Source organism: bacterium (assembly GCA_021108215.1).
In the GTDB taxonomy this organism is placed as follows: domain Bacteria; phylum Oederibacteriota; class JAAXVQ01; order JAAXVQ01; family JAUVAV01; genus JAIORK01.
On the sequence record JAIORK010000008.1, the window covers coordinates 1 to 57,671 of the forward strand.

Genomic DNA, 57,671 nt, shown 5'->3' on the forward strand with positions numbered 1-57,671 from the left:
CAGCAGATCAGCAAAGGCGAGGAAGCGGTCTATTGCTCTAATGTTCAGCTGCTCACGAATTTGAAACAGCACCGAAGGTGCGGGACAGAGCAGCCGAGCAACAGATCAGCAGATCAGCAAAGGCGAGGAAGCGGTCTATTGCTCTAATGTTCAGCTGCTCACGAATTTGAAACAGCACCGAAGGTGCGGGACAGAGCAGCCGAGCAACAGATCAGCAGATCAGCAAAGGCGAGGAAGCGGTCTATTGCTCTAATGTTCAGCTGCTCACGAATTTGAAACAGCACCGAAGGTGCGGGACAGAGCAGCCGAGCAATGGATCAGCAGATCAGCAAAGGCGAGGAAGCGGTCTATTGCTCTAATGTTCAGCTGCTCATGAATTTGAAGCAGCACCAAGAAGGTGCATGGCAGAGCAGCCGAGCAATGGATCAGCAGATCAGCAAAGGCGAGGAAGCGGTCTGTTGCTCTAATGTTCAGCTGTTCATGAATTTGAAACAGCACCGAAGGTGCGGGACTGAGCAGCCGAGCAATGGATCAGCAGATCAGCAAAGGCGAGGAAGCGGTCTGTTGCTCTAATGTTCAGCTGTTCATGAATTTGAAACAGCACCGAAGGTGCGGGACTGAGCAGCCGAGCAATGGATCAGCAGATCAGCAAAGGCGAGGAAGCGGTCTGTTGCTCTAATGTTCAGCTGTTCATGAATTTGAAACAGCACCAAGAAGGTGCGGGACAGGGCAATTGCGTATCAGGTTATTTGGAGGCGATTCATACCCGGAAATGGGCACAAGTGAATCGCCTCTACTATGTGAAAATCATGACTTTTTTAAAAAAACATGCTATCTTTTTTTGGTACACATGCAATTTTTTTGAAGCGAGGGTTTTATGATAGATCTGCATATGCATACATTTCATTCGGATGGTGTTTTACTGCCGGCAGAGTTGGTCCGAAGGGCCAAGGTTGCCGGTTACCAAGCTATGGCGATAACAGACCACGTTGATCAGTCCAATATTGAAGAGTTGGTACCTCAGATGGCAGCGGCGGCCAAGGCACTTACGATGGGGTACAATATGTTAGTGCTTGCCGGGGTGGAACTGACGCATGTACCGCCAAAGCAAATTTCCGGACTCATTAAGGCGGCTCGGAGTCTGGGTGCGGAGATTATTGTGGTGCATGGCGAGACACCGGTTGAACCGGTGGCGGCGGGGACCAATCGGGCGGCCATTATGGCAGGCGCTGATATTGTGGCCCATCCAGGATTAATTACATTGGCTGAGGCGCGATTGGCGAAGCAAAAAGGTGTGGCATTGGAATTAACCTCGCGGGGAGGTCACTCGCTTGCCAATGGGCATGTGGCCAAGATTGCTTTGCAGGCAAAGTGTGATCTGGTAATCAATAGCGATACACATGCACCGCAGGATTTACACAGTAAGGCATTGCTGGGGAAAGTTGTTGCCGGTGCCGGCTTGCCGGTTTCCGCAGTAAAAGTTTTACAGGCCAACGCACTTAAAATTTGTAAACGCGCGCGTCAATGACGCTGCGGAAATAAAGAAGGGGAACTGGAAAAATGGCCAAAAAACGTTATTCGCACAAACAGATACGCAAGAGCATCAAAAAAGATGAACTGCGGGACTTGATTGATAAAAGCGCGGTGTATGTTCGCAGTCATACGGAAAATATTTTAATTGCGGCAATTCTTTTAATTGTAGTGATTGTTCTGGTTCCGCTTTATTTTAATAATCGCCAGGAGAATGAACGCCGTGCCGGCAGTTTGTTGAATCGGGCGGTGGGTTACACTCTACAGCCGATTGCTGACGGGATGGGTGATCCCAACCGCGAAGTTTTTCGCACACTTGAGGAGAAGTACACAAAAGTCCGGCAAACCTTCACGGAAATATCAGCGACCTATAAAAATACCCGTGCCGCCCGCGTGGCCATGCTGGGTGAAGCGGATGCGACCTATTATTTAAAGGACTATGAAAAGGCGCGGGATATTTATCAGGCGGTCTTGCTGCAAACCAAGGATTTTGCAACGCAAGGGACGCTGAAAGAAAAAATCGCGGCCTGTTATGAAAATCTTGGCAAGTGGGAAGATGCTCTGGGGATTTATCAGGAGCTGGTTGACGGTGAACCTGTCTATTTTAATCAACGGTCGGTGAAAATGGGTATGGCTCGCTGTTACAGCGGCCTGGGCCGGAAAGCCAAGGCCCAAGAAATATATTTTTCTGAAAAAGAAAATGATCCGGGCAGCTATTGGTCGGAGGTTGCCAGGCAGAAATTGAGCATGGAGGCCGCAGCAGGGAAATAACTTGACATCGTGAGGAAGGTAGGCTATTTTTTTCTTCTGTTTTTATAAATGCTGGAATTATTTGTTATCAACGTAATGGGGCTGTGGCGCAGCTGGGAGCGCGTCTGCATGGCATGCAGAAGGTCAGGGGTTCGAGCCCCCTCAGCTCCACCAGAAAATTTTGCCAGCAAAATTTTCAGAGCAATGGAACAATAGACAACAAACAATAGAAATTCATTGCGGTCTATTGTCTGTTGTTTATTCTCAGAAGTTTGTTTTTTTATTTCTCTATCCCTCGGTTGTTTATATACTGTCGAGTTTTCTTTAAGAAAGTATGCAATTATTTTTTGCCACCTTTGTCTAATCGGATAAGATCATCAAATCAGCCGAGGTGTCAGGTATGCCCTTTCTCTTTGAAAATCTCGTCGTCTATCAAAAAGCCATCGCTTTTTCCATTGCTGTTTCCAAACTCACGGACACTTTCCCGCGCGGTAATTATTACCTTACTGACCAGTTGGATCGTGCCGCACTTTCTATTCCGACGAATCTTGCAGAAGGCAACGGACGTTGGCATCCGAACGACCGGCGCCAGTTTTTTTGGATCGCCCGCAGCTCAGCGCTGGAATGTGTTCCGATTATTGAAGTGGGTTTTCAGAAAGGATTGATAACAGAAGAAATGTATAAACGGTTCCGAAATGATTTGGATGAAATAGGAAAGATGATAACCGGACTTGTAAAAGGAATTGAAAATAAAAAAGGTTAAGTAGTAAAGACTATATAACTATGTCTAGATAGTTAGGAAACGAAAGAGTAGTTGCGAAAGGTCTTTGGCGAGATTAGAATGAGTATTTGAATATATGGGGGAATTAAAGCGGAAACATTGTAATTATCCCGATTTTTAGAGAACGCTTCACTCCCGGGTGGTCGCCTGCAATGACACTATTAATTTGATTTTTTGAGGTAACGAGCATGTCCCCAGTCATAGATTTTCATGTACATGTTTATCCCGATAACTTGGCTGCGCAGGTGATTTCAGAACTGACACAGTCGTGCGGTTTTCAGGCATGTTTTGACGGGACCGTGTCCGGGCTTAAAGCAATGATGCGAGGGTGTGGTGTCACGCAGTCTGTTATCCAACCGGTTGCCACCAAAGTGTCGCAGGTGCGCCCGATCAATCAATGGAGTTCCCACTTAAACCGGGAATCAGGTATCCGGGCGTTTGGTTCGCTGCACCCGGAGATGGACACGCAGGCAGTGAAAACGGAAGTTGCATTTATAAAAGAAAACCATCTGCCGGGCGTCAAGATGCATCCGGAATATCAGAATTTTCATCCGGATGAGGATCGGATGGAAAAAATATACTGTGCTTTGGAGCAGGCGAAATGCATGCTGCTTTTGCATGCCGGCATGGATTTGGGATTTCATCCGCCGGTCAAGGCGACACCGGAAAGGATTTTTCAGGTACTTAAAAGTTTCCCGGGATTAACCGTTATTGCTGCGCATTTGGGCGGCTATGGTTTGTGGGATCAGGTTATGAAATATTTAGTGAACCAAAACGTTTGGCTTGATACGGCCTATTGTTTTGGGAAAACACCCTTGCCGGAAGCCTATGAGATCATCCAGGCGCATGGGTGTGATAAAATTTTGTTTGGCTCTGATGCACCTTGGGGTGATCAAGGCCAACATGTTCAGCACCTGGAGTCTTTGCCATTATCAGAGATGGAAAAACAGCGGATTTTTTTCGGCAATGCAGCCGTATTGCTGGAAAAAATTAAATAAACCATGGACGATTTTGAAAAAAACGGTAAAATTGACCATCCCGTGAACGAAACTGTTTTAGTCGTTGGGCGGGAACCACGATACTTGGTAAGGAGGGTGATTTCAATATGCGTAATTTAGATACTATTAGAAATATCGAGATTTTTAGTGAACTATCTGACACCGAGTTGGCCAGTGTGGTGAGACGGGCGCAACAAAAAGAATATAAAGCAGAAGGTGTGATTGTTCGGGAGAATGCATCCGGCGGGATGATGCATGTCATTTTAGAAGGACGCGTTGAAGTTCGAAAAAAAATGCCCAATGGCCCGGACAAGCCATTGGCAGTGCTCAATGAAGGCGCCGTTTTTGGGGAGATGTCTCTATTTGACGGCCATCCGTATTCCGCCAGTGTGGTGGCCACTGAAAACACATCAACATTAACCATTTTTAAAAATGAATTTATGGCGCTCGCAGAGGAACAACCGGCCTTAGGACTCAAAGTGACCATTAATTTGATCAATACGCTTTCTACGCGATTGAGAAAAACCAATGACAATCTGGTAACTTTTGCGACCTTGCGTTCCAGCGGCAGCTGAGCTGGTTTTTTCTTCCAGTTTAAGCTGAAAGATGCATTTCAGCATATTTTTTAGAAGACGATTTTATTGAAATAATAGAAAAAGTGTTGTTTCAAAAGTGTTTTTATGAATAACATCTTTTTAGCGTGGTTTGTTAGGTTGAATTTGGTGTTTTTTCGTGTCACTGAATTACAGAAACAAGTAAATAATTAGTTGACATTCATAAAAATACGCTTATTATATCATGTTAATTTCCTGAAAAAAATATCCGTCAATCAGCATGTTTATCAGGGTTTTTAGGAGAGGAAATAACAGGAAAATTGCCTTGGAAAAAAGCTTTTTCGGGTAATTGCTCTTTGTTAGGTCAGGCGTGATTTAATAGAAAAAGGAGTGGTGGACAGATGCGAAGTGATGTTATGAAAAAGGGTGTAGCTAAATCGCCGCACCGGTCCTTGTTTAAAGCCATTGGTTATACAGATGAAGAGTTGCAAAAACCGATTATCGGGATTGCAAATTCTTTTAATGAAATTATTCCGGGCCACATCCATTTGAAGACATTGGTTGAAGCGGTTAAAACCGGGATTCGTATGGCCGGCGGAACGCCCATGGAATTTAATACCATCGGCATTTGTGACGGCATTGCCATGAACCATGAGGGCATGAAGTACTCCTTGGTTTCTCGTGAAATCATTGCCGATTCGGTAGAAGCTACAGCGATGGGAACGCCATTTGATGGACTGGTGCTCATGCCCAATTGTGATAAAATTATTCCGGGGATGATGATGGCGGCGGCGCGTTTGGATATTCCTGCAGTTTTGGTCTCCGGGGGACCTATGTTGCCCGGAGAATACAAGGGTAAAAGAATTGATTTGATTAAAGGACCGTTTGAAGGCATGGCCCAGGCCCATGCCGGTAAGATTTCGGAAAAAGAATTTTTAGCCATGGAGGATGCTGCGTGTCCGACCTGCGGTTCCTGCGCAGGATTGTTTACCGCCAATACGATGAATTGCATGGCGGAAGCACTCGGGATTGCACTGCCCGGCAATGGTTCAACACCGGCGATTTCTTCGGAAAGAATACGCCTGGCAAAGCTGGCTGGGAAAAAAATAATGGATGTTGTACGAAAAAAAATGATACCCAGTAAGTTATTGACGATGAATGCGTTTCGCAATGCGATTGCCGTGGATGTGGCGATGGGCGGTTCCACCAATACTGTCCTGCATTTGCCGGCGATTGCGCATGAAGTCGGCATTGAGCTTGATCTGGAAATATTTAATGAAATTTCGAAAAAAACACCGCATCTATGTAATGTCAGCCCCGGCGGGGACCATTTTATGGTGGATATTCACCGCGCCGGTGGTGTTCCGGCAGTGATGAAAGTACTGGCCGGCAAGGGTTTGATTCATACCAAACTACCCACTGTTTCCGGCCGGACCGTGGCGGAGAATTTAAAGGATGTGTTTGTTTTGGATACGGACGTGATCCGGCCGTTCACCAAGCCGTATCACAAAACTGGCGGCTTGGCGATTCTTCGCGGCAATATTGCACCGGAAGGCGGTGTGGTCAAACAATCAGCCGTGGCGCCTGAAATGCTTCATTCCATTAGCCGGGCGCGGGTATTTGAAAGTGAAGAAACCGCCTTCAAAGCGATTATGAATGGGGAAATCCGTAAACGCGATGTCGTGGTGATCCGCTATGAAGGTCCTAAGGGCGGCCCGGGGATGCGCGAAATGCTTTCGCCCACCAGTTCGATTGCAGGGATGGGATTGGATAAACATGTTGCGCTGATTACGGATGGTCGTTTTTCCGGTGGGACACGCGGGGCTGCGATTGGTCATATTTCGCCGGAAGCGGCTTCCGGTGGACCGATTGGTATTATTCGGGAAAATGATAAACTTGAGATTGATATTCCGAAAAAGAAAATTCATCTTATGATTTCGGATACGGAATTTGAAAAAAGAATGGCGGCGTTTCGACCTCGGCCGTCGAAAAAACACAAGGGGGTGTTGGGGCGTTACGCCCGGCTTGTAACCTCCGGGAGCACCGGCGCAGTATTGAAATAATTATATCGTAGGGAACGGTCGCCCGGCATTCGCCAGGCAAGCTGACCGTTCCCTACAGGAAAATATTTTGCGGAGCCCATACGAGTTAAATAAAAACATTGTTGGGCGACGTCCTGGCAACCGGCGAGTAATTATTAATGATGGAAGCCAGGGGAGGGAGACTTATGAGTAAGGAAATGACAGGAGCGGAAATATTTGTTGAGAGTTTGCGCCGCCACAAGGTGGGCGCACTTTTTGGATATCCGGGAGGTGTGCTGCTTCCGATTTTTGATGCGCTGTATAGTTCGGATTTGCGGGTGATCCTGCCGCGGCATGAACAAGGTGCGGCGCATATGGCGGACGGATACGCCCGCGCGACAGGTGAGGTGGGTGTATGTCTGGCAACATCAGGTCCAGGGGCGACTAATTTAGTGACCGGGATTGCAACCGCACATATGGATTCCATCCCGATGGTGGTTTTCACCGGACAGGTGGCATCTCCGCTGATCGGCAATGATGCTTTTCAGGAAGTGGATATCACAGGAATTACCCGTCCGATCACCAAGCACAATTTTTTAATCAAGGATGTAAAAGATATTGCCCGAACCATTGCCGAGGCATTTTATATTGCAGCGACAGGCCGTCCGGGTCCGGTGTTGGTTGATATACCCAAGGACATTACCACGGCAAGTTGTATTCCTGACTTTGAAGCCAAAGTGGATATTCGGAGCTACCGGCCTAATTTGACCCCGCATGCCAATCAGATTAAAAAGGCGGCGGTGCTCATTGAGGAAGCCAAGCGGCCGATGATTTATGCCGGCGGCGGTGTGCTGTTGGCCAATGCTGCGGAAGAACTGAAAATTTTGGCTGAAAAAACAGATACACCAGTGACATTGACCTTGATGGGTTTGGGCGCTTTCCCCGGAACTCATGATCAATTTATCGGCATGCTGGGGATGCACGGTACGCGGACGGCAAACTACGCCATTCAGCAAAGTGACTTGATTATCGCTGTGGGTGCGCGTTTCGATGACCGGGTGACCGGCCGGGTTGATCATTTTGCACCCAACGCCCGGATTATTCATGTGGATGTGGATCCGGCAAGTATTTCCAAAGTGATTAGCGTGGATGTTCCCATTGTGGGTGATGCCAAGGTGTCGTTGCAGGCATTAATCAAGGAAGTTAAATCCCGCAAAAATGATGATTGGTGGAAGCAAGTGAATGAATGGATGGAAAAATATCCGCTGACATATGATAAAAAAACCACTGAGTTAAAACCGCAGCAGGTCATAGAGACCCTCTATCAGCTCAAGGGGACTGATTTGTTTGTAGCCACGGATGTGGGGCAGCATCAGATGTGGGCGGCGCAATTTTATAAATTTGACCGTCCCCGGCAATGGGCGTCATCCGGTGGGTTGGGAACGATGGGATACGGTTTCCCGGCAGCCATCGGCGCTCAAATGGGACTGCCGGGTAAACCAGTGGCAGTTATCACGGGTGACGGCAGTTTTCAGATGAATCTTCAGGAATTGGCCACTGCGGTGATTAATAAATTACCGGTCAAAATTATTTTGTTGAACAACGGTTTTTTAGGAATGGTGCGGCAGTGGCAGGAGCTTTTTCATGGCAAGCGCTATTCATCGACGCCAATTCAGAATTCGGTTGATTTCGTTAAATTGGCAGAGGCCTTTGGCGCAGTTGGATTACGTGTAACTGAAACCGCCAAGATAGAGGAAACCCTCAAACAGGCGTTTGCAACCGAAGGACCGGTTTTGGTTGATTTTCATGTGTCGCCGGAAGAAAATGTTTGGCCGATGGTCCCGGCTGGAGCTCCTATACATGAGATGATAGGCGAACTGGCATGAAATTTTTGTAGGGAACGGTCGCGACCGTTCCCTACAAAAGAATATATTCAGGAGATTTTATTATGAGACATACATTATCTGTTTTAGTAGAGAATAAACCCGGTGTGCTGGCACGCGTGGCTGGATTGTTTTCCGGGCGTGGCTTTAACATTACCAGTCTGACGGTAGGAGAAACCGAGGATGACACAATCTCGCGTATGACTATTGTGGTGACGGGTGATGATGCTATTTTGGAACAGATCACCAAACAGTTGAATAAGTTGGTGGATGTGATCAAGGTATATGATTATACTGCTGAGGCCCACTTGGAGCGGGAACTGGCATTGATCAAAGTACAGGCCGAAGTTCAGCAGCGCTCGGAAGTGACACAATTGACCGAGATTTTTCGTGCGAAAATTGTGGATGTTTCGGATCGTGCCTATATTTTGGAAATTACCGGAACAGCCGATAAAGTAAATGCGTTTATTGAGTTGCTCCAGCCTTTTGGTATTCGGGAAATTATTCGGACCGGAACCGTGGCGACTGCCCGGGGAAACAAGAAAAGGAAATAAGCCAATGCCAAAAAAAAAGATTAAGAAAAAAGTAGTGGAAAAGAAAGTCAGTCAATCCAAAAGCAGCAAAAAAACGGTTGTAAAAAAGGTTGTCAAAAAAGCGGCTTCAAAACCGGCAGTACAACGCGTTGTAAAAAATACCAGGGTAGCGATGCCTGAAATTGTGGTGAAAAAACAAGGAGGAGTGAATAAGATGGCGAAGATGTATTTTGAGAAGGATGCTGATTTGAAAGCATTGAAGGGCAAGACGGTTGCAATTCTCGGCTACGGCAGTCAGGGTCATGCCCATGCTTTGAATTTGAAAGATTCAAAGGTGAATGTTGTGGTCGGTGAGTTGAAAGATTCCAATGCCTGGAAAGTTGCGGAAAAAAGCGGTTTGAAAGTGATGAGCGCTGATCAGGCTTGTAAGGCCGCCGATATCATGATGATTTTAGTACCGGATCCATTGCAAGCCATGGTCTATGAGACTGCGGTGGCACCCAATTTGAAAAAAGGCAACGCCATTGCGTTTGCACATGGTTTTAATATTCATTACAGTCAAATCGTGCCGCCGACCAATGTTGACGTTTTTATGGTGGCGCCCAAAGGTCCGGGTCATATGGTGCGTCGCGTGTTTACTGAAGGCGGGGGTGTCCCCGGTTTGGTTGCGGTTGAGCAGAACGCCAGCGGGAATGCCATGCAGATTGCTTTGGCCTATGCCAAAGGCGTGGGGTGTACCCGCGGCGGTGTCATGGAAACCACCTTCCGGGATGAGACTGAGACCGATCTTTTTGGTGAACAGGTTGTGCTTTGCGGTGGATTGACTGAATTGGTCAAGGCCGGTTATGAGACCTTGGTGGATGCCGGTTATCAGCCGGAAAATGCTTATTATGAATGTTTGCATGAACTCAAGTTGATCATCGATCTGATGTATGAAGGTGGTATTGCCGGGATGCGTTATAGTATTTCTGAAACTGCGAAATACGGCGACATTACCCGGGGCAAGCGAATTATCACAGACGATACCCGCCTGGAGATGAAAAAAATCCTGAAAGAGATCCAGAGCGGAGAATTTGCCCGTGAGTGGATTTTGGAAAATAAGGCCGGATGCCCGGTTTACAATGCGGTTTTGAAGCAAGAAGCCGAACACCCCATTGAAGTGGTCGGTAAAAAATTGCGGAGCATGATGGGGTGGATGTCAAAGAAGTAAAACGCAGACGCGTTTTTAAAAATAAAACCACGGTTGCGAAGAAAGAAATTGCCCGGCCGTGGCGCCAGTGGGTCCCGTATTTTTTTATGGGTACTGTGTTTGTTCTTGGGTTTTTGGCTTTGATTTTGGTCATTCACAGTAAACTGGCGCTGGCCGGGCGTATTATTCTGGCGGCGATGGTGTTTGCCGGCGCAGAATATTATTTTCGGAAAATTTCCAACGGCCCCAGCAGCATGGAAGATGAATTTTCAACGCTCAGTGATATTTTTTGTTTTGCCATTGTGCCTAGTTTGATGATTTATCAACTGGCATTTCGGGGTTGGGGCGTCTTGGGATTGCTCGGGCTTTTTCTGGTGATTTTTACCGCCCTGATTAGGCTGTCGCTGTATAAATTGTATAACCCTATTCATGTGAAGCATGGGTTTATCGGCATTCCGGTGACGATTACGGCGGCATTCATTGCGTTGGTGGCACAGATTTTTGTTCCGGTGGATATGACGGCATTGAACCGTGTGGCGCTGTTGAGCGCTTTGATTGTACTGAATTTTTTGACCGTGAGCACCATCCCCTATCCCAACCCGACGGATCGGCCGGCCATTGTTATTGTGGCAACGATTCTGGTAATGGCGGTATTTTTGCAACCGCCGGTTTCGGTCTGGGCGGTCTGGGCATTGCTTTGCGGTGGGACAATTTATATTATACTCGCGCCAATACGGTCGCGGAAAGGAGGTAGGAACCATGCCTGATGTTGTTAAAATTTTTGATACGACATTACGCGACGGTGAGCAATCGCCGGGAGCCAGTTTGGACGTGAAGCAAAAAGTTGAGGTGGCCAAGGCGCTGGAAGCCTTGAATGTTGATGTTATTGAGGCAGGGTTTCCCATCTCTTCACCCGGTGATTTCGAGGCGGTGCAGACGATTGCCAAAATAATGAAACAACCGGTGGTTGCCGGTCTGGCCCGCTGCAACAAAGCGGATATTGATGCGGCCTGGAAAGCGCTGAAGGGCGCGAAGCATCCGCGTATCCATGTATTTATTTCTACGTCGGCGCTGCACATGAAATATAAACTGAAAAAAACGCCGCAAGAGGTTTTGAAGATTGCCGTGGAGATGACCCACTATGCACGTTCCTTGTGTAAAGATGTGGAGTTTTCACCGGAGGATGCCTCCCGAACCGAGATGCCGTTTTTGATCGAGGTTGTCGAGGCGGTGATTCGGGCCGGTGCGACCACGGTTAATATTCCGGATACGGTGGGATATACCACACCGGGTGAGTTTGCGCATATTATTGAAGAACTGTATGCCAAGGTTTCCAATATTAATAAGGCAACCATCTCGGTGCACTGCCATGATGACCTGGGAATGGGAACTGCCAATTCACTGGCCGCGATCCGGGCCGGTGCCCGTCAGGTGGAATGTACCATCAATGGTCTGGGTGAACGTGCCGGGAATGCTGCGTTGGAAGAAGTTGCGATGGCCATCAAAACCCGCTCTAAGTATTATGGTGTGAAGACCAACATCCGCACCCGGGAAATTTCCCGGGCATCTCGCTTGGTGGCATCGGCCACCGGAATTTCCGTGCAGCGGAATAAAGCCATCGTCGGTGCCAATGCGTTTGCCCATGAAGCCGGCATTCATCAGGACGGCATTATCAAACAGCGCCTGACGTACGAGATCATGGATGCCAAGGATATCGGGTTGAAAGAAAATCAGCTTGTCTTGGGAAAACATTCAGGACGTCATGCGCTGAGTAAACGGATGAAGGAATTGGGTTTTCCTGCGGAAGGTGCTGAATTGGGTAAAATGTTCGAGAAATTCAAGGAATTGGCGGACAAGAAAAAAGAAGTTTTTGACGAGGATCTGCTTTCCTTGGTGGATGATAAAACCGGAGCCGCCAAACAGGTGTATGTATTGGAGCATGTACAGGCGACTTCGGGCAGCAATATGATTCCCACAGCGGCGGTACGCATGACACGGGAGGGTGTACCTCTTTTTGGATCGGCGACCGGTGACGGCCCGGTGGATGCAGTCTATCAAACGATTGATGCATTGGTTGGGAAAAAACACAAACTGGTAAGCTATGCGATTCAATCCATTACCGGGGGGACCGATGCACAAGGCGAGGTGACGGTGCAGATGAGCTCGCAGGGCAGGACGGTTTCCGGCCGCGGTGCGCATACGGATATTATTATTGCTTCCGCCAAAGCCTACATCAATGCAATGAACCGGCTGGCCGGTTTGGCGCGAACTCAGACAATGAGTCAGACCAAGGGCCGGAAAAAGGTTGTTAAAGCACGTTTGTGATTACCTGTTTTCGGTGTTTTATTCGGTAGGGGCACGGCGCGCCGTGCCCCTACGATATACGAGAGGGGTTGTTCTTTATGTCAAGACCAATGACAATTGGTGAAAAAATTCTGGCCCGGGCAGCCGGGTTGAAAACAGTAGCGTCGGGGGATATTATTCTGGCCAAGCTGGATTTGTGTATGGGCAATGATATTACCGCGCCGTTGGCCATTCAGGCTTTTTATAAAAACGGTGGAAAAAAGGTTTTTGACCGGAAAAAAGTTGCGCTGGTCCCGGATCATTTTACCCCGAACAAGGATATCAAATCAGCTGAGCAGGCCAAGATTTTAAGGGAATTTGCCCGCGAACAAAAATTACTGTATTACTGGGATCAGGGTACATGCGGGGTTGAACATGCCTTGCTGCCGGAACAAGGTGTGGTGGTTTCCGGCGATTTGATGATCGGCGCGGATTCGCATACCTGTACCTATGGCGCTTTGGGTTCATTTTCAACCGGTGTTGGATCAACCGATCTGGCAGCCGCCATGTTGATCGGCAAAGCCTGGTTCAAAGTGCCGCCAACCATCAAGCTGGTTTTTTCCGGTAAGTTGCTCAAGGATGTTACGGCCAAGGATATGATTTTGACGGCCATTGGGCGTCTGGGTGTGGATGGTGCCACTTACCGGGTTTTGGAAATGAGCGGCTCGGCAATTGAAGCATTGTCAATGGAAGGGCGTTTGACCATGAGCAATATGGCGATTGAGGCCGGTGCGGTGACCGGACTGATTGTTCCGGATAAAATTACCCGGGACTATGTAAATAAACGGGCGCAGCGTAAACCGCGTTATTATACGTCTGATCCCAATGCCGAGTATGAACAGATTGAGGTTTTTGATGTTTCTCAAATGACACCGGTGGTTGCCAAACCGTCCCTGCCGTCCAATGTGGTGCCGGTTTCCAAAGTACGTTCGGTTGTGCTGGACCAGGCGGTCATCGGATCTTGTACCAATGGCCGGATTGAGGATATGCGGGAAGCGGCCAAACTGCTCAAAGGCAGAAAAGTCAGCCCGCGGGTGCGAACCTTGATTATTCCGGCGACACCTGGAATTTGGCAACAGGCCAATGATGAGGGGTTGTTTGATATTTTTATCAAGGCCGGATGTATTGTTTCACCGCCGACCTGTGGTCCGTGTCTGGGCGGTCATATGGGGATTCTGGCAAAAGGGGAACGAGCCGTGGCCACGACCAACCGTAATTTTGTCGGGCGGATGGGACATCCCAAGAGTGAAGTCTATTTGGCCTCTGCCGGTGTGGCGGCAGCATCCGCCATCAAAGGCCGTCTGGCTGCACCTTGGGAAGTACGCGGCAAGGATTGGCAAAAGGGACAAAAAAAATAATTGTTTTCACCGCAGAGACGCAGAGTACGCGGAGAAAAGATAGGATAAAAGTAAAAATCATATTTTTTTGTTTTTAAGCCTTTAACCCCGGTTTGATTTATGTTTTACTCTGCGTTCTCAGCGCCTCTGCGGTGAGGATTTTAATTCGAGAGGATAATTGACATGAAGTTTCGAGGCAAAGCATATAAATTCGGAAAAAATATTAATACCGATGAGATTATTCCGGCCCGCTATTTGAATACCAGTGATGCCAAAGAATTGGCGGCGCACGTGATGGAAGACGCAGACGCAGACTTTCCTATCAAGGTGAAGCCCGGGGATATCATTGTGGCGGGAAAAAATTTTGGTTGCGGGTCATCACGCGAGCATGCGCCTTTGGCAATCAAGACCGCCGGTGTTGCTTGTGTGATGGCTGACAGTTTTGCGCGTATTTTTTACCGCAATGCGTTTAATATCGGGTTACCGATTTTGGAATGCCCGGCGGCAGCAGCGGCCATTCGTGGCGGCGAAACCCTTTCGATTGATGCCGGGACCGGCCGGATTTCCAATTTGAAAAACAAAAAAGTTTATCAAGCGAAGCCGATACCCAAATTTATGCAGGAGCTGGTTTCGGCCGGCGGGCTTATGCCCTGGGTTAAACGCCAAATGAAGAAAAAAAATGAATTGTAGGGGCACGGCCCCGACCGGATCAGGGGATCGTATGGGACTCCCGTTGGTCGCGCGCCGTGCCCCTACAGGATTGATGATAAATATTTTAGGAGGATAATTATGGCAAAGACATATAAAATTGCATTGTTGCCCGGAGATGGTACCGGGCCGGAAGTTTTGGTGGAAGGGAAAAAAGTTTTAGAAGCGGTTGGAAAAAAATTCGACCTTAAATTTGATTACACTGAATATGATCTGGGCGGCGACCGCTATCTGAAAACCGGAGAGTTGGTTCCGGATTCAGTCCTGGAAGAACTGGGTAAGGTCGATAGCATTTATCTGGGCGCCATCGGGCATCCGGATGTCAAACCCGGCCCGCTGGAAGTGGGTATATTGCTCAAAATTCGTTTTCACTTTGACCAATATGTTAACCTGCGGCCGGTCAAACTTTATCCCAATGTTGAGACGCCATTGAAGGACAAGGGACCCCAAGACATCAATTTTGATATTATCCGTGAAAATTGCGGGGGTATTTATACCGGCACCGGCGGTGCGGCGCACAAAGGGTCACCGCTGGAATACGCCACTCAGGTTATGACCTACTCACGTGCTGAAGTAGATCGTTGTTTGCGGTATGCTTTTAAGCGTGCACTGTTGCGTGAAAAAAAGCAGTTGACCCTGGTGCATAAAATGAATGTGTTGACTCATGTAGGGGATCTCTGGTTTCGGGCGTTTCATGAAATGGGTGAGAAAGAATTCCCTGAAGTGGCGCGTGATTACAACCATGTGGATGCCTGCACCATGTGGATGGTTAAAAATCCGGAATGGTATGAAACCATTGTGACCGCCAATCTGTTTGGCGATATCATCACCGATCTCGGTGCGATGATCCAGGGCGGCATGGGGATTGCCGCCGGCGGCAATGTCAATCCGGAGGGTATTTCCATGTTTGAACCCATTGGCGGTTCTGCACCCAAATATACCGGTCAGAAGAAAATCAATCCCATGGCCGCCATTGCATCCGGTGCTTTGATGCTGGAGCATCTGGGTGAGGCGGAGGCGGCTCAGGCGATGGAAGGCGCGATTGTCAAGGCCTTGGAATCCGGAAAACTTAAAAGTATGGCCGCCGGGCGCATGGGCATGAATACTCAGGAAGTCGGGGATTTCATCGCCGGGTTGGTATAAAAGAGTATTCACCGTATACCCAAAAGACGGGCACCGCAGAGACGCAGAGTACGCAGAGAAAAGATAGGATAAAAGCTATAGTTTGTTTTTATCTTTGCTTTTACGTCTTTAATCCTGATTTGACTTGTGTTTTACTCTGCGCTTTCAGCGTCTCTGCGGTGAAAGAATGATATTGAAGGGGTGGGAAATGAGTAAGGAATATCGTGTAGGTGTGATGGGTGCCACCGGTGCGGTCGGGGCAGTCATGCTGGATATTTTGGCCAAGCGCAATTTTCCGATTAGCGAGCTCCGGCCTTTGGCATCGCACCGTTCGGCAGGTAAGAAAATCAACTTTCAGGGCGACGATGTCACTGTGGTGGAGATGAAGGAAGATTCTTTCGCAGGGTTGGATTTTGTGTTGGCCTCGGCCGGTGGATTGGTTTCAAAGCAATTTGCGCCGCATGTCAAAGCCGCCGGTGCGGTTATGGTGGACAACACCAGTGCTTTTCGGATGGATCCCGATGTTCCTCTGGTGATTCCAGAGGTCAATCCGGAAGATGCTTTTTTGCATCAGGGCTTGATCGCCAATCCCAATTGCACGACCATCATCATGTTGGTGGCGCTAAAACCGCTGCACGATGCCGCCCGGATTAAGCGTATTGTGTGCAGCTCCTATCAGGCGGTTTCCGGCAGCGGAGTCGCGGCGATGCGGGAACTTGAACAACAGACCAAACAGTATGCGGCAGGTGAAGCGATCACGCATGAGGCTTATCCGCATCAGATTGCCTTCAATGTGCTGCCGCATGTAGATACATTTCAGGATAACGGCTATACGCGTGAGGAAATGAAAATGCTCAACGAGACCCGTAAAATGCTGCATGATGACAGCATTCAAATTTCCACGACCTGCGTACGTGTTCCGGTATTCACCTCGCATTCCGAAAGCCTTCAGATTGAAACGGAGAAGAAACTGACCGCAGCGCAAGCCAGGGAATTGTTGGCCAAAGCGCCGGGTGTACAGGTCAAGGATGATCCCGCCAGTTTGATTTATCCCATGCCTTTGGATACCTCGGGACAGGATGATGTTTTTGTGGGGAGGATTCGCGAAGACATTTCCCACCCCAATGGTTTGGCACTATGGGTGGCCGGTGATCAATTGCGCAAAGGTGCAGCGACCAACACAGTCCAGATAGCGGAATTGCTGATTAAGGGAAAGGCAAAAGTCAAAGCGTAAACAAAAAATGTAGTCACGGGGGCAGGTGATTAGTCACCTGCCCCCTTTTTTATTGTTAATAAATATTAAGTATGGGAGATTGATTTGAATTCATTTGTGTTAAGAATGATGCTTGGTGGAGTGCATAAGAGGAGGTAACTTAATGGGAAATTCTGAAGATGAAAAACAAGCTAGGGACGAAGAAGTGCGTAGGCGAATAAAAATATTTATGAAAAATTTTGAAGAAGGAAATATTCAAATTGATGCGAGTATTTTTCCGAAAATTGAAGAGAGTCTGCTGAAGATTAGAGTTGATACTAATGGGGAAATCGATCTCGCAACTGTTGACGGTAGAGTTAGAGTTATGGCGTTAGCAATAACTGCAATGCAGGATAGACAGGATATGAAAAAATCAATGTCTTTAGCAGAGATACAAAATTTATACTTTGAAATTATCGAGAAAAATTTCTGTCATTTTTATGAGGTGATGATAAAAAAAGGGTTGAATCCACACAGTGTTGGAATGTCGTTGATACAACAGCAAGATAGTGTTGAGGAGATCATGCGTGGTATGGATGGGTTCCTTGAAATGATAAATGAGTTTTGGGATCAGACTGGAGAAATAGCTCAGGCGCATGTTGAGGATATGAGCAATAGTAAACTTAAAGGTATATTTGGGGGCGATTTATTTCCAGATCAAAGTAGTAATATTGCATCCAAGTGTGGGATATATATTGATACGATTGTACTACCTGATCCGTTTTTAAGATCTCACCTGATTTTTAGTACTTCATCTAGAGAAGACAAAGTATATTATCTTGTGAAACATGCGATGAATATACTGCAATATAAGAAAATGGCTTGTTTGGAGATTGAACAGCCCATTGTTGTAGTTTTGCCTGATTTTACTGTTTTGCGTGAAGATGAAATGAAATTTGTGCAAAAAATAAGTGAAGCAGATTCTTTAAATCATGCAAATAAAGTGTTTGGTAGAAAATTCAACTCGTCTGCTGAGTTGATGGAATATGCAAAAAAGTTGGGAACTATAGATGCAGTAATTGGCGCTATAAAAGATGAAACTCGGGTTTTATTTGATGCGGAATGGGATGTTGACATTAGAGGTCAAATTGAAGGGGCTATGGATGGTCGTGAAGCGAAACTTTTGGGAACTAGACATCCCGGAATATTAGTTGCTGCGCAATCGATTGGTAGGATGACAGTGAGTAATGAATTGATGATTAAAGCTAGTCAACTGAAGGGGACTCCTATAATAGATGCTCCAACATCATGGAAATATTTTGTGTGGAAAATGGAATATGATTCAAATGGAGTTGAGCAAAAAACGGGACTGAAAGATCTTCATGTCGTCCGTGGGCTGCAAGGATTGGGAGATAACCAAATGGAATGGTTGGGGAATGTTCCGCCTGATGCTTTAATCGAAATGAGAAAACAAGGGGCGATAGATGAAATAAGAAATACATTGACTGAAGGTATTGGTGAAATCGTTAGGATCAATCCAGCTAGTTTTAATAAGAGCCGCGATAAAATACTTGAAAATATAATAGTTGCATTTGCAGATCACAAGCAAAAGATCAGAGAATTGCGCGAAAAAAAGTGGAAGTTTGCAGGGAAAGATATAGGGTCCTGGTTTGTTACCGGATCGATGGCGGTTACAGCGGCATGCACTGGAATGCCGGTGTGGGGAATTGCTGCGTTTATTGCTAATCAGGTTATGGATGCGCCGAAGTTGAAAGATATTCCAAAATCGTTTAAAAAACTTGTTGAAGAAGATGAGAAAAATAAACGATCACCAGTAGGTATGTTGTTTGATGTAAGCAAACAAGAAAAGAAGTAGTTTTTTAATAAAAATATATAATACTATTCTAAACAAGTGTATGTTGATCTTCAAGTGAGGAAACCATGTATCAGAAAAAAACAGGTTTGCAGCGCTATGCCATCTGGTTGGAATATGACGGCGCGGCTTTTGCGGGATTTCAGTTCCAGAAAAAAAAAGTAACCGTCCAATCCACCTTGGAGCGGGCGATTACCTTTCGCTTTCATGAAACTTGCCGTGTGGCTGTGGCCAGCCGGACCGATGCCGGTGTGCATGCCAAAGCCCAAGTGGCGATTTTTGATATGGCCTATGCCATTGCAGCAGAAAAACTGGGTCCGGCGCTTAACAGCGCGCTGCCGGTGAGCGTGAAAGTATTAAGTGCAAAGAAGGTTGCGCCTGACTGGGAACCGCGCAAGCAATCCATTCAAAAAATTTATGCCTACCTTATTTATGAGCGTCCCATCGTATCTCCTTTGCAGCACCAGCGGATGTGGCAGGTCATGCAAAGGCTTGATTTGGCAGCCATGCGAAGTGCGGTACGTCATTTGATTGGGAAGCATGATTTTTCATCTTTTCGCGCTTCCGGTTGTGCTTCCAAGCATGCGACGCGCGACCTCGAAAAAATCAGTATCACGCGTAAAGGCTATGTCCTGACCCTGCGTTTTTTTGGTAATGCTTTTTTATATCACATGGTGCGTAATCTGGTGGGCACACTGGTCGAAGTGGGCAAAGGGCGGCTTAAGCCAGGAGAGGTAAAAATAATTTTGCAGACACGCAACCGGAAAAAAGCCGGCCCCACCGCGCCCGCCTGCGGACTGTACCTCGAAAAAATTAAATTTAAAAACTAAAGAAACCTCACGCCAAGCCGCTAAGCTGCAAAGAAAATATTTTTAGAATAAATGTAAATTCATTTTTCAATATTAATTAGTCATCAGGATTTTATAATTGTTTCTAATTGGTTTTTATGTTTTATTTTTGTATTACTTGGCATCTTTGCGTCTTGGCGTGAGGTTCTTTTGAGATTTTATTTTTTTTTAAAATATCCATTTATTTTTATGGTTTTTTTACCGATAATGATTCCATGATTATTCAAACCCTCGCCGAATATGCAGGCCGTCATTCATATCATAAATATCAGGACACAGAGCTGGCAATTGCGCTGGATTTAATCCGCGCGCACCGTGCCCTGATACTTAATCTTAAAGCCATTTCCGAGGCCAAGCTTTCTTTGGAGACCATGCTGCATGCATTGTTGATTTTTTCTGAGGAGAACCATTTTATTAAATATGATCCTTGGGATGCGACCATTCGGATCAAGCAGTTTCCGGAAGCACCCCAGCTGGTTTTTCAATACAATCCCTTCCGTGATCCAGCCAACCGGCATGCGGATGGGCAAAAGGCCAAAACCACAACCGGCCAAAAAACTGATTTTTTAGATTGGGAAACTTTTCCCGCCAGTGAGCACTATTTAATCTGGGCGGCGCCCTCGGGACGGCAGTACGGACTTTTAGTGCAACCCGCACCGATTGTTCCCAGCCATTTGATCATTGCATCTTTGGATGAAAATCCTGCAACCGGCACCCACTTTGATCAGACGTTGTGCTCTTTTCAAATGGAGGACATGCATGCATTGCAGGCAGTGCTTTATTCACTGGGTTATGCCATGGGATACAATGATAAAGGCGCCGGTGCCTCGGTGAATCATTTTCATACGCAGGCGATTCCCAGAAATTATCTTCCGATCATTCGGCAGTACCAAGCGGGGAAGCTGAGTATATCCGAGACCAGGATGGATAAAAACGGTGTTGCTTTGAAGCTTATTCGGGCGAACGACAGCTATCCGGTCAATGTGGTTTTGCTTGAGTCTGATCAGATTCAACCGTTGGTGGATAAAAAAATCGAAGTGTTGGCGCAGTTCCAATCAGAAAAAATTGTTTTGAATACTATTGGCTGGGAACACGCTGGGCGCTGGGTCGAGGCTTTTTTTCCTCGCGGCCAGGAGGCCTTGATGGGTAATGCGTTTAAAGCCGGTTATGTTGAGATGGGCGGGATGTTGGTTATTCCCAATAAAGCGCTTTTTGAGAGTATCAAAGAACCTGCGACAGGGAAGAATGCTTTATCTGAAGCGGGCTTTTCTTTGGAACGTTTTGAGCAATTATTACCCAAACTTATATCTATTTTTGATTGATTTTCTTTTTTTCCCTACTTCAAGCATGATAGTGCCAGCCACTCTTCTCTACTTTTCTCTAAGATTATAAAAGTTTTTAAACTTTGCATCTTTGCGTGAGGCCAAAGATGGATTTTTGTTTAAATCTTCATTTGTTTTTCAATGATTTTCGGCGTTGCAGGGTAAAATTTTCCGAAAGTAAATTAAAGGTTTGTTTTATGGGTGTATTATAATTATTTTGTAATGTATAATCAAGAAGCTCGTGTTTCAAAATAGGACGTCTGTTAGTTTAAGCTTATTTTATAATGAAAAAAATAGTCAGGTGGTATAGGAATTGAACGTTTCCTGTGATATATTTAGAATACTTCATTATTTATGATAAAGGAATGCTTTAAAAGGAGTTCGTGCATGTATCGAATGGATGAGAAGCCATTCCAATCAAAAGTAAGAATATTTTCGTTTTGGCAGTCATCTGCGGCTCGAAAAGGTATCCGGGCGCTGGCATTGCTGATTACGTTGACATTTGTTTTTCCTTATCTTACCTGGGCATTTGAGAATCAGACCTTTTTAACCGGATTGTCCACGGTTTTTTATCGCAACCAACCGATTGAAATTCCTAAAAAACTCGGGACCATTTCCCGGGTGATTCAGGGCCAAAATCAGGTTGTGATTCATATCGAGGATTTACATTGCAATTATGAAGTGCAAATGAATATTGCCAAGATGATCCGGCTATTTTCAAAAAAACTAAATTTGCATCTGGTGGCGGTGGAGGGAGCGGCCCGGGAAGTGAATGTGCGCAAGCTTGCGTCATTCCCGGAAAAGCTGGTACGCAAACAGGTTGGCAATTACTTTATGCAGCAGGGCAAAGTAACCGGCGCGGAATATTATGCCGCCCTGGCGCCTGAAACAGTGACCCTGGTCGGGATTGAAACACCGGCCCATTATCAGACCAGCCGGGAAAAAGTCGCTGAATTTCTAAATGATGAAAGTCAGGGGTATGTATTTGATTTAAAAGATGCATTCCAGGAATTGAAACCATCGGTCTATTCCCCAACGCTGGCCAAACATGATCACTATCGCAGCGGGTTTATTGCCGGGCGTAAATCCCTTTTAGCCTACGCGGTCTATCTTTACAAATCCGGATTGAAAATCGGTTTGAGTATGCAGGCGTATCCCAATGTGAAGGTCTTTGTTTCCAAACGACTTAATATTTTCCCGCTGGAGGCGGACGCCGACCAGCTTTATTTTGAGATTGAAAAACTGGAAAAACAAGTTCGCGCACCTTTGTATAGCAATGACCAAGAGCAGGAACTGGATCATCTCATGTCCCGGTTGGACGTAATCGAAAAATTACTTAGCATTTCCGCCGCACCTGAGGATTTGAAACTTTTTAGAAAGCAGCGGACATTTTTCCGCGTAGATCGTTTTGTGGAGTACATCGCAAAAAATGATCCTACCGGGAATTTGGAAACGGGTTTTGAGATTTATCGTTTGGATGGTTATTTACGTGAGGTGGAAGCGTTTTATAGTCTGGCGGATACCCGCAGCCATGCATTTGTGGAAAACACCCTGCAACAGATGAAAAAGCACAAAACCGGTATTGCGGTGATGATTACCGGTGGATTTCATAGTCCGGTCATGCAGGCGGCATTTCAACAACAGGGAATTTCTTATGTAAATGTGAAACCGCGCTTAAGCCGGCCTGACCTGGTCAATCCCTATTTTGCTTTGCTGCGTAACCGGAGCACGGCGATTGAAAAACTGTTGGCGCAAAACCAGGATATTCTGGCGTTGCCGACCATTTTCCCGCAAGGTGAGGGCCGGGGCGTTGCGTTTGAAAACAGTCAACCCAAACGGGTCAAGACGTTTTTGAAATTATTGGATGTGACCCTCAAGCAGGGATTGATTGCATCATTGATGCGCCGGGGTGTGGAAGGTTTGGGCGCGGTTGAGAGTGAATACCTTCAGGAGTTACGTGCCTATACGGAAAACAATGAAAAAATTAGTATTGACTGGGAGCGGGCTGCCGCCAGTCCGTCTTCACAGACGTTTTTCCTGCCGATGCATAATACCGGTTTTACCGTCGTGATTCGCAGACAAGGCCGGAAAATTCAGGGTGAATCCCTGGCTACCTGGGATTTGGGCAATGCGTATGAGATTGCGATGTTTGATCAGACAGTTGCCGAGCAAATGCAGGTTCAATTGCTGCGTGAAGAAAGTGATTCTCTGCGCGGGACCCTGGTGCGGCTGGCATTGCTCAACAGTCCGGTGGCGGCCTTGATTACCGGCAGCAGTGCCGCGATGGTTCGGGACAGGCGTTCGCTGTTCGCGATGTGGCAAACAATCCGGAGCAGTACGGCAATGCGCGGACTGGCAACGGTTTTAGTTCGGGCGGCGTCCGGTCTGGAGCAAGTTAGCACCCGGCTTTTGGTATTACGCAATCAGCCCCGCGTTATTCTGGGCACGGCTGCGGTTGCGGCATGGCTTGGCAGTCTGGCAATAGGAAATCCGGTGTTGGGCAGTATGATATTTTTATCCATGTTGGCGCTGGACTGGCAGTTCAATCAGACCGGTTGGCCGCAGTTGGCAGCTGTCGCGCCCGGCATTCAGGGGATGACAGTTGCAATGCAGACGATACTGCAGCCCTCGGCAGATACAGGAATTATCCGGATGCAGGGAGACCTAAGTAGTTCCGGAAAATCGGGTGCGGTTGCTTCCGGTCCTGAAACCGCCTTCGTTGCCAAACGCACCATTTTGCTGCGAAACAAAAAAAATACTTTGGCGGAAATAACGGACGCGACCCGGAGTTTGCTGGAGCTCATCCAGGAGCAGTATTTACCGCAAACGGAAATCAGAGGGACCGCAAACCTTCAGCCGATTAATTTACATTTATTGAAAATACTGGTTACGCAAATAAATACTGATTTGCAGAATCCGGAAAAATTTTCTGTAGAACAATTTCAGGACAAATATTTTGAATACGTGGAAATGCTTGCCAATTTGCTGCATAGTCAGGCTTGGTTGTCGCCGACCTATGCAGGCTCGGCGGTCATGGAGAGAGGGTTGCTGCAAGGGGACCGATATCCGGTCCGGTATGAGCGTGAAGAATTGAGCCCGTTCCAATTGGAAAGCTCTTTTTTGGCAGGAATTTTTCCAGGTGATTCCCGCCTGCTGTTCAGAAACGGAAAAATACTGATATACGATCTGGCAACCGCCCTGATGGCTAATATGCCAAAAAGCGCGGCTGCTTATCGGCGTGCTTTTTACATCTCTCCTAAGCTTCCATCGGAGTTTAAGATCAGTTTGAAAAGAATGTTGGGTGTTTCCAAAAAAGCCGGAGATCAACTGCTGACGCCGGAGACTTTTGGGAAATATAAAAGTATTGTTATCAGTGCAGACGATCTGGCAGATGGTGAATTACTGGATCAGATGACCGCGTATAACCGGGAGCATTCGGCGTTTGCGGATAGAATAGTAAGTGTTGTTGTTTATTCCAAAACCCGGATAGAGCTTTTGCCTGAGCAAAAGGCTGCTTTGCAGGCGGCGGATATCGATTTTTTTGAGGTTTATAATTTAAATAAACTATTGCATATACCGGCGCGCCGGGCATCGGGGACAGCTGTTTTGGTCAGTCATTTTGCTTCAGAAACCCGAAAAAAAACCTTGATCCAGCAGTTGCTGAAGAATCGCAAAGACGGCAGTAATATTGACAGCTATCTTAATTGGTATTTGTCTTTGCTCGCCGGTAAAACCCAGCAGGCCAGCCTTGATACCAGTTATTATCCAAATACCCAGGAGGTTATTCATCGGCAGACGCTGATTAAAAGAACACCGGAATTGCTGCAGAAGTATATCAGTTTGCATCGACAGATGCAGGCGCTCGCGCTGCGTCCCGGGCTTGCCGGCCGGCTGTACCAAGTGGTTTTACAGCGCATCCAGGAGCACATAGGACTCTTAAAGACATTTAACCTCCGGGGGCCGCCGCCGACCGGGGATGCGGCGCTGAATAAGTGCCGAGATAGTTACAGTGAATACCGGACGCTTATGAAATATTTGGCCTACTTTCAATTGAATAGCCTGCAGAGTAAAAAAAATCGGACGGATATGGCCCGCAGTAGTTTAGAAGAAATGGAAGTACGCCTGAATAAAATGAATACACCGGTAAAGTTGTCCGCCGGTGGTCACTTACCTCAATCCACCTTGGTTTTTTCCAGCGGGATGGCTGCGGTGAAAATCCTTCGGCATTTTTTAAGCATCCAGCCGGGGGTTGCGGGCCGGGAAGCGGGAATTCTTTTAGAAACGAATATTTATTACGAAATCAGCAGTCTGCTTAAAAGCGGCGCCGGGGTGCTGCAGCCTATAAAAGTCGTTGACTATAAAGATATTGACGGGTTGGTGAAGCTGGCGGCCGGCGGCGGGTATTCCGCATTGTTTTTGGACCCGGTGGCCAATGCCATGTCCGCGTTTAATAATAACCGGGCTGATCTTCCTGTGGCGGATTATCAATCGCTGCTGCACCGGTTGGCTGGTTTGACATATTCTGAACCTTTTTATTTGATGATTGATACCAGTTTGTTTGGACCGGTTTTTCAGATCGAACCTTTCCTGCGCAAACTGAATGTTCCGGACAACTTGCACTTCGTACTTTATTCCAGCCTGCAAAAACACCATCAAGATCACCGCGAGTATTCCACTGGGGGTATGTTAACCATCATCTCACGCCGCGTAGACCAGCATCAATCAGCGGTACAAGGTTTGCGGTTGGCACGTGATACCCTGGGACTGCGTCCCAATTTCCTGGAGGGCATTCTGTTGGCGAATGCGCTTCCGTCCGGCAAGGTGATCGGTGATTATGTTGCCGGAACAATGGCCAATGCCCAACAACTGGCTGAGCATATTGCGCAGGAACTGACAACCTATCCGCTGAATGGACAGGTTGTTCATCCGACATTGCCCTCTCATCAAGATCATGCCGTATGGCAGGCCAATCAAACCCCCGGGGTTCCATTTGTGATGCTTAAACTTGGTTTCCGGAAAAACAAAATGTTTATGGAAATGCTCAACCGCAGATTGGTGCGTGCCGGGATTGTGATTCAGGCGCGGGATAGTTTTGGTTTTTCTAATTTAACCTATACTCATTATTTTCCGGGTAAAAGCGATGAGACGATTCGTTTCAGCCTGGCACCCTATGCAGTTGAGGAAATGGAGAAAATTAAAACAGCCTTTAGTTCGGCGTTTCAGGAATTGGATGAGCAACGGAGGTTGGGATATCCCGGACCCTATAGCCGCTATCTTTCCTTGCCGGGCGCACTGGGTTCCCTAACAGCCGGACTGGGTATGCTGGCGTTGGCTTGGGTATTTCCGTTGGCATTGGGATTGGCATTGCCGTATACGATTTTTGCAGCTGCCAAACTGCGGGTCGCTTGGCGGGAGTGGCAACAGCTTGAAGTTGCCGACAAATCATGGCGAACGCCGGTAGCGTATTACAATCCGGCCACCGGTCAGATATTCGACCGTAATCAAAAAATCATTATTGATGGTTCGCCGATTGTCATTGCGCATGAACGCTATGCGCATCGCTGGGCGCAGCATCTGCTGCGGCTGGTCGGGATGGATACCAGTCTTCCTTTTTATGCGGTGACGCCGCGAATCCGTTTGCTCCAAAATTTGCTCCAGGAATTGCTGGCCCATGCGCTGGATTTTATTGCGCTGCCTTGGGCGCTGCGCGACTATGGCCGTCCCTTGCCGGATGTGACAGTCAGCTTTTATGGAAAAAGTTATCACACCCGGGAGATTATCCATCTCTTTGAACGCGGCCTGGGATTGGGCGGCATGATCTTTGAAAAATTGACGCCGCAGATCCAAAAACAAGTGCGGCGCCGTATCAGTCCGGGTGCCTGGGCGGCTTATCAATATGAGAAGTTTGTTGACCGTCATTTGCAGCGGATCAATCAGCAGTATTTAGGCGGGCTTTCCGGGAGCATGCAGGAAAAAAGATTACAGGAGAATTCCCGCCTGAGAGAAAAGGTCTTTGTGATTGGCAGAGAACGCCTTATTACCGCTCACGGTACGAGCGCACTGGGGAATGGGTTGACCAATCTTATAAAAATTATTTTAGATGGAAAAATTGATTTTACTCCGGGCCGGGAGACGGCCGGGGCTTTGGACCGGGGGGAGAGCTCAATTGCGGCCGGAGTTTGGGGGCCGCAGTTTATTCTGGTGGGATCACCCCTGCGAGTGCGTTATTGGAATGGTATTAAAAACCACCGGGCGTATCTTGTGCAGGATTCTATTGATCGGAATATTTTACTGGCATTACTGGCGCAGGCCGGGGAGGACGGATTGCTGTCCAAGCGCCGGGCGCAACAGGTTCGTTCGCGTATTATGACCTATGCTGAATTTATTGCTCAAGCGGAAAAAGGTGTGGTGCCCGGTGAGACAATGACGGTTGGTGAACGGTTGGCACGTTTAAGCACCGGCAAAAAAATAAGTTTATTTAGCCTGCTGGCTTTGGTTGCCGTGCGTGTGATAAGCGGCGAATCATTGTCCCTCGCTTATTTATTTGAATATGTCAATTTGGATATGCCGCTTTATTTAAGCGCCGGTATTTCTATTTTCGGTTTGAAAGGTGCCAAGGGTCCGCAAGCATTGGAAGCCGGCCGGCGCTATCTTATTGAATACCAAGGACCGTTTAAAATCCAGTTGGGGGATAAAAACGGGCAGGAATTGGATGTGGTCGCCTACCGGGATTTGCCTGATTTACTCAAACCTTTTTTCAACAAAAATGTTCCTTATATAATACTTGACCCCCATCAGCAGGATATGCACTCCGGGTTTGCCGGTCTGCGTCCGGGAAAGCCGGTCAAAATCGGGACCGGCCTGCCCAATCGTTTTACTTTGCCGGATGGAGTTTCGCCTGTGCATGTGCATCTGGAAACTTTTGCCAACGGACAAATTATGATCCAGGACCAGTTCAGTACCGGAGGGACGTATGTATTGGGTGCGGACCGCATGGACGGTTATGCGCAGGATGAACGTATTGTTCAGGCAGAATTGGCCTGGCGCCACTTTATAGAACACGGCATCATTGTCAATAAACCGGGCGGTGGCTATTTTGTCAACCGGACCTGGAAACCTGATGTTGGCAGCGATGCCGTTGCCATGCTGGATGCCTATCAAGATTCGCGGGAAGCTTTGGAAGGCGCCCGACAGGTATGGAAACAGGTGCAACAACCGGTTAGTTCCCGGCAGATGTTTGAGACGGGGAAAAGGGAACCGGCACAATTACTTGCCTTGGCTGATAATTTTGAAAATCTTTATGAACGTCTGCGGGAGCTTAATCCCGATGTGAATGGACTGGATGCCGAAGCATTGATTAACATGATCGGAATGGTGCGCACCGGCAAGGCGCCCATGACTGTGTTTACAAGTCTGGAGGGAACGGAGCTTGCCGGTTTATCCTCTATTGTGAGTAAGTTGCAAAACCGGGAAGAGGTGATTCCTCAAGTTTTGGCGGAGGTTAATACTTTTCAGCAGCTTTATGCTTTTTTAGAGACGCAAACCGGTAATTACCGCGGCAAGACCGGACCGGAATGGCTCGAATTGGTTAAGCAGGTACGCGAGGATATGCTGACGCCCAACTGGATCACTAATGGCCAAGACACGCTGTTGAAGGGTCTGCGGGATATGGTAATGCGGCTTAAGCAGGCGGATGCTCTTAAATCAGCGCAATGGGAAAAAGCAGTACAACTTGGTATTGTTACCCGGATTCCGGGGACGTCATCGGATTATTTTGTCATAAAGAATTGGCACCCGGGTATGACTATTGATTCACGTCGCATTACCCAACAGGTTAGTTATCGTATGGATGCATTCGATTTGGCATTGCCGATTTTGGAAAGGGCTGCCGGCCGACCCGCTGCGGATGCTTTTGATCCGCAGCGGGGACAACCGTTGAGTTTGCCCGGCAGTCTGATGGCACTGGGTATGGGAGTGGGCCTGCTGGCCCTGAGCATGGCAATGCCGCTGGTAGGTGCAGTGGCCTTGCCCTATAGTATGATGGCGATTGCAAAACTCATGACAACCCTGCAGGAATGGCGCAAACTTTCGCCTGCAACCAGAACCTTTACCACGCCGGTGGCCATGTATGATCCCAAATACGGTGCGATTAAAAATCACTTGGGTCAGACGCTGGAAAATGCCCATTGGATAATTTTGGCACATGATCATTATGCGCATTCATGGGCCAAGCAGCTCTTGAAAAGGTTGGGGATTGACATCAACCGTTTCCCCACCAAGAGTCTGCGTTTTTATGTGTTCAATGTTATTATCTGCGAGGTCATGGCGCATTTCTTTGACTTTATGGCAGTGCCGGTCGCATTGGCGCGCTATTACCGGGCACCTAAAAAAAATGTCTATACAATTCTGGGCGTTTTTGGACTCTTGACGCTGGCCGCCCTTTTTGTCGTGATTCCCACGCTGCCGGTTTCGCTGCCGGTAATGGCGATGGTAGCGGCCGTGTTGGTGCTTAATATCATTTTTGTGCACAATTTGACACCGCTTATGCTGATGAAACCGAAAAGAGTAGGGATTCTTTCCGCACTCATGGGCGGGTTGGATGGTGTCAGCCTGGAACTGGAAAAAATCGTAGAAGTGTTGAACCGGACCGGGCATTCGGTTGTAGGTCTTTCTGCCAATGGTAATGCAATTGCCGCAGAGACTGAGAGCATTGGAGGTGCGTCATTTGACAATCTGATCAATCAGTTCATTTTATCCCAGGCGCTGCCGGATTTTCCGCCGGAAAAGAAATTTTATTATTTGCATCAAGCGTGGTTGAAAAAGCAGAAAAATCCCGGGTTTGATACGGCAAATTATATCCGGCAATTTATCCCCGGCCAAGAACTGCTGCCCCAAGATAATGTGGAAGCTGCCGAGATGTTGCTGCAGCGGGAGAGTGAACGGATCAAACAACAGATTTTGAAAATTGTCGATGCGCGGGGTTTGGATACGCTCATTTTGGAAAACACCAATACCATTCCGTTTCAGTTTCCGCTGGCGGAGGCGATGGTCAAGGTTGCGCAAGCACGGCCTGATCTGCATATCATTAACCACAATCATGATTTTTATATGGAACGGCGCTGGGCGGAAAAGCGCGCTCCGTTTATTCAAAAATATCTGGATCGGGGCTTTCCCTTGCAAGGCGGCAATGTCACTAACAATGTGATTAGTAGTTTTGCCATTCGGCTGCTGCGTGAACACCGGGGCATGAAAGCGTTTGAAATCTGGCCCAATGTGATGGATTACAAAGAGCGGGTCCCGGATATAAGCCCGGAATCCATGCAGGATATTGCGCAGCGGCTCAACTTGAAGCAGGATGATATTCCGGTTGTGCTGCCGGTCCGGATTGTTGAACGCAAGAGTATGGAGATTGCGGTTTATCTGATGAAGGCGCTTAAGGATAAACGGTACAAATTGATTATTACCGGATTTGAAACAGATACGGACCAGCGGTACAAACAATCAGTGAAGGCCTATATCGATGACCTGGGTGTGGGTGATCAGATTATTTTTATGGAAGAGCAGGAACAGGCAGCCATGGGCATTAAGCCGGGCTGGAAGGGCACGAAGCGCCTGGTCAGTCTGGAGGAAATGTATGCGTTTGCCCGCCGGCGGGGTGGATTTGCAGTGTATTCCAGTACGAAAGAAGGTTTTGGCAATGCGTTGCTGGAGGTCGTGCATGCCGAATTACCGTTGGTCGTGTTTCCGTATGCGGTTTACCAATTGGATATTCAACCCAAGGGTTTTGAATTCCTGCAGTTTCCTTTTATAGAAAATTCCGACCAGATCAGTTCAGCAGATTTGCAGGTTGCATTGCAGCAGGGAGAAATTCAAAAAGGAATCGAGCAGGTCGCGCAGGAAGTGAAAACCAAGTTTTCCAACCGGGTCTGGGTTCGGCGCAACGTGAAAAAAAACCGCGTGATCGCAGCACGGGAATACTCCTATGAGAAATTAGACGAACTGGTGGCGGAAGCCTTGCTGCTGACCGAGGCGGTGCAGCAAAAGGCGGGTGTACTCCGGTCGGTTGCTGCTAGATCTTTTAATGCCCGGTTATTGCGTTTGTTTGGCTGGGAACAAGCGCGTACTTTGGCAGGCCGGGCATGGATCAGCGGCTTGTATTCCCGGCTGCGACCGAGCTATCAAGAGCGAGGACTCAAGAGGAATTTACAGCAGCTGCAGGTCTGGTTTTTGACACGGTTTATGACGGAAGACCGTTTGCGCATGATGCTGCAATCACCCCAGCGGCTGAAAAACATTACCGGGCTGATTGCGGCTCAGGCACTGTTTCAGAAAATGGCGCCAACCCAGCGTGAAGAGATCATCCGCATGCTTCGCTCGCAATTGTTGTTTCATAAAACCTCTTTTGAAGTCATTGCATTGACCCGTAATTTGCTTGCGGAGTGGGTTGCCAATCCGGTTTATCAAGCACTGGTGACAGAGCAACAGCGGAATGAAATTGCGGAAAGTTTGGCCCAACAGCCGTATTTTGGACATGTCAATATCACCACGTATCAGAATCGTTTGAAACTACTGTATAATTTTTTGACCACGGATACATCCTTGCGTACACTTTTGAAAAAAGCGGACGGGGTGGTGGTGAAAGATGTAGGCCTGGGCGGCCCGGAGGCTTATCCGACAGATGAACTGACCCGCCGGGTCAAGCAATTAAACCCCCACAACCAGGTTATCGGCATGGATGTCCTGATCCCGCACACGATGTTTTATGACACCCTTTCCGGTGCGGTGGCTTATTTTGACGCCCAAGGCGGGTTCATGGGTGCATGGACGCAGGAAGGTTTTTTTATTTATTCGGAGAAAGATGTTGCGACCATGGCGGAATTGTATCAGCTGGAGCAAGCGCAGAAATTACCGGGTCGTTATCAAAGTACAGTGGAACCTTACCAGCGGTTTTCCGAAATGAGCGGCTACGAAGTTGTTGCGGGATCATTTGGGGTTGGAAGGATGGCCGACATCACAATCTGCATGAATACAATGTATATGTATGCTACCCAGGAGGCGCTACAGATTTCGCAGCTGGGGAAATGGACCCGTCCGGGAGGGTATGTCCTGGTGGGTGATTCGATGGATGATCGTATTATATTCATACTTTATCAGAAAACACAGGCGCAGCACCTCAAACCGCTTAAACTTATTTTACTTAAAGGCAGACGCCGCTATGAGGCGTCTCTGGAAGAAAACATCAGTCAGCAAGAAGTCGCCGGCAGACGCGAGGCGCTTTGTCACCAAGAACAACGGGCCATCAATCAGCGGGGGTTTATTTTATCACCCCTGGTTGTCAGCTTGGCAGGGCTGTCTTTGTTTGTTCTCACGGTTATGTTTTTGGGAAGTGTGTTTTACGCGGCGGTGATCGGGGTGGGCGGGGCGGTTCTGGCATTGGGAGCTTTCTTTTTATTGAAGCGTATCAGGAATGCTGCGCAAGCCGATAAGAATCGCCCTGCGAAGGAATGGGGCTATATTTTTAAGACTGCGGTGCGTGAAGCGGACAGACAGCGTATCATCCGTGCCGTGGAGCGCGGGCGAATTTTGACCAAGGCGGTTGGCCGTGCTTTGCGTGGACAGAAAAAAGATTTCCAGATTGGACCGGTGGTGAATGTGACGTTCATCGGCGCCGGGGCTTTCAAACGCGCCTATCGCGTTCAAGTGCCGGTTATGTTTGCGGATGGAACGACCCGGGAGTTTGATGTCGCATTGAAAATTCCGCGTTCCGTCATTGGCCGGATTGCCATGCTCCAACCCCGGATTTGGCGGCACTGGCTGCGCGGTCATGTAAATCTGCCTGCCTACCATTTTATCAGCCAGGGTGTGATTGCTGAAGCCTATGTGCATGGTAACCGGTTGGATGAAATCGAAACCAGCAACAATGGGGATGGCCGGCCGGTTGCCCGTATTGCCGTCAACGCTTATTTAAGTGTGCTGGAGCATTTGAAAAAAGTATCCGGCCGCAACTGGTTTATTTTTGATCCGAAGCCTGAAAATATGATTCAGCCCCGGCAGCCCGGCGCAGAGCCGGTTTTGATCGACCGGGACGGACTCCTGCCCACGCCGCTGCCCAATCACCCGTTTACACTCCTGGTATATTTTTCAGCATTCTACGGTGAAAAGCGTTTGGGTATTACTCGCTTCATGCAGGGGCTGCTCTCGCCGCTTATACTGTTTACCGCACCGTTGATCGCCTATTTTGTTCGGCCAAATCAATCAATTTTTGCAGGTGTCCTGGATGCATTGGGTCCTGAAGCCGGACGTGCCTATTTGGAAAAAGCCCGGCAAAGCCGACGCTTCCGTTTGACGGCGCGCAGTGCTTTTTCCAAAGGACTGGATATTTACTTACAGGAACAAATCAACGCGTATAAGGCGCCGGTGTTGATCCAGGAACAAAAAATAGAGGTTGTCGGGGATGAGAAACCGGCGGGGAGATTGCAGGTGTCCGCCTTGCAGGCCGCGGTTTCGGCAGTGGGAGTGATCGGCATCGCCGGAGTGCTTTCCATGTTTCTTTCGCCGGATAGTGCAGTGCAGATTACGGCAGTATGGAGTGTTGCCGGTACTTTGGGATGGCTGGTCAGCTATATTCCGAGACTTTTTTATATTACGAAACTGACGGCCTCATCAGCACCTGTATTGATGAACACAACCATTCATAAACAGATGTCGCTTTTACTGGAAGATATTGAACGCCGCGGCGGGCTGCCTGCCGGATACCGGCGGCCGGAATTATTTGTGCTGCCGGATCAGAACACAGGCGCCTGGACCTGGCAAGGCGTTAAAGTGGCCGGCGGGAAAAACGGGGTCATCGGTCTGCATGCGCGTTTTTTGGGTCTGCCGTATGCCATGCAACGGGCGGTCATGATTCATGAAATCTATGAGGCCCATCATAGGAACCATTTTTGGGCAAGCATGCAGGAACTGCGTTCCTACGTCAGCGGGTTTTTCCGCCGGTCAATTCCGGTTATTACTCGAGACCGGTTTTTTCAATACAACCGCATACAGCAGGGTAATTTTTCCAATGCATATTTAGGAAAGTATGCAGGTAGGGAAGGTGTGTTTATCATCACTAAAGAAATGGATCCCTATCATGAGGATTATGATGCCCGGGTGGCAGCTGATACGGACGTACTCGCCCGGATTGGGACGAGCGTTCAAACGACGGTGCGGAAATATCATGCCATGCGCGGACTACGCTATCAAGGAAGGCGCATGGTCCCGCGTGTGTATGCCATGGTGGTCAATGATGCCGGTTATTTGGTGGGTTATCTCTGCGACCGTGTGCCGGGAGAACAGTTGGCGCGTTTGCTGGCGGCAGGTCGGTTGACGGAAAAACAATTGGAGCAAGTGAGCGGACAGTTAAAAGATCAATTGGAGATCATGCATAAAAAAGGGTTCACGCACGGTGATCCGCATTATGAGAATGCTCTGGTTGATATGGAAACGATGCGGGCTGCGTTTGTTGATTTTGTGCCCCAGACCGAGACCGATTCACCGGGCAACGACATGTCGATTTTTTCCGATTTGTTGGTGGCCAACAGCCGCTGGCTGCGCATGCCGTATGATGAACGCGTAACCATTTTTCAAAATCAATTTAATCAGATTGTGTCATTGGAAGCTGAGCTTGATGTGCTGCACAACCTGCAACGCGAAACCGGATATCAGATCAACGATGCCGCCTACCGGAAAGCATCCGCCAACCTGCGGAACGTCCTGGCAAGTATGAAATTGCATAGTGGCTCCATACAAAATACTCAGCTGTTGCTCTGGCAAATACGCCAAATAGTGGAATCTGAATTTTTGAAACTGCGTACCGGTTACACGCCTTTTCGAAGTGCGCTGAGTCAAAAAATGCCGGTTAAGATGCAGGTGTTACAGCAGTCTGTTTTGGAACAACTGGCCATGGTTATGAATTTTTGGGATGATTTGTTTGCCTTTGACCGTATTGCGGAGAAAGCCGTCCAACCGGCGCCGGCGCGGCGCCGGTTGGCTGTTTTGAATCGGGCTTACCGCCAAATCAGTCGAAACCAAATTGTGGATTTGGCAACTGTCCCGGGTTACCGGCTGGTGGATTATCTTGAGGCATTACTCGGTGTTACGGCGCCGTTGGTTCAGGGCGGCAACGGCACGGTCGCTTATTCCCTGGACAGTGATCCGATGGTGGAATGTTATACCGATGGTATTTTTACGCTGCAGCGCAACGGGCATATCATTTATATGGCGGCGGCGCCTTTTTTGGATTCCGGATATGTCCCGCAGGACAATCTGCTGCGTGTGCTGGAAAAAAAGACGATTCCCCGGTTGATATGGCACGGTCCTTCGCAGCAGCGCTATGCCATCATGGCGGCACCATCGCCCCGGGTGCCTGATGAACTGCTGGTGATTAGTCTGGACCGCGATGCCCAAACTGGAAAACATTTTACGCAAAAAATGATTCCGCGTTTTCGAACAGATATGCAGGCATTGCAAGTGCAGTTGGTCAAGAGCGGTTATGCGCTGACATTTCAATCCCTGGACCCGCGCGAAGATAATGCCATGCACTTTCATATGTACGCTGTGCCCACCCGGAATTTACCCTTGGTCCGTGCTTTGGACAAGGGACAACTCAAGTTTTTCGAGAGCATCGGGGCGTCCGGGTCTGTCCGTTTGGATCTCATGAGCAACCTTTTATTTAAAAACAATGACGGCCGGATTGTTTATCCGGCCAATGGATTGTTGCTTCGCAGTGCTGACTCGGCTTTGTTGGCGGATGCCGGGAAAGAGATGCTGCAAGAAATTCAGCTGTTGGAAACGGCCTATCACTCCTTGACCTGGCAGCAGCCGGACGGGACTTGGGCCATGCTTATGATGCCGCTGAAAACGTATCTGGCCGGTGAGTCCAAAGTCCGGGTTAATCCCTTGACAACGGCCGGTTATGTTGGTGTTGCGCCGGGAGATATTTACCAACAAATGGTAAAAACACCGGGTGCCGGTGCCCGCTATGTCAGCGATATTCTTCGGCAAAGTACAGCTGATTTTGCTGTATGCAGGAACATCGCTCAACGGATTGTCCCTGTATTGGAACAGGGAGCAAGGCTGCAACCATCGGCAGAGAAACCGTTGGAGATCACGGTGCCCATGCTCCCGCATCCAAAAAATATTGAGGGAGCCTATGCTGAACAGGCCAGTGTCAATGTGGAGCGCATGCTCCGGGTGCTGGGTGTGCCAAAAGGTGCGGTCGTGCTTAATATCGGCGCCGGACGCAATCCGCTTGTTTCAGAACAGTATCATGTTATCAATATCGACAATTACGCTTATACCGGTCTGGAGGATGGCCGGGTGGAATCCCGGGTTTTTATCGGGGATATTTACGCTCCGGGATTTACCCGCCGACTGATGGATACCCATCAGTTGGATGCCAAACCGGATGTGGTTGTTTTTTATAATATGCGGCGGTTTATGGATTTATACGGTCCGGTAAGCAGCAGCTGGGTGCTGCAAAATAAATCCATGCGGGACATCAACATTCAAGCTTATCTGAATCAGGCGGCGGATATTGTCCGGCCGGATGGATTGATTCTGTTTGCCCAGTTTATGGCACCGGAAGGCTATGAGACGGACGCGATTACTCAAGAGGCGATCGACCTGGCAGTCAAAGCCACGGCAGATATGGAGGATGTTACGCAGGCGGCGGTTCTGATCCGGAGTGGGGAGGAAAAAGCGGGACTCCCGGTCGCTGCGGTATTCCGGTCAACCCGGCAGGAGCAGGATTCCCCAACAGCAACCCGGGCACTCAAAATTTCACCACGGAACATTATTTTGGGGATAACCGGTTGGCTGCTCGTAAGTGTGTTTGCCATGCAGTTTTCGACGCATGCTGCGCTCACCACATTTTTCATGAGCGGAATCGGTCTGGGAATGATTGGATTGGCAGTGAATTATGTTCCGCGTTTATATTACGGATTCCGTCTGCTCAGCGCGACGGTTCCCCCGCTGGACCCGGCACACGTGAACACGCAGTTAAAGGGTTTGATTGAAGATATCGAGCGTCGCGGCGGCTTGCCGGAAAATTACCAGCGTCCGGAACTTTATGTCCTGCCAAAGCAAAACCTGGGATCAAAATTATGGCAGGGATTGCTGCTGGGACGCGGCGAGCGCGGCACGATCGGATTACATGCTAATTTTAATGCCCTGCCAATCGTTGCCCAGCGCGCTGTTTTATTGCACGAAATATATGAAGCCCACGGTTCGGGGCATTGGCGTGCCACCTGGCAGGAACTGACATCTTTTGTTCGCCGTCATGTTATTGCGCCTGCCCGGTTTTCCGGGGTTTTTCAGATCAGCCGTGATGATGACGCTATGTCCGAAAAGGCCGCCATGCAGTTCGCGCAATCAATAAACCGTGCGATTGCCAAAAAGGGGAAGGCAGTGGTTGGATTTGCCACCGGCGGCACACCGAAAAAAATGTATGCGCTGCTGAGGAACCATCCGGAACGCTATGGCATTGACTGGCGTAAAGTCCATACCTTTAACCTGGATGAATATGTTGGATTGCCGGCAGGTCATGAGCAGAGCTACCGGCGGTTTATGGAGGAACAGCTTTTTTCGCATGTGCCGATTCCAAGAGAGAATATTCAATTTCTTAACGGCATGGCCAAGGATCCGGCGGCGGAAGCCCGCCGCTATGAACAAGCCATACAAGCTGCCGGTGGCATTGATGTCCAGTTGCTGGGGATAGGAGAGAACGGGCATCTGGCTTTCAACGAACCGGGCACGTCCTTTGCTACGCGTACCGGTGTTGTGCAATTGAACGATTCCACGATCAATGCCAATGCGCGTTACTTTGACACCAAAGCCGAAGTCCCTGCGCAAGCGCTATCCATGGGTATGGGAACGCTCTTAGACGCGCGGGAATTAATTCTATTGGCATCGGGGGAAAAGAAAGCAGCGGTCGTGGCGCGCGCGTTTGAAGGCCCGGTGACGGAAAGGGTTCCGGCATCGGCGCTCCAGCTGCATGAGAAGGCACATGTGTTTATTGACCGGGCGGCGGCGAATAGCTTGCATCATTCGCCCGGCATATCCGCTGAAATACAACTGGATTGGGAACTGACGCAGATCAACACGACCCTCATGCCCCTGCGGAGTGTCTATGCCCATGTCCCGTTAATCCGTGATGTTCTGATTGCATTGCTCCGGCTGGAACTCAACACGGCAGGTGCACGGGAATACTTATTGGCTGAACTGGAAAAAATGAGTGACCGGCAATACGGTTACAGTCCGGCTTTTGTGATGGGCGGTGGCAGAAAATTCGATTTATTTTATGCCATTGAATTGGTAAAAGATTATTTTCGCCGGGGGCGGCCCGTGGTTCCGGAGCAGTACTGGCATGTCACACCGGATAAATTTGACGCGATGCTGGCCCGTGCTTTGCGTATAACCGGAAGGACGCTTACTATAGAAGAAAAAGCTGAGGCGCGCCGCTTCAATCGGGCCTTGCTTCAGATACCCTGGGCCATGCAGGATATAACCAATGATCCGCGCTATCCGCATATGTGCGGCCCGGCAGCGCAGATTATTATGCAGGTTTTACTGGAAAACGGGATTGTTCGGAAGAAATTTATTTTCGGGGAACATGTCGGTGTTGAAGCCATCGTTGCCGGATTTAAATTTTATGTGGATGGGACCGGGAATCACGTTGTTCAGCTGGATGACCGGCAAATTGCTCCGGTAGTCGTGCCGCTGTTGGATATTCCCGATAGTCCGGTGCTAAGCGCTGTCTACCCGGCAGAATATAAACAGCTGACGCGGGGATATTATTATGCGCCGGATATGCAGCCGGATATCGCGGAGGCTCTGCTTAAGGTGCGGGAGGTTGTTATTGAGCAACGTGTTCGCAAAGGATACCGCAGCACCCGATCGATCATACAGGACAGGACGGTGGGGGATCTGGTTTTTGAACCAGGTGATATAGAGCAAGGGGTCAGTATTTATACGCATCCGGAAACCGGGTTTGTACTTAAATTAGCTGCGCAAGCTGTTGGTGAAAATTATATCAAGCTGGCGGCCGAGGGCGGTGAGGGGCTGGCCCACACACGCCGGCTGTTGCCGCAAAGCATCCGCATCCCGGGAGGGAAAATATTTTTAAAGAATGCGGTTCTTCAGCAGGATATCCAGGATCTCGGACAGCTGTTGGAAATTTCAGTGGAAGCCGGATTGTTGGACCGGGCAAAAAATTATCTCCACGATTGGGCCGACCTGCAGATTAAATTATTCCGACGCGGACTGGTGGACAAACTGTTTACCGCGCAAGCAACACAGGCACAGAAGAAATTTTGGCAAAAAACCGGGATGAACCCGCAAGGCCAATTTGTGCATGCCGGATTTGAAGATCTCACCCGCCGGGCGGTCTCGAAAGCTGAAATTTTAAGCGCGGTCAGGCAACTGCCGCAGTGGTTTGCTGACGCCTATCCCGGTCAGGCACGCACCGAACTGCAAGTGTATTTGGCAGGCGAGCTGGTACCTTATTTAACTGCTGCATTTGAAAAGCGCCGGTTGGGTGATATCGCTATTCAGGCAGCCGCCGACGAGACGGTGTCAGCCAAACTTTACATCGCGGCAACGGATGCGAAACTGGACTGGATTGACCGCGAAAAATTATCAAGTATTTTACGCGAACTCTATCCGGGTGAATTGGCTGTGACCGAGATGACTTGGATAAGACCCGGGAAAGTGGCGCGTCTGGGTTTGGTGCACAACGGCCGGGTGGAAAATGTTTATTGTCGGCGTGAGGGATATTCACTTACGGCCCTGGGCATGACATTGCAGGCATTGACCGGTTTGGATGGGTTTACGATCCGGCGTTTGGGTGAAGACGGGATGGTCAGTGTGGATGCCGGGATAACGGTTACGGAATTTATTAAACTGGGGCACCGTCTGCTTGAACATGCCGGGGAGAATGCGGGATATCAAAAAATATTGGAAGCGTTTTTTGAACAGTTGAGCAGCCAGTTGGGTGTTTTGCTGGCCAGCCATGTTCTGCTGGCGTACCAAGACGGGGCGCCGCACAATGTGGTTGTCAAGGGTATGATGCAGGTCAAAGCCGCATTGGATCAAGGCAAGACCTATCAGGCGTTTGAAATTTTGCGCCAAATTGTTGAAACGCGTGATGTTAAATTGACCAATATTGATTTTGAGGTGAATCAGCTTTTTAATAATGTACCGGTTTCGCAGTGGAATTCATACGCCAAATATGTTTTGTTGCAAAATTTCAGAGACCAAATCGATATGGAACGTGTTTTGAACAGTTATGATTCTGCTTTTGATGAGGCGCGCAGCCGTCAGACAGAGGTGGAAAAGGCCATTGTTGATCATCCTGTACAGGGGCTAAAGCATCCGGCGGCAGTGGAAGGGGGTATTCGGCAGAGACTGTCACCTACCACGCAACTGCGGTATTTCCGGCGTTTGCTCCGGAGTATTTCGCTGCCGGCAGGAATAAAAAATCGTCTGGATGCCCTGGACAGTCCGTTCGACCTGCCGGATTTGGAAATTTCTTTTTGGGAAAAATATTTGCCTGGATTCCCCAAGCAGCTTCGGACATTGGGTGAAGAACTTATTTTCCGTGTCACGCCCATGTTGTTGTTCCATCTCGGTTTGATCACGCCGGTGACGGCCGCCATTGCGCTCACGGTTTTTTCCGCTGCATTTTTGTATCAGCACAAGGATAAAGGTTGGAATGTGCGCCAGTGGATAACCGCCGGGCTGATGACGACCCTGATCGCGCTGGTTTATTTTGGGACAGCTTATGGTTTGTCGGCGGTTGATTATCCGGTGGCCGGCGGTGTGCTGGCGTTTTTGGCAGCATCACTGGTGCACAGTTTTAATAACTGGTTGTCCGAGCGTTTTCCTGCTGTCTGGCCTGCGCTGGCACTCGGGGCTACGGGCCGGGGCAGACAGATGCTCAGCCGGGTTGATAGGGCAATGCAGCAAAAAGGTACGGCGGAAGCGAAGCATTTATTGCTGGTGGCATTGCGCAAGTTACATCAGAGCAGACCCCGGAAACTCATAGCATCGGCGCGCACGACTGTTTTACAGGCGATTGGGAGCATCTATGCCGACAAGGTGTTTTCGCCGCGATTGCGTTTGTGGCAACAGGGCTTGGCAGCATCCCGGCCGCTGGAACAGATTTATGCTGATCTGGACCGGCTGGATGGATTGCTGAAAAAAGACCCCAATGATTACTGGCCCATTAATTTGAATGACCTGGACTTTTGGAGCGAGGCGCTGGGATTCAAGCGGGTGAAGGCCGTCGGGGATGCGGGAAGTCCCCGCACCATCGGCAGCCGGTATACATTTGTCCGCCACATGTATGACAATAGCAATGTCAGTTCTACGGTTTCAGTTTACCAGGACAACCGGACCGGCCGGGAAGTCGTGGTAAAGACGATTACTGCGCATAAATTCTTTTTCATTTTACTCAAAGAGTATCTTTGGCTCAGTGATCTGGCGGAAACGGTTGCTGTGCCCCGGCTGCTGGAAGGCGGCATTTATAAGAGCGGTCCGAATAATGTGGATGTTTATTATATGGTGATGGAGCTGGTAGACGGTGAAACCCTGGATAGCATCATGGGGAATGAAAAATTGGCACTGGTGGATTTGGCAACGCTGACACGCGGTTTGTTGCGTGAGTATGCCCGTTTACAACGCCACGGGGTGCTGCAAATAGATGTTAATCCCGCCAACATCATGCTGCTGCGGGAAAAAGGCGGTCAAGCCTGGGATGTTGATTACAATCGTCCGGTCCTGATTGATTTCGGGTTTGCCATGCCCTTGCCGGAAAGCGGGATTGTCCAGTTGCTGCACTGGATTGGTCTGCCCCAGTGGCACCATCAGATGAATATAAAAGACGGTCGCTATACAGTGCGAAGTGAACTTGGGATTTTGGCTAAAATATTACTGGCCATACCGATGAAAAAACAGCTCGCGGTTGAGGAGCTTGAATTTCGCGATTTTTTATTTAAATTATCACATTTTGAATATGCTTCCGCTGAAGCGGCGTTGTTGGCACTGGAGGCCCATCTCCCGGAAACCATGCAGATTGCGGAGTCAGCTGCGTTGTTTCCGGATACAGTTTCGGTGGTTAAAGCGGCCAAAGACGATGCTGCGCTGCTTGCGAAGGATACTGCCCGGGAAGTGTTGGAGTTGATGCCAGATGCTTTTATGACCGGCACCGCTGTCATGCGCGCCGGACAATTGAAGACCTTGCTGGCACTATTGCAGCATGAGTCATTTGAGATTAAGGCACAGGCACGCGGGCTGCTGGATAGACTGATGACGGATACTGAATTGTTTAGCCGGTTGGACCTGAGTCAGGTGACGGCTGTGCGTACAGGGTTGGCGGATCAGCCGTATTTAGGGGCAATCAATATTTCCACTCAGCCGGGACGCTTGGGGCAGTTGAATTATTTTCTCGCCCGCCAGTCATCTTTGCGCGGGCTGTTGACCCAAGGCGGAAAGATAGTTATTGATACGGTCGGTATTGGCGGCCCCCTGCCCTATACAGTGGCTGAAATGGCCAAAAGGATACACGCGGTCAATCCCGAGGCTGAAATAATCGGGTCGGATATTTTAATTCCTCACTGGGTCATCACCGATCAAACCACCGGCCAGTTCGCTTATTACAACCAAGCAGGAGAATTGATCGGCGTTTTTACCCGCGATGGCGGTGGATTGACCAAGGACAGTGAACTCCAGCCCATGGCCGCGCTCTTTGATCAGGTCCGCGCCAAGACCCTGCCGGAAAATTACCAGGTGGAAGAAAATCCTTTTGAACAGTATGCAGCGGAAAATCAGTTTGCGGTACAAAAGGCAGCGTTTGGCAAAGGCATCAAGGCGGATATTAAAATTTGTATGAATGTGCTGTATATGTACGGCAGGCAGCGTACACAGATTATTGAGAACATGGGACGCGACCTCAAAGAAAACGGATATCTCATCACCGGTGAGGAAGAAGACGGTATTGTCTTTGTCACGCTTTATCAGAAACAGCAAGGCAGACTGCAACCGCAGGTATCTGCGCAAGTAAGAGGCGATTCTATTTATGAAATTCCGGTTTACGGTCAATCCATTGCGGTTGCTGAGGAAAAGACACAGCGTCTGGTGGCGGCATATATTTTTAATGATCTGGGACGCTGGCCGGTACTGGTCCGGTTTTATGACAGTCTTGAAAAAGCGGTCGGGAAACTGTGGGGGGGGAATGTCGGGCGTTTTGTCGGACAGGCATTGGCGCCTGCGCTGCTTGAATCAGGATTGTTTGTCGGTATGTTTACTTTGGGGATACAGCTTTTGCTCGCGATGGTATCCGGCGTGCCCTTTGCGATGGGGCCGCCGACATGGGTTTTGTTCGGCGTTTTTCAGCTGCTCTGGCACGGCTTGCATCTGCCTGCCGATCAAGGCGGCTTGACAACCTCAGAATTTTTACGTAGCTGGCTGCAATCGGCATTTTCACCTGCACGCATTGCCACCACCGGTTTGACCGGTGCGGTGCTGCTTGCGATGCAGCTGCTGCTCAACCCCGGCGGGATTTTATTTTCCGCCTTGTTCCTGCCGGTTTTGGTCGGAGTACATGTCGTCGTGAATGTCTGCGGCAACCTGAAAAAACAGTGGGATGCCAGTTGGCAAAAATTGGCATTGAATCTGTGGCGGCAGACATTCAAGCTGCTCAATGGCAAACGGCCTTTGAATATTTATGCGGATTTCAATGAGACCCTTTCGCGGCTGCGAACCCACCGTTCGCTCAGCTTGAAGGATATTGTTGGCAAGGATATTGAAAATGAGACGGACAGGCTGGAATTCAGTGAACGCTACAATCAGGCACGGAAACAGTTTAGTGAAAAGCTGACGCCTGAACTTTACAAGGAGTATTATCAAAGCCTGTCCGGACATATGACGCTTAAGCATAGCAGGGAACGGGCACGACGCTGGAAACTCAATGAGAATTTCTTTGCCAAGATCCATGCCATCCAGATTGCGACCGGTATCCAAGAAATTAATCTGCATGTGATCAGCCGTTCCAGTGAACAGGCTTTGCGTCATTTCTTCCAGTTGCCCTCGGTAAAAAAACGGTTGAACGGGGCGGAGATCCGGATCGAAGCGGTCAAGGCCAACCGGTTGGTTTTTGATGAAGCCGGTGTGTTTACCGGCGAGGTTCTGGAAGATTATTCCCAGGCCCTCATTGCGGACAACAAGTATGAGTTTGTGCCTGAAGGTGTGATGTACCTGGGTGATGCCAAGGAGCACCAATACGGATACCGGCATTTCATTGATGTCAATGCAAGGCAGGGGTCGGCCCGGGCCATCCGGCAATGGATGCGTGAAATTATCAACCAACGCTTGTTCAGTTCGGTTCGGATGTTTCTTGCCTGGATAAAACGGGCATTGAAAATGCGGTTTACAAAAAAAGCAGTACGTATGTCGGACTATCGCGAGAGTCGTGCCTATCAGGCTATGACCGAGGCGGTTTCGGCCGTGCCGATGAAAAAGACCCAGTCTGCGATCAAAAATATTCAGACGCTGTTTGTCCGGCATCAGGTCGGGCTGGAGGATTTCGTATCGGAAAAAGATATCCGTCAAAGTTGGTCGGATAAAATCATGGCAAAAGCCGACAAGTTGTCTCGGGCTGTTCAAAAAGAGGTTGGCGCTTTCGAACGCGATCACTTGCAACATCTTTCAGAACCGCTCCGGCGGGCTTATTGGGATTGGATACTGCTCCGGCTTTTTATGCAGCATGACGACGGATTCACCTTCGGCCATTCCTGGGAAGTGGGGAATCTGGCTGCGAAAATGGCAAGTGTCTATGGCCGTGTGAATATGCAGGATGATTTAAGCCCGGAAACGATTGATATCTTCCGTCGCGGCGGCTGGCTGCATGATGCGGGGAAATTGATGATTCCCCGGGAACTGCTTTTAAAGCAGGAACGGTTGACGCATAAAGAGCGTATGCTGATCCGTACCCATGCCAAGTTGGGCGAGAGCGTCCTGGATGCGTTTGGCTACCCGGCTTCAATTATCCAGGCCACCAACCACCATGAATGGCTCAATGGCAAGGGGTATCCGCGTGGATTACACCGCGAAAATGTCCCGGCACTGAGCCGGGCGATCGCTATTGCGGATGCCTATAATGCCGCCACCGAACGTGCCTATAATGGTGATAAAGTCATTGCGATATTCCGGGAATTTTTTGAGTATTCAACCAGCGTGGTGTCGCGTTACGATTCGCGTTGGGTCAACGCGCTGCGGAAAATCAAGTATACGGAAATTGATACAAGCGGGTTGGACCTTTTCCAGCTTGACCAGGCGGTGGAACGGGAAAAAGACAGCGGCGGATGGTTGCGGGTGTCACCGCTGCGCATCTTGGGCCAGATCATCGGAATCGGATTTATGGGCGGCCTGATGGGATTTTGGCTGTTTCAGGACCCGGCCTTGTCAACCCTGACGATGGCCGGGAGTATGAGCGGCTTGGCTGTGGGTGCGATTCATGCACATCGTCTTATCATACGTCGTCAGATTACGCGTTCCACGCTGGTGCCGCTTACGGCTGACACGTTGAATTTGCGCCGGGCACAGTTGCTTGAGATGATTCAAGTGCAGGGTGATCTGCCAAAGGGATACGATGCAAATAAAATTCGTCTGGAAGTTCTCGCGCTGCCTGCACGCACACGTTGGTGGCAGCGTTTAATCCTGGGGCAGGGTGAACGGCGCGGGGATGAAATGATCATTCGTTTGCATCCGCAACTCCACGTTCTTTCCATCCAGGAGATGGCGGTTGTGGTGCGGCATGAAATTTGGGAAGCCTATACCGGAAGCCATCTGCGGGCAAGCCTCTCGGAAATTGTGATGCAGTGGTTTGGTGCCCGGACAACCGCCCCGGAAGTTGCAAGCGCGGTTGATGAAGCGCCGCTGTTGACCAACGAAACCCCGCGCGGAGAGCGGTTGGGAAAAATTCCGGAAGTGCTTATGCAAATGCAGGAACTTGCGGCCTGGGGTATTCGGCCGAATGAAGCCCCGGCACCTGCCTGGAACGGCATGCAACAGATTTTGAGAAATTTACTCAATACTTTTGTTTTTGAACAGTCGGTTTATCAGGCCGGAAGTGCGCTGCTGCGGATTCCGTTTGAAAAAGCCAGTGAGATTTTTGGCAGCGGATTGCTCCTGGTAAGAATGGGTGTGCGCCTGGGTATGAGGCAGCCCGCCGAAACAGGTTTGACAATTGATACCGCGCATCCTGCACTGCAAACGCTGTTATTGGAAAACGGGCTTCCGGATAAAATTGCCTGGCAAATGGCGGGCAAACATCGCATCGCACTGCCGGAAATTCAGATTCAACCGATTACAGCAGAAACGAAATCAGAGTTAAACAGTTCGCGTGCAAAACGGTTGGGTGTTCTGCAACCCGCCGGGAATCAACTTGTACTCTATCTCCCTGCGGGTTTACTGGCGCGGCATCTAAAAGGCGCGCCTGCCAAGGATGCCAAAGGCGTGCGCGCAGCCTGGGAGCGCCGGACCTACCGGCTAAACCGGTATGCACTGGGTCTGCTTATTAAAGATCATGCAGCAGGCTATCAGCAAACCACTCGGATGGACCTTATGGTGGCGGCATTGAAGGCGCAATCGCAAACCACGAAAAAACCGTTTGAACAAAATCTGCCTGCCATGAAAATAGGGTTGGCAATGGCGGCCCGGCTGCCTGCGTTTATAGCCGGCCCGATTCATCAGTACTGGCAAAAGAGAAATCCGGAGAGCTACTTGCGCCACAATTTGGGCGGACCAGAATCCACCCTAAGTCAGGGACTTTTGGATGCACAATCTCCGCTAGGTGCATTGTTCCGGATTTATCTGGCAGCACCCACGGCTGAAGTTGGCCGGGCATTTATGCGTACAGCGCTGGAAAGCATCCAACACGAGCAGGCGGCCGGCCGGATTCAGGAAAGCATGGCATCTATCGAAATATTGTCACAGCTTGCGAAGCGTATGCCTCAGATGCGGGGACGTGTGATCGGCCGGTGGACAGCCACGAATCAGACCATCACATTGCCCAAATGGATAAATGCTTCAGGCAATGCCAGGTTAAAAGGAATGCTCATCGATATTCTTTCGCCGATGCCTGTCCTGCTGGAACAGAAATTCCTCAGTCCGGACCGGAACCGCATCCGGCGTCGTCTGGGCAGCGCAGCCTAAAAAAATCATAATCCGGTGATTGTGAATGAATCAGTCGTAGAGACGTTGCATGCAACGTCTCTACACGAACGCAACGTCTTTACACAGGCGCGACGTCTCTGCATAAACGCCCCCTATCCATTCAAGTTCCGGCACCAAGCAGGCACCAAAATTCGAAAAAATCGCCATTGACCATGAGGCGATTAGGGTGTATAATCGCTTCATAAAATGAAGCGATTATACACCCTAATCGCCTCGCAACAGAGGGAGATATATGGACTATATTTGGCAGCATAAAGATTGGCCGGCCTTTAGGTGGCATGATCGTGAAATTTTGAAAGTCCTGGGTGAAGTACGCTTCAAACAGGGGGCCTTTCTTAAACGTGTTTCCCAACTGGGGTTTAAATTGATGTTAGAGTCGAGCGCCAAAATTCTTTTTCAGGAAACCATGACAACTTCTGGAATTGAAGGGCACAACCTCAACCCGGAAGCAGTCAGGTCCTCTATTGCCAAAAGATTAGGACTACCGGATCAAAGAAAAATAGTTGTAGATCGATCTGCCGAAGGCTTGATTGATGTGCTTTTAGAGGCGACCGGACATTTTCAGCAGCCTTTAACTGAGAAGCGATTACAGGGATGGCAGGCTGCGCTTTTTCCATCCGGGTTTTCCAGTTACCGCAAAGTCAAAGTAAGTGACTGGCGGGGACCGGAAGTAATGCAAGTAGTGTCAGGTCCCTTTAGCAGGGAAAAAGTTCATTATGAAGCACCGCCACAGGAACGACTTAAAAGAGAGATAAAAACTTTTATCAAATGGTTTGAAAAAGAATCAAAGTCATTAGACGGCATTATTCAGGCAGGGTTGGCACATTTTTATTTTGTGACCATTCATCCTTTTGAGGATGGTAATGGAAGAATTGCCAGAGCATTAACTGATATGGCCCTGGCCCGGGATGAGCAGCTGCCTACACGCTACTATTCATTGTCAGCGAGGATATTAAAGGAAAGAAAAAATTATTATGCAGTATTGGAAAAAGAACAAAAAAGCGGCCTGGATATAACAGGATGGCTGAGTTGGTTTTTAGGATGTTTTTCAAGAGCTATTGATGATTCGGAAAAAATAATTTCAGATGTACTAATAAAAGCGGATTTTTGGGCCAGACATGGACAAACAACATTAAATGAAAGACAAAAAAAAGTGATTAACAACTTACTTGATTCAGATCAAACAGCACCTCAGTTGACGACCAAAAAATATGGAGCCGTGACCCGCGTCAGCCGGGCCACGGCATTTAGAGAAATAGATGACCTGCTTAAAAAAAGCGTTATTGTTCAAAATAACGCCAAAGGAAGAAGCGTGAGTTATAGGTTGAATTTGAAATAATTGTGATCGGATTGGTTTCGTAGAGCCGTTGCACCCCAAAAACGGGCACTTACGCATGCAACGGCTCTACAGGGCTACAACGTCTCTACACAGGCGCAACGTCTCTACAGGAGCCACCAGGGATAGGCGCGGATGTCAGAAGTTGAACCAAGGGGTTGTACTCCGTTGTATAAAATCAATCCTTTTGTATTGGCGTTGCCTTTTAAAGTAAACCAGTATGAAATTGATTTTTTGAAAGAAGCGGAAAATGTTTTGGATGATTTAATTTCAATCGGTAATTGATAGGAACCCAGATCCACCAGTAGATCAATTTCATTGCCGGTTTTATCTCTCCAGAAAAACAGTGGCGGTGTGTGTCCGGTATGGTGAATCCGTTTGTACAAATCACTTATGATAAATGATTCGAAAATATTTCCGTAATTTGGGTGTGCTTTTAATTGTTCTTCCGAATAGATTGAGAGCAGAAAACACAACAGACCGGTATCAATAAAATAAATCTTTGGTGTTTTAACAATTCGCTTGGAATAATTCCGGTAATACTGTGAAAGAATAAAAATAACACCACTTGTTTCCAGCAGGGAAATCCATTTTTTTATGGTTGGCTGCGAAATTCCAATCAGATTAGAGATTGCCGCATAGTTGACAAGCTGACCGGAGTAAGCAGCCAGTATTTTTATAAAATCCTCAAAAAGACGCAGGCTTTTAATGTCAATTAAACTGCGAATGTCTCTTTCGAGATAAGTGAGAACATAATTTTCAAGCCACTTGGATGCGGATAAATGTTTGTCGTGAATACGTGGATAAAAGCCATTCAATAAAAGTTTATTGAGTGCGGGTGGGTTTATCTCCGCCTGTTTTTTAGGTGTTATGATTGAATCAAGATCCTTGTCCGGGGATTGCTGAGTTAATTCCCGATAAGTAAACGGGAATAATTTGAAATAGCAAATGCGGCCGGCCAACGACTGTGAGATGTTTTCCATCAGCAGGAATTGTTGTGATCCGGTGAGAACATATTGGCCGGGTGTTTGGTTGGTATCGACTAATTCCTGAAGATAAGAGAACAAAGAAGGGACGCGCTGTATTTCGTCAAGAATAAGTTTGTTACCAAAATCGGCTAAAAAACCCCGCGGATCATCTTCCGCCTGCCGCCTAAGATCAAGATTTTCCAGTGAAAGATAGTGGTGCTTGGGAAAAAGTTTTTTTACCAAGGTTGTTTTGCCGCTTTGTCTGGGTCCGACAACCGCCAGTATCGGATACTCCTTGGCATATTTTTTAATGGTAGGTTCAATGTGTCTGTTTAGCATATAGACAAATATAAACTGTAAAGTTAGATTTGTCTATATAAAAGTGGCGGTGTCAGGCATTGTCGGCAATTACCGTGGAATGTGGAAGACCGTAGAGCCGTTGCACCCGTGGAGGGATATTGCGTTTGTGTAGAGCCGTTGCGTTTGTGTAGAGACGTTGCATGCAACGTCTCTACGATTGGTATATAAAAAATGTAAAAAAAGCCCCTCAGAAGTCATTTATAGTTGTCAGTTGTTATTATATTTGCTATAGTTTTACAAAAGCAACCTTAAGGTTTCTTTTTTGTTATAACTAAGACACTTTAAAGTTGCTTTTGTAGGGGAGGATAATATGACAACAAGTTCACTAAAATTAAGACAATTATCTGAACTTACAAAATCAGGCAATCCTATGCCAATAGTTAAGTTTGGCCGGCGTCTAAAAGATATTAGAAAATCTCTGGGCATGACTCAGAAACAAGTGGCCAAGCGGCTTGGTATAACCAGGCAGGCAGTGACCAAACTCGAGAAAAATCTGTCTTCAGCCAACTTACAAACACTCGAACGATATATTAGCATTTTTAATGGCCAACTTTTAATGAGTGTTTCGATGCCGGTTACGCTTGAAGAAATGATACAACTCCAGGCCAAAAAAACCGCTGAGCGGATACTAAAGCGTACATACGCTAATATGGCACTTGAAAATCAGGCGCCTGACGATAAAACATATCATAAGGAATTGGATGAACTAACACGTGAACTTACGAACAATCCCAACACTTCGCTCTGGGAAGAATAAATGCCTGGATTTGAAGCTGTTCCTGATGCGACTCCTATAGGCGATGTCTCTCATTTAATCCCGAAACACATAGAACCCCAAACCCAGCTTAATGAATATGAAGCATCTAACATTGCCCAGGCTACACGCAAATACCTATTAAAGCGCAGGAAGTATTTAATGACAGTTGAGTTTATAAAAAAAGTGCATAAAGAAATGTTTGAACAAACCTGGACCTGGGCAGGGGCCTTTCGGACGGTCTCCTTAAATTTTGGTGTGGAACCGATTCAAATACCTATAGATATACATAATTTGGCCAGGGATATTGAATTTTGGGAAAAAGACAATACGTTGAGTGTGTTTGATAGAAGTGTCTATATACACCATAGACTGGTAAAAATTCACCCCTTTTTCAACGGAAACGGAAGACATGCCAGGCTGATTTCGGATATATTTCTTTTCGGTCGGGGTGAAAAATTGCCCAACTGGCCGGATAAGGAATTGATTGAGAAAACAAAAATCCGGGAAATATATATCAAGTCCATGCAGGAGGCGGACCGGGGCAATTATGGTCCATTAGAAGCATTTTGCCGTGAGCTGATCACTTAAACAAGTATGCTTCGTATGTTGGTAAAATTGGCGCCGGTTACGGGGGTCGCTGGGTTCGGGAAAAATAGACGACCTGCTTAAAAAAGTGTTGTTGTTCAAAATGAGGCCAAAGGCAGAAGCGTGAGTTATAGGTTGAATTTGAAATAATTGTGAATAAATCAGTAGTAGAGACGTTGCATGCAACGTCTCTACTAACGCGCACAGGACGATCCAGACACCTGCTGTCTAGGTTTCGTATTCCGATCATTTTTACCTGAATTCGTATGATATATTATTAAACTAATAAACAAAGCGTGTGCCCGAACACCCAAGAGAGATAAGGAGTTTTAATGAGTGTGTCTTTTAAGGAACTTGGTATATCTCAACGTCTGGTTGCAGCACTGGCTGTAGAACAGATTACTGTACCTACGCCGATACAGGCATTGGTTATTCCAGAGGCGATCAAGCATCGCGATATAATAGTTCAATCTCAAACAGGGACAGGAAAGACGCTGGCTTTCTTATTGCCGCTCTTTGAAAAATTGCAACCCATTAGAGAGATGCAAGCCTTGGTTCTTGTACCTACTCACGAGCTGGCTGTGCAAATATTACGTCAAGTTGAACGGTTGTCTCAAAACTCAGACAAAGCATTAACCGGTGCTGTCATCATAGGGAACGTTAATATTGAACGGCAAGTATTAAAACTGCGTGATAAACCGCAAATTATAATTGGTACTGCCGGCAGAGTATTGCAATTGATTGGGAAGAAAAAAATATCAGCTCATACGATTAAGACCATTATTGTTGACGAAGCAGATAGGTTGTTTGATGCAAAAAATAGTAAGAGTATTAATGACGTTATAAAAACAACGCCGCGTGATCGGCAGATGGTACTTGTTTCAGCTACCATTTCACCTAGAACTATAGAAACGACCAAATCTATAATGAAGAATCCTCAGTTTTTGAAAGCAGATACCACCCCCAACATACCAAGTACAATCGAGCATCGGTTTACTACCACAACCTATGAGAATAAGATTGATAGGCTAAGAAAGCTTATCTTTCATACGAAAGCCGCAAAGTCGCTGGTCTTTGCGAATACAGCTAAGGAAATTAAAAAAATCGTCAGTGAATTAAAATACCATGGTGTCAAAGTCGCCAGTCTCCATGGCGAAGACAATAAAATGGACCGTAAAGCAACAATGGAAAAATATCGCACCGGAAAGTTAAGTGCTCTAATTGCCTCTGATATTGCCGCCAGGGGACTCGATATAAAAGATGTTACCCACGTATTTAATGTTGATATGCCTGATACCGTTGATGGCTATCTGCATCGAGTGGGGCGCACAGGCAGAAATGGCAAAGCCGGTGTTGCCATTTCGATAGTAACCAGTCAGGAACGTGCAGTTCTTCAGAAGCACGAGAAAGCGCTGGGGTTGATATTTGAAGAGATAAGAGATAGTCGTTAGAGAATGGTATTTGGTACCGTGGGGGTCAAACTGAAAAACCAAGACAAATACGAAAATAGAAAATCGTAAGTAGAAGGCGCAAACGCGCACAGGACGATCCAGACACCTGCTGGCGAGGTATCGCATTCCAGATCATTATTACCTGAGCCAATGGCCAAAGTTTGAAGTTGGACATGTCCCCTAGGACGTGTAGAGACGTTGCATGCAACGTCTCTACGATTGGTATATAAAAAAATGTAGAAAAAAGTGCAATGAAATCCCCGGATATCTGTCTAATTAGGGGAGGTCGTTGTTTTGTGAAGGGTTGGCAAAACCGACGAGCAAAGACGACTTTTCTTGGTTTTTACGATTCGCGGAAAAAAAATTGAGAGTCATCTCGGCCCGTAATATGAACAGAAACGAAAGAAAGGCATACCAGGACTTATGAGAAAGAAAATCAATCACTTCAACAATGAAGATCAGGAAAGAGATTTTTGGTCCAGAGAGGATTCGACCCGGTATATTAACTGGAAAAAAGGGAAGAAGGTCGTATTTTCGAATTTGAAGCCATCAAGCAAGACAATCTCGCTTCGGCTATATGATGCTGTTATTTAGACGATGATTTCGTTTTTTTACCTTTACCCCTGCGCACCCGTTCTTTTTTGTCATATTCTGTAAAGAACGCTTTCATATCAAAATCTTTATTATCTTTCTTAAGTTGCAAAATCACTTCTTTAATAAGTTTTTCCGGTGGGAGTTCCAACCCTATTGCTAGTCGGAAAATATTCAACAGGGCAATATTTCTACCTCCCAATTCGATATCACTGATGTAAGTAAAATGAAGGTCCGCTCTTTCAGCAAGTTCCATTTGTGAAATATTGAGTCTATGCCGCCGGGATTTAACGACATACCCAAAAGTTTTAAGAATTACATTTTTGGTACTGGATTTTATAGGCATGGAGCGATTTTATGGAAATAAGAAAAAAAGTATATAGAATAAGAGAGTGAAAAGAGTTATACTGAAATTGACCTAAAAACCGGAGGAAAACCGATGGAAAATAATAGGAAAATAAAAATAGTTATTGTTGACGATGAATATGCCATTTTAGTAGCACTTAAATTAGCTCTGGAAGAAGAATTTGATATTTCAATAACGTTGTGTGCGGAAGAGTGTCTGGAATATCTGTACAAATGCAAACCGGACATTGTTTTGACGGATTACAACATGCCGGGAATGAATGGTATTCAATTAATTGAAAAAGTTACCAGGGGAGCAACAAAAATAAAGACTATTATTTATTCTGCTAATTTAAATGAGGAAATAAAGAGCAAAGCAATAAAAATGGATGTTTTTGCATGTTTGTCAAAACCATTTGATATTGGAGTATTAAGAGTTTTATTGCGTAATGCTATGAAAAAGAATGACGTAATGTGATTGGATCGGTTGTAAAGACGTTGCGTTTGTGTAGAGACGTTGCATGCAACGTCTCTACGATACGGCACACCGCACAAAAAACCTTGCAAATCCAATGAATGGGGTTATGATATGTTCGTGATTCAAAAGATCCAGGAAATGGTGATTTGTATATAAGTACTCCCTAAATAAATAAATTCGGATGGAGATAACCATGCTCACAAAAAATCCGGAAAGTATAGAAGAAGAGAGATAACCAAGACGCGCATAGAAATATGTGCGTCTTTTTTTTGTTTGGGAGAGGGGATAGGGTGGTTTGCTTAAACTGACAAACTGACTCCGGACCCCAACGCAAAAAACACGGCACCAAAACAATCAAACATGAGGGAATAAATATGAAACAATTAGCGATTTTAATGCTCTTTTTAGTGATTCAAAGTTGCACTTACCGAATGCATGGATTAATTACAGTTGATAGTTTTACTGAGCCAAATAGGAAGAGCATTTCAAATGAGCTGGAAGATGGTCAGATATATGTTCATATCAATCCTGAAGCTAAGAATATACTCCTCGAGAAAGAAATAAAATATAAAATAAAAAATATCCTTCAGTATCTTGGATATAAGTTAACTGAATATCCTGATGAAGCAAAATATCATTTGTTATTTATTTATGGAGAAGGAAAAGCAGGGGTTAGAACAAGCGAGAGGACAACGGTTTTTAATTACTACAATTCTTGGGCCACTGTTACTAATAGGAATCAATATAACGAGAACTACCATAGTCTAATATTGGATTTGGTTGATGGGGAAAAACTGTTGGGGAAAAAAATAATAGAAACACTGTGGATGTGTCAATCATCACATATTATTGAAAGAGATTATCGTTTGGAAACGAATTACTTGATAATTAATTCCTTGGAGATGTTTGGTGAAAACACGAGAAGAATTTATAAATATAGCGATACGCGAGAAGAATTGTTGGAAGTGATTGATCCGATTTTAAACGAGGAGAAATCGTTAGAGGAATTGTATGGAACTGGAGGAATACTGTAAAACGTGGAAGTAGGTGTTCCGAATATTTCGGTGCTGGAGTTTGATTAATCGAATAATAAGCTTGTTCGTATATTCAGACTCCGGTACCCAAGATAAATAAAGGGAGGGAATACATGCTTAAATTAAAAGAAGTTAAAGTATCGAAATATAAAAGCTATCTTGCAACACAAATAGTTCCAATAGAAGATGCGATTACCACACTTGTTGGAAAAAACGAATCAGGTAAAACCGCATTTCTTGAAGCAATTGCAAAGTTTAATTACTTTGAAAAAGACCTGGAATTTGAGTTTGATGTTACAGCAGATTACCCAAGAAGCGAGTTGAAAAAATATCAAAGAGATAAGGATCCAGTAGAGGTTATCAAGTGTACTTTTGAAATCACGGATGAACTTTTAAAAGAAATTTCGGATGATTTAGGAGAAAATGTTTTTAAAATAAAGTCATTTTCTTATGGCATCAAGTATGAAGGGAATGACGCTTGGTATGACTTGTCAGCAAACGAAGAAGTTTTTCTGAAGACCTACATTAAAGCAAAAGAGCTTACGCCAGAGGCAATAGAAGAATTGAAAGGTATTAAGTCAATTAAAGCACTCGGGAGTCTCGCTGTTTCAACTCAAAATGAGGAAGTAAAGAAATTATATCAGGAGTTAGAAAAGGAATATATTGATAAAGCCTATAAATGGGATGATGTCATTCAAGGTTATATTGCTAAAAATTATCTTAAACCAAATTTTCCGAAAGTTTGGTATTTTGATGAATACTTTTCTCTACCATCAAGAGTAAATATTAATCGTTTGCAAAGTAATCAGATTGATGCTGAATTAACGGCAGAAGCATTAAAGACATCGAAAGCACTTTTTGAACTTGCAGGGATAGATATTGCAAAGCTTATCGATGCAAGTACATTTGAAACCTTTGTTGCCGAACTTGAAGCGACCTCGAATGAAATAACTGATCAAATTTTTGAATACTGGTCAACCAATGAGAACTTAGAAATTAAGTTTGAAATTGAACCAGTTGTGAATCAACAGAACACAAGTGTCATAGAAAAAGTTTTAGATATTCGAGTTAGGAACACACGCCATAGAGTTTCTTTGCCTTTGAAAAATAGAAGCAAAGGATTTAATTGGTTCTTTTCTTTTATAGTATGGTTCAGCAAAATACAAAGTGATGGAAATAAGAATTTTATTCTTTTACTTGATGAGCCTGGATTAAATCTTCACGCATCAGCACAAGCAGATTTGCTTCGTTATATTGAAGATTTAGCAAAAGAATATCAGGTGATTTATACAACACACTCGCCATTTATGATAGATTCTAACCATTTGGAACGAGTGAGAACGGTATATGATAGTGATTCGGGTAGTATTGTTTCAAGTGCAATTCAAGAAAAAGACCCCGAAACTTTGTTTCCATTGCAAGCTGCTTTAGGTTACGACATAGCGCAAAACCTATTCATTTCAAAAAACAATTTATTGGTCGAAGGTCCAGCCGATTTGTTATATCTTTCAATTTTAAGCAGTATTTTAGAATCTGAAAAGCGAGAATGCTTAAAGGAAAACATCACAATTGTTCCGATTGGTGGAATGGATAAAGTCGCTTCTTTTATTTCATTGTTGAGAGGTAGTAAGTTGAATATTGTTTGTTTACTTGATTCATTTTCAGACCAAAAAGGGAAACAAAGAATTGACGATCTGATAAAAATTAAAATCATAAAAGATAGAAATGTTAGGTATTTTGATGAGTTTATTAAAACATCAAATGATAAAGCGGACATTGAAGACTTGTTTGAAAAATCAGAGTATTTGGATATGTTTAATAAAGCATTCATTGAATTTGAAGATTTTGTAGTAACTGATTTGGATGGCAAACTACCAAATATCCTTCAACAGATTAACAAACTTATAAGCAAAAATCATTTCAATCACTATAGACCGGCGAATCAAATGGCAAAAATGTCTGTTGATTCTAAATACTTTTCGAAAAACACATTAAATAGATTTGAAGACATGTTTAAAAAGATAAATAAATTATACTAGCTTACGGAATACTGCTGGAGTTCAATTGTTCCATTAACGCCCTTATTTGAACAATCGAACTCTGGCACCAAGAACGCGGTAATACGGTTATAGATGGGGCAGGTGTCTTAAACTGACAAACTGACTCCGGCCTCCAATACACAATGAGGGAGTATGCAGGTGTCGAAAGTACCGAACGGTTGGCAAAGAATATGGATAATGTTAGGGATTGTTTTATTGTTATTTCCGGGTCTTTTATTAATTGGGGAAATACCAACTAAAAGCGGTATCTATCATTATTGGGTAAACGATACGATTGAATTAGTGCTTACACTAGAAGAGTACAAAGATCTTTCTCTTGGAGAATTGCGATTTAGATATAGATTCAAAGAGTGAATAGAAGATCAAGAATTAATTAGGAGGATACAACAAAATTTTTCTGATCCAGTAAGTGAGTATAACCTAAATTTTTCAAAAATGAATGCATTGCACG

The 57,671-nt window shown here is 47.0% G+C and carries 31 protein-coding genes and 1 tRNA gene; 30 read left to right on the plus strand and 2 right to left on the minus strand.

From position 1 onward, the window contains the following. The first annotated feature begins 312 nt into the window (after nt 1-312). From K8S19_01510 to K8S19_01615, 22 genes are all read left to right on the plus strand, one after another. The gene (locus K8S19_01510; GenBank protein MCD4812362.1) at nt 313-573 is read left to right on the plus strand and encodes a hypothetical protein; all 261 of its coding nucleotides are present in this window, start codon (nt 313-315) and stop codon (nt 571-573) included. A gap of 304 nt (nt 574-877) precedes the next feature. Continuing rightward, on the plus strand, nt 878-1,528 hold the full coding sequence (locus tag K8S19_01515) for a histidinol phosphate phosphatase domain-containing protein (GenBank protein ID MCD4812363.1): 651 nt from the start codon (nt 878-880) through the stop codon (nt 1,526-1,528). A 32-nt stretch (nt 1,529-1,560) separates the two neighbouring features. Then, a complete protein-coding gene (locus tag K8S19_01520; protein MCD4812364.1) occupies nt 1,561-2,301 on the plus strand; it encodes a tetratricopeptide repeat protein in 741 nt (246 codons plus the stop codon). A 77-nt stretch (nt 2,302-2,378) separates the two neighbouring features. Continuing rightward, a tRNA-Ala gene (locus K8S19_01525) sits at nt 2,379-2,454 on the plus strand. Between the two features lie 226 nt (nt 2,455-2,680). Continuing rightward, complete coding sequence (locus K8S19_01530) at nt 2,681-3,043, plus strand: four helix bundle protein (protein ID MCD4812365.1); 363 nt, start codon at nt 2,681-2,683, stop codon at nt 3,041-3,043. Between the two features lie 206 nt (nt 3,044-3,249). Further along, nucleotides 3,250-4,059, plus strand: coding sequence for an amidohydrolase family protein (locus K8S19_01535; protein MCD4812366.1), 810 nt, complete (start codon nt 3,250-3,252; stop codon nt 4,057-4,059). 107 nt (nt 4,060-4,166) lie between these two features. Then, nucleotides 4,167-4,634, plus strand: a complete 468-nt coding sequence (locus tag K8S19_01540) for a cyclic nucleotide-binding domain-containing protein (GenBank protein ID MCD4812367.1) — start codon at nt 4,167-4,169, stop codon at nt 4,632-4,634. A 380-nt stretch (nt 4,635-5,014) separates the two neighbouring features. After that, nucleotides 5,015-6,676: a dihydroxy-acid dehydratase gene (ilvD, locus tag K8S19_01545; protein MCD4812368.1), complete on the plus strand. Its 1,662-nt coding sequence runs from the start codon at nt 5,015-5,017 to the stop codon at nt 6,674-6,676. 164 nt (nt 6,677-6,840) lie between these two features. Beyond that, the gene (gene ilvB, locus K8S19_01550; GenBank protein MCD4812369.1) at nt 6,841-8,520 is read left to right on the plus strand and encodes a biosynthetic-type acetolactate synthase large subunit; all 1,680 of its coding nucleotides are present in this window, start codon (nt 6,841-6,843) and stop codon (nt 8,518-8,520) included. 62 nt (nt 8,521-8,582) lie between these two features. Then, nucleotides 8,583-9,071, plus strand: coding sequence for an acetolactate synthase small subunit (ilvN, locus tag K8S19_01555; protein ID MCD4812370.1), 489 nt, complete (start codon nt 8,583-8,585; stop codon nt 9,069-9,071). Nucleotides 9,072-9,264: 193 nt separating this feature from the next. Continuing rightward, nucleotides 9,265-10,260: a ketol-acid reductoisomerase gene (gene ilvC, locus K8S19_01560; protein ID MCD4812371.1), complete on the plus strand. Its 996-nt coding sequence runs from the start codon at nt 9,265-9,267 to the stop codon at nt 10,258-10,260. Further along, complete coding sequence (locus tag K8S19_01565; GenBank protein MCD4812372.1) at nt 10,242-11,006, plus strand: hypothetical protein; 765 nt, start codon at nt 10,242-10,244, stop codon at nt 11,004-11,006. The genes ilvC and K8S19_01565 overlap by 19 nt, the downstream gene beginning before the upstream one ends. Continuing rightward, nucleotides 10,999-12,564, plus strand: coding sequence for a 2-isopropylmalate synthase (locus K8S19_01570; protein ID MCD4812373.1), 1,566 nt, complete (start codon nt 10,999-11,001; stop codon nt 12,562-12,564). The genes K8S19_01565 and K8S19_01570 overlap by 8 nt, the downstream gene beginning before the upstream one ends. Nucleotides 12,565-12,653: 89 nt before the next feature. Continuing rightward, entirely contained in the window at nt 12,654-13,940 is a 1,287-nt protein-coding gene (leuC, locus tag K8S19_01575; GenBank protein ID MCD4812374.1) for a 3-isopropylmalate dehydratase large subunit, read from the plus strand. Nucleotides 13,941-14,102: 162 nt separating this feature from the next. After that, the gene (locus K8S19_01580) at nt 14,103-14,609 is read left to right on the plus strand and encodes a 3-isopropylmalate dehydratase small subunit (GenBank protein ID MCD4812375.1); all 507 of its coding nucleotides are present in this window, start codon (nt 14,103-14,105) and stop codon (nt 14,607-14,609) included. 99 nt (nt 14,610-14,708) lie between these two features. Beyond that, nucleotides 14,709-15,770 (plus strand): 3-isopropylmalate dehydrogenase, encoded by a 1,062-nt coding sequence (locus K8S19_01585; GenBank protein ID MCD4812376.1) that lies wholly within the window; start codon nt 14,709-14,711, stop codon nt 15,768-15,770. Nucleotides 15,771-15,957: 187 nt separating this feature from the next. Next, nucleotides 15,958-16,983: an aspartate-semialdehyde dehydrogenase gene (locus tag K8S19_01590; protein MCD4812377.1), complete on the plus strand. Its 1,026-nt coding sequence runs from the start codon at nt 15,958-15,960 to the stop codon at nt 16,981-16,983. A 142-nt stretch (nt 16,984-17,125) separates the two neighbouring features. After that, nucleotides 17,126-18,817 (plus strand): hypothetical protein, encoded by a 1,692-nt coding sequence (locus K8S19_01595; protein ID MCD4812378.1) that lies wholly within the window; start codon nt 17,126-17,128, stop codon nt 18,815-18,817. Nucleotides 18,818-18,882: 65 nt separating this feature from the next. Continuing rightward, nucleotides 18,883-19,644: a tRNA pseudouridine(38-40) synthase TruA gene (truA, locus tag K8S19_01600; GenBank protein ID MCD4812379.1), complete on the plus strand. Its 762-nt coding sequence runs from the start codon at nt 18,883-18,885 to the stop codon at nt 19,642-19,644. A gap of 233 nt (nt 19,645-19,877) precedes the next feature. Further along, nucleotides 19,878-20,984, plus strand: a complete 1,107-nt coding sequence (locus tag K8S19_01605; protein ID MCD4812380.1) for a DUF4922 domain-containing protein — start codon at nt 19,878-19,880, stop codon at nt 20,982-20,984. Between the two features lie 387 nt (nt 20,985-21,371). Beyond that, complete coding sequence (gene nagB, locus K8S19_01610) at nt 21,372-47,234, plus strand: glucosamine-6-phosphate deaminase (protein ID MCD4812381.1); 25,863 nt, start codon at nt 21,372-21,374, stop codon at nt 47,232-47,234. A 253-nt stretch (nt 47,235-47,487) separates the two neighbouring features. Continuing rightward, nucleotides 47,488-48,594, plus strand: coding sequence for a Fic family protein (locus tag K8S19_01615; protein MCD4812382.1), 1,107 nt, complete (start codon nt 47,488-47,490; stop codon nt 48,592-48,594). Between the two features lie 104 nt (nt 48,595-48,698). Here K8S19_01615 and K8S19_01620 read toward each other — a convergent pair whose 3' ends face one another. Further along, complete coding sequence (locus K8S19_01620; GenBank protein ID MCD4812383.1) at nt 48,699-49,898, minus strand: ATP-binding protein; 1,200 nt, start codon at nt 49,896-49,898, stop codon at nt 48,699-48,701. Between the two features lie 331 nt (nt 49,899-50,229). Here K8S19_01620 and K8S19_01625 point away from each other — a divergent pair, with 331 nt between their 5' ends. The 4 genes from K8S19_01625 (at nt 50,230) to K8S19_01640 (ending at nt 53,306) form a co-directional block, all read left to right on the plus strand. Beyond that, complete coding sequence (locus K8S19_01625; GenBank protein MCD4812384.1) at nt 50,230-50,676, plus strand: helix-turn-helix domain-containing protein; 447 nt, start codon at nt 50,230-50,232, stop codon at nt 50,674-50,676. After that, nucleotides 50,677-51,264, plus strand: coding sequence for a mobile mystery protein B (locus K8S19_01630; protein ID MCD4812385.1), 588 nt, complete (start codon nt 50,677-50,679; stop codon nt 51,262-51,264). A gap of 329 nt (nt 51,265-51,593) precedes the next feature. Beyond that, nucleotides 51,594-52,712, plus strand: a complete 1,119-nt coding sequence (locus K8S19_01635) for a DEAD/DEAH box helicase (protein ID MCD4812386.1) — start codon at nt 51,594-51,596, stop codon at nt 52,710-52,712. 423 nt (nt 52,713-53,135) lie between these two features. Beyond that, nucleotides 53,136-53,306 carry a BrnA antitoxin family protein gene (locus K8S19_01640; protein ID MCD4812387.1) on the plus strand — a complete coding sequence of 57 codons (171 nt, stop codon included), beginning with the start codon at nt 53,136-53,138 and terminating at the stop codon, nt 53,304-53,306. On the opposite strand, the gene K8S19_01645 is transcribed toward K8S19_01640, so the two are convergent. Further along, nucleotides 53,299-53,649: a helix-turn-helix transcriptional regulator gene (locus K8S19_01645; GenBank protein ID MCD4812388.1), complete on the minus strand. Its 351-nt coding sequence runs from the start codon at nt 53,647-53,649 to the stop codon at nt 53,299-53,301. The genes K8S19_01640 and K8S19_01645 overlap by 8 nt on opposite strands. Nucleotides 53,650-53,742: 93 nt before the next feature. Here K8S19_01645 and K8S19_01650 point away from each other — a divergent pair, with 93 nt between their 5' ends. The 4 genes from K8S19_01650 to K8S19_01665 all read left to right on the plus strand — a co-directional run bounded on the left by K8S19_01650 (nt 53,743) and on the right by K8S19_01665 (nt 57,574). Then, a complete protein-coding gene (locus K8S19_01650; protein ID MCD4812389.1) occupies nt 53,743-54,126 on the plus strand; it encodes a response regulator in 384 nt (127 codons plus the stop codon). A gap of 374 nt (nt 54,127-54,500) precedes the next feature. Next, complete coding sequence (locus K8S19_01655) at nt 54,501-55,160, plus strand: hypothetical protein (protein MCD4812390.1); 660 nt, start codon at nt 54,501-54,503, stop codon at nt 55,158-55,160. Nucleotides 55,161-55,273: 113 nt separating this feature from the next. Then, a complete protein-coding gene (locus K8S19_01660) occupies nt 55,274-57,199 on the plus strand; it encodes an AAA family ATPase (protein MCD4812391.1) in 1,926 nt (641 codons plus the stop codon). Between the two features lie 159 nt (nt 57,200-57,358). Beyond that, nucleotides 57,359-57,574 (plus strand): hypothetical protein, encoded by a 216-nt coding sequence (locus K8S19_01665; protein MCD4812392.1) that lies wholly within the window; start codon nt 57,359-57,361, stop codon nt 57,572-57,574. Nucleotides 57,575-57,671: the final 97 nt, after the last annotated feature.

Excerpts from the sequence above, each read along its gene's own strand:
- K8S19_01510 (MCD4812362.1), top strand. The coding sequence starts at position 313 with ATGGATCAGCAGATCAGCAAAGGCGAGGAAGCGGTCTATTGCTCTAAT.
- K8S19_01515 (MCD4812363.1), top strand. The coding sequence starts at position 878 with ATGATAGATCTGCATATGCATACATTTCATTCGGATGGTGTTTTACTG.
- K8S19_01520 (MCD4812364.1), top strand. The coding sequence starts at position 1,561 with ATGGCCAAAAAACGTTATTCGCACAAACAGATACGCAAGAGCATCAAA.
- K8S19_01530 (MCD4812365.1), top strand. The coding sequence starts at position 2,681 with ATGCCCTTTCTCTTTGAAAATCTCGTCGTCTATCAAAAAGCCATCGCT.
- K8S19_01535 (MCD4812366.1), top strand. The coding sequence starts at position 3,250 with ATGTCCCCAGTCATAGATTTTCATGTACATGTTTATCCCGATAACTTG.
- K8S19_01540 (MCD4812367.1), top strand. The coding sequence starts at position 4,167 with ATGCGTAATTTAGATACTATTAGAAATATCGAGATTTTTAGTGAACTA.
- ilvD (MCD4812368.1), top strand. The coding sequence starts at position 5,015 with ATGCGAAGTGATGTTATGAAAAAGGGTGTAGCTAAATCGCCGCACCGG.
- ilvB (MCD4812369.1), top strand. The coding sequence starts at position 6,841 with ATGAGTAAGGAAATGACAGGAGCGGAAATATTTGTTGAGAGTTTGCGC.
- ilvN (MCD4812370.1), top strand. The coding sequence starts at position 8,583 with ATGAGACATACATTATCTGTTTTAGTAGAGAATAAACCCGGTGTGCTG.
- ilvC (MCD4812371.1), top strand. The coding sequence starts at position 9,265 with ATGGCGAAGATGTATTTTGAGAAGGATGCTGATTTGAAAGCATTGAAG.
- K8S19_01570 (MCD4812373.1), top strand. The coding sequence starts at position 10,999 with ATGCCTGATGTTGTTAAAATTTTTGATACGACATTACGCGACGGTGAG.
- leuC (MCD4812374.1), top strand. The coding sequence starts at position 12,654 with ATGACAATTGGTGAAAAAATTCTGGCCCGGGCAGCCGGGTTGAAAACA.
- K8S19_01580 (MCD4812375.1), top strand. The coding sequence starts at position 14,103 with ATGAAGTTTCGAGGCAAAGCATATAAATTCGGAAAAAATATTAATACC.
- K8S19_01585 (MCD4812376.1), top strand. The coding sequence starts at position 14,709 with ATGGCAAAGACATATAAAATTGCATTGTTGCCCGGAGATGGTACCGGG.
- K8S19_01590 (MCD4812377.1), top strand. The coding sequence starts at position 15,958 with ATGAGTAAGGAATATCGTGTAGGTGTGATGGGTGCCACCGGTGCGGTC.
- K8S19_01595 (MCD4812378.1), top strand. The coding sequence starts at position 17,126 with ATGGGAAATTCTGAAGATGAAAAACAAGCTAGGGACGAAGAAGTGCGT.
- truA (MCD4812379.1), top strand. The coding sequence starts at position 18,883 with ATGTATCAGAAAAAAACAGGTTTGCAGCGCTATGCCATCTGGTTGGAA.
- K8S19_01605 (MCD4812380.1), top strand. The coding sequence starts at position 19,878 with ATGATTATTCAAACCCTCGCCGAATATGCAGGCCGTCATTCATATCAT.
- nagB (MCD4812381.1), top strand. The coding sequence starts at position 21,372 with ATGTATCGAATGGATGAGAAGCCATTCCAATCAAAAGTAAGAATATTT.
- K8S19_01615 (MCD4812382.1), top strand. The coding sequence starts at position 47,488 with ATGGACTATATTTGGCAGCATAAAGATTGGCCGGCCTTTAGGTGGCAT.
- K8S19_01620 (MCD4812383.1), bottom strand. The coding sequence starts at position 49,898 with ATGCTAAACAGACACATTGAACCTACCATTAAAAAATATGCCAAGGAG.
- K8S19_01625 (MCD4812384.1), top strand. The coding sequence starts at position 50,230 with ATGACAACAAGTTCACTAAAATTAAGACAATTATCTGAACTTACAAAA.
- K8S19_01630 (MCD4812385.1), top strand. The coding sequence starts at position 50,677 with ATGCCTGGATTTGAAGCTGTTCCTGATGCGACTCCTATAGGCGATGTC.
- K8S19_01635 (MCD4812386.1), top strand. The coding sequence starts at position 51,594 with ATGAGTGTGTCTTTTAAGGAACTTGGTATATCTCAACGTCTGGTTGCA.
- K8S19_01640 (MCD4812387.1), top strand. The coding sequence starts at position 53,136 with ATGAGAAAGAAAATCAATCACTTCAACAATGAAGATCAGGAAAGAGAT.
- K8S19_01645 (MCD4812388.1), bottom strand. The coding sequence starts at position 53,649 with ATGCCTATAAAATCCAGTACCAAAAATGTAATTCTTAAAACTTTTGGG.
- K8S19_01650 (MCD4812389.1), top strand. The coding sequence starts at position 53,743 with ATGGAAAATAATAGGAAAATAAAAATAGTTATTGTTGACGATGAATAT.
- K8S19_01655 (MCD4812390.1), top strand. The coding sequence starts at position 54,501 with ATGAAACAATTAGCGATTTTAATGCTCTTTTTAGTGATTCAAAGTTGC.
- K8S19_01660 (MCD4812391.1), top strand. The coding sequence starts at position 55,274 with ATGCTTAAATTAAAAGAAGTTAAAGTATCGAAATATAAAAGCTATCTT.